The sequence below is a fragment of the Caloramator sp. ALD01 genome, assembly GCF_000472625.1.
In the GTDB taxonomy this organism is placed as follows: domain Bacteria; phylum Bacillota; class Clostridia; order Clostridiales; family Caloramatoraceae; genus Thermobrachium; species Thermobrachium proteoclasticum.
Map to the genome: position 1 here is coordinate 1 of NZ_AXAA01000010.1, position 57,671 is coordinate 57,671.

The window sequence follows — 57,671 nt, forward strand, 5'->3', positions numbered from 1 at the left end:
ATAATTGCTTATTAGAAAAAATCATTACTCATATTCAAAAACAAATACATGTATTTAGTAGAAAAATGATAGCAGTATACACATAATAGTAAAATAAAAAAATAAATTACCTTAAAAATCCAAATAATATTTGGGTTTATTAAGTATACTCAAAAAAAGACCTAACGGTCTAAAATGCTATAATAAATGTAAATTTATTCATAAATAAAACAAAAATGGCAAGTAGAAACTTTTTTAAAGTTCACTTGCCGAATTTAAGTTAAATAAATCGTATATAGTAAATTCTTCAAGTTCATTCTTATCAATTTTAGTTATTTTAAAGAAAGTAGGGTTTGCAACAAATATATAACCAGAGTATATGTCTGCCTCTAAAAGCATATCAGGACTGTAGTCAAAAAAGGACTTATATCTTTTTTGCTGCTCTAAATTTTTAATTTCTATGAGTTTTTTTTCTGTGATGTTTCTTACAACTGCAATAACCTGATTTTCGTTTAGTGCTACAATCCTTGCTTCAAAGTATTGTTTGGAAGAATCAAAGGAAAGACTATATTCAATTGATTTTATTTTTTTTGTACTTAATGTATAATCAATTGCTGATTTATATAGAAGTGCCACATCCATTGGCAGCATATCTATTATTTTATTTCCAATTATTTTATCTGGAGATACATACAAATCATCCCTATTATAGGTTCTAAAGTCAAGTATTGTTGTATCCTTATCTATTTTAAAATAAAGGTCTGGAAAGGCTTTAACTATAGATAATAGTTCAGTTGTAATGTTTTTTAGATTTTCCTCAGCCTTTTTACTTTTAGTGATATCAACTCCAACAGCCCAAAGGGATAATCCTTCAATTGGGTATAAGGATGAAACGTTTGACCAAGATATAACCTTTTGACTCCCATCTTTGCAGGTTATAGTGGTTTCAAGGTTTCTAAAGTTATTTTCAAGCTCTGGAACAAGGCTCAAAACATAGCTTCTATATGTATCATCAGGATATAAAAGCTTAAAGGCATCGGGATTGTTTATTATTTCTTCCTTAGAATATCCTGTTACCCTTTCAGCCTCCTTGTTCCATAGAATTATATTTCCATTTTCATCAAGAGCATCTATTAAAACAGGCATATTTTCAAGTATATAAAGTGATTTTTCGCATATCAAACTTTGCATGCCCCTTCCCCTTCCTATTTGTTTCTATATAAATAATTCAACATTTGTGAAAAAAATCCTGCAAATATTTTAAAACATAAAAAACAGAAAACCATTTCTAAAATTTTATTCGAAATATTTACACAATGAAATAAAAGTAATATAATAGATAATGCACCAAAAAAATGAAGGGGGAATAAAATATGAGAATCAAAAGAATTGGTGCTAAGGTTACCAGTTTTATACTTAGTTTGTTGCTGATTTTGTCGATGTTACAACCAGGACTTATAACCTTAGCACAGGCAGAGACAACTGAAAAGGTTTATGACATCATTGAAATTACAGATTTTCACGGAACTTTACAGGATTCTTCTAATAACAAGGTTGCAGCTGTCTTAGGAGACAGAATTAAAAAGGTTAAACAATCAAATCCAGATAGGTTTATTTTCCTAAGCGGCGGAGACCTATATCAGGGTTCACCTGTTTCAAATGTACTTTTAGGAAAACCAGTTAAAGAATTTTTAAATAATGTAGGACTTGATGTAACTGCACTTGGAAATCACGAATTTGATTGGGGATTAGACAAAATCGTAAATATGCATAAGGAAGAACCAGTTGCTAAATATGATTTTGTATGTTCAAATCTATATGACAAAACAACAGGAAAAAGAGTATTTGAACCATATAAGATTTTAGAAAAGGATGGTTTAAAAATAGCAGTTGTTGGTGCTATATCTACAGAAACCCCAACAATAGTTCTTCCTAAAAATGTAGAAAACTTTGAGTTTAAGGATGAAGTAGCTGAAATAAATGCAGTTGTTAAGGATATAAGAGATAACAATAAGGCAGATGTTGTATTAGCACTAATTCACGAAGGAAGCGACAAGACAGGCAAAACAGGTAAGATATTTGATATAACAAATAAGTTAGAGGGTGTTGACGCAGTATTTGGAGGACATTCACATACAATAGTTTATACACAGGCAGAAAATGGTATTCCGGTGTATATAGCAAATTCAAGTGGAAAGGGCTATATTCACGTAAAAATGACAGTTAAGGATGGCAAACCAAGCTTCACAGGAAGTTATATTGCACTTGATAATGCTTCAGGGTATAAAACAGCAGAACCAGTTTATGATGCAGAGGTACAAGCTATAGTAGATAAGGCATATCAAGACTTAAAGCCAATATTTGATGTCAAGATTGGTTATACAGATAAAAACTTAACAAGAACACAAAAACAAAGCCCATACGGTGAATCATATCTTGGAAACTGGGTTACAGATGTAATGAGAAAGAAATTAAATGCAGATGTTGCTTTTCAAAATAATGGCGGTATAAGAATAGATATTCCAGCAGGGGATATAACTGTTGGTACAATTTTCTACTTAATGCCCTTTGACAATACTTTAGTTAAACTTGAAATGACAAAGGCACAATTAAAGGCAGTATTAGAACAAGCTTTTATGGATGCTGGAAAGGGAATACAAGTTTCAGGATTAAAGGTAAAATACGATCCGACAAGACCATCAGGAGACAGAGTTGTTGATATTATAAGAGAAAATGGTAAAACAATTTCAGATACAGAAAAATTAGTGGTTGTTACTAATGATTTTATGGCAACAGGTGGAGATGGATTCACAGCATTTGTAGGAGCAGGCGGTGCAGATCCAAAGAATAACACATTTATTTTAGTAAGAGATGCTTTAATTGATGCAGTTAAAGAAACAGGAAAAGTAGAAACAACTATGAATAATAGAATAACAAATCTTAAAAAATCAATATCAATAGTTGCAACATCAGATGTTCACGGAAATGTGCTAAACTTTGATTATGCTACAGGAAAGCCACCAGTTGATTCAAAGGGAGTAGAAATTGGACAAGGTCTTGCTAAGGTATCAACTTTTGTTAAAAACCTAAGAGCTCAAAATCCAAATGTAATGTTAATAGACAATGGAGATACAATTCAAGGAACACCACTTGTTTATTATTACAATATGATAGATAAAACAGCAGAATATCCAATGATGAAGGTAATGGGTGCAATGGGATATGATGCTTGGGTATTAGGAAACCACGAATATAACTATGGTCTTGATACTTTAAATAGAGTAATTAAGGATGCAGAGAAAAATAATATTAATGTATTATCTGCAAATACGTATAAAGAAAATGGAGAAAACTTTGTAAAACCATATATTATTAAGTCCTTTAATGTAGATGGGAAGGAAGTTAAGGTAGCTGTTATAGGGCTTACAACTAAAACTATACCAAGCTGGGAATCACCACAAAACTACAAGGGATTAGAATTTAAAGACTTAGTTGAAGAGGCAAAGAAGTGGGTTAAGGAAGTTAAGGATAAGGGTGCTGATGTTGTAATAGTATCAGCACACAGCGGAGAAGAAAAACAAACAGATATAATACCAGAAAACCAAATTAAGGCTATTGCTCAAAATGTAAGCGGAATAGATGCAATTGTTGCAGGACACGCACACAGCTTAATTACAGAAAATGCATATAAAAATCCTGAAGGAAAGAATGTGATAGTTACTGAACCAGGAAAATGGGCACAATATATATCACAAATTGATATCTATGTAAATCAAGATGGAACATATTCAGTATCAGCAAAGAACGTAAAGATGGATAGCACAATTGAAGAAGATATAGAGATTGTTAATTTAATTAAGCCATATCAAGATAAGACTATAGAATATATTAAAACAGTTGTAGGAAAGGCTACAGGAGAATTTACAGGTTTAAATCAAACAATAGAACCTACTGCTATAATGGAACTTATAAATAAAGTTCAGATGGAAGCAGCAGGAACACAACTTTCAATAGCGGCACCATTAAGTTCAAAGGCTTATATACCACAAGGTGATGTAACTATACAAGATATTATGTCAGTATATGTTTATGAAAACTTCCTATATGGTATAAAGATGACAGGAAAGCAGTTGAAGGACTGGTTAGAATGGTCAGCAAGATACTATAAGCAAGTTCAAAGCCCAACAGATAAGATAGAAAAGGATCCAGTACTAAACATTCCTGATTACAATCTTGACCAATTATATGGTGCAACATACGATATTGATTTAACACAACCTGTTGGAAATAGAATTAAGAATTTAAGATATAAGGGTAAATTAATAAAGGATACTGATGTATTTACAGTAGCAATTAACAACTACAGATACAATGGTGGCGGTGGATTTATGGCTGCTGCTGGAATAAGTAATACAGATCCAAGTATAGTTGTATATGATTCACAAAAGGCACTTGGAGATGATGGACAAGTAAGAAGCTTAATGATAGAATACTTCAAGAAATATGGAACAATTGCAAATACTGTAGAAAAGAATTGGAAGTTAAGCACAACAAAGGTTGAAGAAATAAAGGATACTGAAGATACAACTAATGATGAAATACAAAACGATGATAAAACAACAGATGATAAGGAAGCAACCAATAATGAAGGAGCTGAACAAAATAAAGATGGTAAATTACCAAAGACAGGTTCAGTAGTAGACATAACAACCCTATTTGGAGCAGGTGCAGCTTCAATTATGATAGGTGCTGCATTTGTAATCCACGATTCAAGAAGGAAGAAAAAAGTAGCATAAAAATAAAGCAGGCGAAAGCCTGCTTTATTTTTTCATTGCGTTTTTTACTGTATATGTCGCTATGAAGGAAACAAGAAGCATTGCAATTGATGCACCAATAAATACATAGCTGTAGTTATTATATAGATTTATTATTTTCCCATTTACGCTTGTTCCAATTGCACCACCTACAAACATATTAAAGGAAGCAAGGGACATAGCAGTACCTCTAAGTGTAGGCATAGTTTCTTGTGCTGTTGAAACAAGTGTTGATTGTAGTGAAACAAAGGCAAGACCAAATCCAAATAGAGCAACTACTATTAAAGCTGTTGAATTAGCTGCAGAAAGTAGATAAAGTGATACTGAACCTGTTAATCCTAAAACTAAAAGGAATTTATTTTGTAGTTTTGCTCTAAGCTTTGGTGCTATTCTTCCACCTATAACCGTTGCAATACCAAAGGAAGTTAATACAATACCTACAATTAAAATGTTGTATCCTGTCTTAGATTGAACAAGTTTTCCAGTATATGTGAAGCTACCAAATACGCTAAATCCAACAAGCATAATAGTTGACACAACAGCTATAAGCTTACCATTAGAAAGTGCCTGCTTATAAATACCAGTTAAATTTAGTTTATCAATTCTTCCAGGAAGTTTTGGTAGTTTCTTTAGCATTACTATTGCAAGTATAAGTTCTCCAAGTCCATATATAAAGTAAACAGCTCTCCAAGAACCAAAGTATGCAAGTACTCCCCCGATAAGTGTTGCAGATGCACCACCTAAGAACATCATACCCATAACCTTACCTATGGATTTTTGTCTCTCCTGTGGTTCAAAAACTTCTCCAACAAGTGCCATAGTAACAGGGAATATACCAGCACCAAAGGCACCGTTTACTGCTCTAAAGAATACAAGCGAAGGTAAGTTAAATGCAAAGGCACCAAGCATACTAAATATTGCTGTACCAAAGGCAGCAATGTTTATAATCTTTGTTTTTCCGAATCTGTCTCCAAGTGGTCCAAATAGGATTGTAAATAGACCAAAGGAAAGCATATATGCGGTAACAGATACTGCGGCAGTTGTTAAACTTAAATTTAAATCCTTTGCAATATTTATTATAAGTGGAGCAGCAGCATAGTTGTCTCCATTGGCCAAAAACGCCATTAAACCAAGTACTATAATTATGGTTTGTTTATCTTTGTTTGTCATTATAACACCTCCGAAATATAAGAAAATAATTAAATAATAATATAACAATATCATATTATTACAATATATCATTTTTGTCAACAATCTATTTGACATATTTGTTAAATAGGTATATTCTAATAATAGCAAATGCTAAAAAGGGGTGATGTTATGTCAAATTGCAGTACTTGTCCTTCAAATTCATCCTGTTCAAAGGACAAAGAAACTTGTATGGTACAAATAAATCCAAACAATAGAATAAAAAAGGTAATAGCAGTAATGAGTGGAAAGGGTGGGGTTGGTAAATCAACTGTATCAGTTCTGCTTGCTAAAAAACTAAATGAGTTAGGATATAGTGTTGGTATTATGGATGCAGATGTTACAGGCCCAAGTATACCAAGACTTCTTAATATAAGAGAGAAGGCAAGGGGAACAGAGGAGTATATACTACCTGTTGAAACTGAAGATGGTATTAAAGTGATGTCAGTTAACCTTTTAATGGAGGATGAAAATCAGCCTGTTTTATGGAGGGGGCCTGTAATTTCTGGTGTAATAACTCAATTTTGGACTGATGTTTTGTGGGAGGATTTAGATTATTTAATAATAGATATGCCTCCAGGAACATCTGATGTTGCACTAACTGTAATGCAGTCAATTCCTATAAATGGAGTTGTAATGGTTTCAATTCCTCAGGATTTAGTTACAATGATAGTTATGAAGGCAATAAATATGGCAAGAAAGCTTAATATTGATATTTTAGGTGTTATACAAAATATGAGTTATATTAACTGCCCAGATTGTGGAAAAAAGATAAGGCTATTTAATTCAGAAAAGGCAGAGGAAGAATATAGAGAAATGGGAGTTGATATTTTAGGCGAACTTCCAATGACTCAAAGTCTAAATAATTACAATGATTTAACACAAGATAGAATAGAATTTGATAAAATATTTACACCAATTGTTTTAGATATAATGAAAAAATTAAATTAATGGAGGGGTATATGCCAAGACCTACTAAATACAGAATGGTAGAAAATTTACCAAAGGAGGAGTATTTTGTCCCAGCAAATGTTCCAAAATGCTCCTTAGATGAGGTGGTTTTGAAGGTCGAAGAACTTGAGGCTATGAGGTTGAAGGATGTTGAAGAGCTTCATCAGGAGGACTGTGCAGAGAGAATGAATGTCTCAAGACAGACCTTTCAAAACATCATAGATAGTGCAAGGAAAAAGGTAGCGATAGCACTAACAGAAGGAAAGGCAATAAGAATTGGAGGAGGGCATTTTGTAACAAAGCGCTGTAAATTTAAGTGTTTTGATTGCGGCAATGAATATGATATAAATGTTGAATATGACAAAACAAAGTGTCCTGTTTGTGGTTCTAATAAAGTTATGTGTAGTAAAAAGGCTGAGAAGTGTAAAAAGTGGTGTAGATGTGAGGAATAGGTTTCATTTGGTGTTAACCACCAAATGAAACCTATTTTTTATACTTTTTTTACTATATTTTAATTGTAAAAATTTATATTTTTAGTTATACTTATATAGAAATAAATGTAAATGGAGTGAATTTTATGAAAAACAAAATTAAAATAGTATCTGCTTTTATTTTAGTAATAATTTGTATTTTATTTTTTAGGAAACACTCTATAGGTTTAAAAGTTCAAGAAAAAATACAAGAAAACAAACAAGAAAACATAGTAGATAATAGTATTTTAAATAATATGCCTATTTTAAAAACTGTTGAGGTAGAAAAGATAGTTATTCCTATAGATAAAGATAATGACGGTATATATGACTTAGATGATATAGTAGAAGGTGCAAGGCTTGAAGCCCAGAGAAGACCTATATATAAAAGTGCCTATTATCAAGGAGGATATCCACCAGAAACAGAGGGAGTATGCACAGATGTAATTTGGAGAGCCTTTAAAAATGCAGGATATGACCTAAAAAAGATGGTGGATAATGACATAAAAAATAATTTAAGGCTATATCCAAGAGTTAATGGAAAACCAGATCCTAATATTGATTTTAGAAGAGTTCCTAATTTAGACGTTTTTTTCAAAAGGCACGCGACTAAATTGACATTAGAGCTAAAACCCTATGACAAAGAAAATTTGAAACAGTGGCAGGGTGGAGATATTGTTGTTTTCAAAAACCCTGGGCATATTGGTATTTTATCTGATAAACGAAGAGATGATGGAATACCTTATCTAATTCATAACGCAGGTCCCTATGCAATGGAGGCGGATGATCTTTTATGGTGGTATCCAAAAATAGTAGGGCACTACAGATTTCCTAAAGTAGATTAATCTACTGATAAATTTGTGGTACAATTATAAAAAAGGCAAATAGGGGTGATTTTATGGTATTGCCTGAAAGACTTGAAATATATACTTATAGCGACTATAAGAACAAAGAAGATGACAATAGATATGAACTTATTAATGGAAGGTTTTATGCTATGACTCCGGCACCTTCAAGAATTCATCAAAAGATAATAACTGAATTATCAAGAAGTATAGGAAATTATATAGAAGGTAATTCACTATCCTGTGAAGTATATGTAGCCCCCTTTGATGTTAGATTAATAGATGATGGTCAGACAGAAGATAGCTGTACAAATGTAGTTCAACCGGATATTTCAGTTATATGCGATAAAACAAAGTTAGATGATAAGGGCTGTATAGGAGCACCTGAATTTATAATAGAGGTTGTTTCACCATCGAATGCATCAGTTGATTATGTGAAAAAGCTTTATTTATATGAGAAGTTTAATGTTAAGGAATATTGGATTATAAATCCTAATACGGAGCATATAATGATATACACTTTAGGTGAAAACAATCAATACTCAGAACCTTTTATCTTTAAATTTACAGAAATCATAAGTTCTAAGTTTTTGCAGGGATATGAGGTTAAATTAAGTGATATTGTTAAAAAATAATTTATATTGACTAAAATATTATATTTTGTTAACATAGATGAGGAACACGAAGTTCCACATAAGGTAAGATTTTTAAAACAGAGCTAAACCCACGAAGGGTTAAATCCTTCGTGGGTTATTTTTTGTATTTTTTTACTAATAAAAATTATTTAGGAGGTTGAGGTATGAATAAAGAATTGTGGAAAAAATGTGTGGAGTTTCACGGACACGAGTGCCCAGGGCTTGCAATAGGATTTAGAGCCTGTGAAATTGCAGTAGAAAAACTTAATTTAACCTTTTCTAAAGATGAGGAGGTTGTATGCATAACTGAAAATGATGCCTGTGGTGTTGATGCTGTACAGGTTATAACAGGATGTACGATGGGAAAGGGTAATTTATTATTTAAAGACAGAGGTAAAATGGCCTTTTCTTTTATTAAAAGAAAGACAGGTGAAGGAATAAGAGTAGTGTTAAGACCTTCAAATAGAGAAATGTCAAGGGAAGAAAGACAAAAGTATATTTTAGAGGCACCACAAGAGGATGTATTTGACATAAAGCCTTTAAATACTAAGCTTCCTGAAAGGGCAAGACTTTTTAACAGTATAGTTTGTGAAGAATGTGGAGAGGCTACTGCGGAACATAGAATAAGAATTCAAAACAATAAGAAGGTTTGTTTAGACTGCTTTAAGGAATATACAAGGGGATGGTAAAAATGCAGGCAGAAATGATGAAAATAGACCTACTGTATAAATTGGTGCTCTTGGAATGAAGGGAATGCACGGTATAGAAAGTACACAGGGTAAATATTCACTTTTTACAGCATTAAATATTAAAAACGTTGCAGATGAAACAGGAAAAACAGGAAGTGTTATGATTGATAAGGAAAAGTTGGTTGAGTGGAACCCAAATATAATATTTATTGATTTAGGTGGACTTGAAATAGTTAAACAGGATTATAGTAAAAATACAAAATTCTATGATTCACTTACTGCATTTAAAGAGGGCAATGTTTATTCACAGTTACCATATAATTTTTATAGCACTAATATTGATACAGCTTTAGTTAATGCTTACTTTATAGGAAAGACAGTTTATCCAGAAAGGTTTAATGATATTAATATAAAGGAGAAGGCAGAGGACATATATAAGTTTTTTGTAGGGAAAGAATTGTTTGATAAGATGCAGGGGGATTTTGGTGAGCTTGGGAAATTAGATATGAAATAAAGTATATAAGTAATAAAAAGACGAAGTAGAAAAATGCTTCGTCTTTTTTGTTTTAAGAAAATATTTACAGTAAAGTATTTACAAAAACAAAGAAGTAGAATATAATATAACTGTACTAAACAAAATAATACAGATAATACACGTAATACAGGGGGAGGGGTTATTGAATTCTACTAAATAGATTAATAAATGTAATAGAATGTGTTTAAAAAAAGGTTATTAAGGAGGGTTTAGAATGAAAAGGGGGCATATACATCCGATACTTCAAAACGATTTTAAAAGATTTGGACTGTTTGGATTGATATATGGGTTGTTTTTAAGTTTATTTATACCGATTAAGCTGTTTAATCTAATTGGCTATTCTAAACATATAGAGGACATAAACCCATATGCTATTTTTAGATTTAATTCAGAAAATGGTATATATATTTTAGGTATTGTTATTTTTTCAATCATACTTGGTGTTGTTATATTTAGTGAAGCACAAAATTATAGCTCCAATAATCATTTATATGGCCTGCCCTTTACCAAAAAGGAAATTTTTATAAATAAAGTTTTAGTAGGTATTTTTCTTATATTAATTGCCTGTCTATTTAATGTTATACTTTGTTATCTCTTATTATTGAAAACTAATTACTACAACATTTTAAAATTAAGTATATTAAAGTATTATATTTTAGTTTTCATTTTAAGTACAATCTTTTTTATGTATAGCGTTTTATTTTCAACAATGACAACAAATAATCTTCTTAATGCTCTTTTTAGTTTTACTTTTTGCGTACTGCCCTATGGTATTGTAAAACTTTTGAATATGTTATTAGAAAACATTTTAATTGGTAGGTATGAACAGTTTAAAGAGACAATTTTACCACATCTTTTTCCATTTAGCATAATGGCAGGTTTAACTTTAGAGTTATTTAAGAGCAAGGACTTGATTTTATTTTTAATGAGCATAATTTTTATATTCATTTTATCCTTTGCACTGTTTTTATACAGAAAAAATGAGAACATTAATAGATTAATTGTATTTAAATTTTTAGAACCTGTATTTGTGTATGTTGTGACTTTTATTACAATGTTGATATTTGGAATAATTATAATTAATATGTTGCCTAAAAGTTTTATAGGAGTAACTATAGGTTGTTTTATAGGTGCGTTTTTAGGACATTATGTTTCACAAATGGTGCTTCATAGGGAAATAGTTGTTTTTATATATATGAAGGGATTTTATGTATATGTATTATTAATGATTATTGTTATATTTGTTCTGGGTAAAACAGACATAGTTTATCGCCATACGCCACCTAAAGTTGAGGAGGTTGAAGGAGCGTACGTTACAATAGAACAGCATAAATTTAAATCTATTGAAAGAAATAATTTCAATTACCTTATAAGAAATCCTAATACAATAGCACAAATAATTGAGTTACAGAATTATTTAATTGGTTTAAAGCAGATTCCTTATGAAGTTAATTCTACTTTCATTGTTTATAAATTAAAGGATGGCTCAATAGTAAAAAGAAAATATTTAACAGACTATACAATAAAGGAAGAAGAGTATTTAAAGCAAATATCAAAGGATAAAGACTTTAAAACTATTGAATATGATATTTTGCGTATAAAACCAGAGCATATAAAGGATGTTGTAGTTATATATAAAAATAAAACATATGAGATAAAGGATAACGAAAAAATAAATTATGTATGCAAAAACTTAAGGGAGGATATTTTGAATGATAGATATGATTTAAGTACTTTTGAAGGCACAATAAGAATTACCCTATATCCACAATATTATAAAAAATATGGAATAGACAGAGATAATCAAATTTTAGATTATCAAATAAGTTCAGGTAACAAATGGATTGAAGAGGTGATAAAGTAGGGAAATGGAGGTGAATTTATGTTTGAACTTGATGTGAGAAGTAGAGTTCCTATTTATGAACAGCTATTTGAAAAGATAAAGGAACTCATTATAAAGGGGTTGTTGAAGGAGCACGAGCAACTCCCATCTGTTAGGGCACTATCTAATGATTTAACAATAAACCCAAATACAATTCAAAAGGCTTATAGGGAGCTTGAAAATCAAGGATATATATATTCAATACCTGGTAAAGGAAGCTTTGTAGCACCTTTAAAGGATAGAGATATTAACAAAGAAAAGATAGAAAAGATTTTAGAAGAGGTAAAGAAGCTTATGCTTGAGGGGCTTTATTTAGGAATGGACAGGGAGGATTTTATAAAGGTTTTAGAAGATGCTATAAAAATTAAGGAGGTAAGATAATGTTAAGGGTAAATGGACTTTATAAAAAATACGATGATTTTGAGGCAATAAAGAATGTAAGCCTATATATACCAAGGGGAGTAGTATATGGACTTATTGGTTCAAATGGTGCAGGAAAAACAACTTTATTAAAGACGGTGACAGGAATTTTTGAAAAGGATAGAGGAACTGTGACTTTGAATGAAAAAGAAATTTATGAAAATGTTGAGGCAAAAAAGAAGATATTTTTTATAGCAGATAATCCATATTTTTATCCAGGATATACAGTAAAGGATATGGCAAATTTTTATAAAACAGTATATGAAACTTGGGATGAGGTTAAGTATGAAAGGCTAAGGGGTATATTTAAAATAGATGAAAACAAAAAAGTTAGGAATATGTCAAAGGGGATGCAAAAGCAAGTTGCAATATGGCTTGGATTATCAACAAATACAGATGTTTTAATTTTGGATGAACCGCTTGATGGCCTTGATGCAGTTATAAGGCAAAGAGTGAAAAAATTGATTTTCCAGGAGGTTATAGATAGACAACTTACAGTATTAATATCATCACATAATTTAAGGGAACTTGAGGATTTTTGTGATTATGTTGCAATACTCCATAGTGGAGAAGTAATTTTAGAAAAAGAAGTAGAAAAACTAAAAAGCAGTATTTTTAAAGTAGAAGTTGCCTTTAATGATGGAATGCCTGAAGAGCTAATGAAAAGGATAAAGCTAATAAAAGCTGTACAAAAGGGGAGAATGTGGGTGCTTGTAGTTGAAGGAGAAAGGATTGAGATTGAAAAAACTATCCAATCCTATAATCCAATTTTATTTGATATTGTATCACTTACGCTTGAGGAAATTTTTATGTATGAAATGGAGGGGATAGGGTATGAGTATGAGAACATCAACTATTAATTCAATATTTAAAAATGATTTAAAAAGGTTTTGGGTTGTAGGCCTTATGTATTTAATTCTAATCTTTTTAAATATACCTTTAAATATGCTAATTTCACTATCAAAGGTAACAGATAAGGAAGAATTAATATTTACCTTTACACAAATGTTTAATTATCAATCAGACTACTTTATATTTTGTATATTGATTTTAAGTATTTTAGTAGGTATGCTTTTAATCCGTGAAGTACAAGGGTATAGAAGTAACATTCATATCTTTAGTTTGCCATTTTCAAAGAAGAATATTTTTATAAATAAGTTTTTTGCGGGTTTTGTTTTGTTTTTTACTCCAATCTTTGTTAATTTTTTAATAACGGAAGCAATTTATTTTGCATTTGGTGTAAATGAATTAATGAAAAAGAGTATAATATTAAATTATTATATAATGCTTCTATTAATTTGCATAATTTTCTTTTTACAAAGTTTAGTAATAGGTATTATTACATCAAACTCATTGTTTCATATATCAAGTGGATTATTAATTAATTTTATCCCTTTTATTTTCATAAGTGTTCTAAATTCATTTTTGAATGTTGTTTTCTATGGTTTGCACTTGGAGGATAGTGTAACACTTTTAACATCAAATAAGTCATTTATAGCTTATTTATTTCCACTGTTGAGCTGGTTAAATAGCGAAATTGTATTTAGTAAAGCAGGTTTTGCTGGATATATATATTTGATTTTAACAATACTAATTTATTTTTTACTATCCTATGTACTTTTTACAAAAAGGAAAAACGAAAAGGCAACAAATTTAATCGTTTTTGATTCTATAGCCGAAGCACTAAAATATTTTAATACAGCATTGTTAATGTTTGGAGTTTCAAGTTTAGCTACAATGATAGCAAAAGGAGACATATTTACAGTATTTATGTGGGGATTAATAGGTGCTTTTTTCGGATATTATTTATCTGAGGCACTATTAAAAAGGAATTTCAAAGTTTATAGAAATTTAGAGGGATATTTAATTGTTGTGTCTATATGGTGTATATTTCTGCTAATTAGTCAAACGGAAATAATATTTAGACACAGCCCTCCAAAGTTAGAAGATGTTGAGAGTGTGTGTATATCTAATAATAAAAAGATTATTTACGATATGGAGTATGAGTTTAAAGCACCAAGGTTTCATATAACAAACAAAGAAACAATTAAAAAAATACTTTCTCTACAGCAACATATCACATCCCTTAAAAGGGATTATAGTAAATCAGATAATATTTATATAGTATATAAACTTAAAAATGGCAGAGAAATAAAAAGACTTTATGAAGGAAGTTTTGACAGTAAATATAATGAGTATATGAAATTAATATCTTTGGATGAGGGTTATAAGAAAATAAATTATAATATATTCAATATAGATGATAAGGAATTCGATAAGGTTATGATATTTATCAAGGATAAAAATGAAGTTGAAATTAATGACAAAGACAAGATTAAATTTGTAGTGAATAACCTAAAAAGAGATATATTAAGTAATAGCTACCAGTATAAAGACGAAATAATTTTTGATGGAATTGAAAAGTCAAAGGGAAGTATTGAAATATATTATGGATATGACGGTCAAAAATACAAATATATAGCATATGTAATAGATACAAATAATAAATGGATAGATGAGCTGATTAAATAGGTTAACAAAAGGGGCGAATCCCTTTTGTTAACTAAAACACAAGTGAATAATATTTATCAACAGTTGCCTGAAAATCATCAATGCTTATTATTCTTGATTTTCGGGCTATTTCTTTTTCGTCTATAAATATAAGTATTGTAGGAAATGTAAATATAGAATATTCTCCAGCAGATTCAGGAACGTCTGTAATCTCAACCTTTGCAAGCTTTATATTTGGGTAGTTTGTTAAAGCCTCCTCTATTTTAGGATAGAGTGCGTGGCATACGCTGCAAGCCTCACTTGAAAAATATACAATGCACATTGTATTTTCTTTTATAAAATTTTTAATAGAGTCTAATGTTGAAAGAACCATAAAAACACCTCTTTACCATAATATCATTATAATACGATATATTATATATGATTTTAAAAATAATATCTACCATTATACTTTAATATTTTGTTCAGAAACAATATCTTATCATTTATTTTTACAAGGTTTTGAAATAATATGTATTTATGATATGATAGATTATAAGTTAGTTTTTTAGGAGGGAGCATATGTTTAATGCAGTTTTATTTGATTTAGATGGAACTCTTTTAGACACAAATCAGCTTATAATATCATCCTATAAACATACCATAAAAAAGCATTTAAACAGAGATTTAGATGATAAAGAAATAGTGAGATATTTTGGTGAACCATTAAGGCTAACTCTTGAAAGGTATGATAAGGAAAAGGTTGAGGAGATGTATGAAACCTATGTAAAATACAATGAAGAAAAACACGACAGTATGATAAAGCTAATGGATAATGCCAAGGAGACATTGGAGGAGCTTAAAAATAGAGGAATTAAAATAGGTGTAGTAACATCTAAAAGAAAGCATATGGCAGAGAGGGGACTTAAGTATTTTAATTTGCTTGAATTAATGGACGTAATAATTGCAATGGAGGACACAAGTGAACACAAACCAAACCCAGAACCTCTACTTGAGGCCTGTAGAAGACTTGACATATCACCAAGCGAAGTTTTATATGTAGGGGATAGCCACTATGACATTCAATGTGGTAAAAATGCAGGTTCAAAGACTTGTCTTGTAAAATATACGGTACTTGATTTAAATGAAGTTTTAAGCTATCATCCTGATTTTGTTATTGATGGACTTAGGCAACTTTTGGAGATAATATAGATAGATTAAATTTTAGTTGAAGGTTGAATTATAATATGGTAAATTAAATATGAAAAGCTTTTCAAGGAGAGTTGCTATGTTAAACATTAGGGATATTGCAAAATTGGCGGGAGTTTCGCCTGCAACTGTATCAAGGGTTATAAATAATAGTGCCAATGTAAATGAGGAAAAAAGACAGAGAGTCTTAGAGGTATTAGAACAAACAGGATATAAACCAAATGCCTTGGCAAGAGGATTACTATATAATAAGACCTTTACATTAGGTGTGGTTGTACCTGATATATCAAATATAAATTTTTCAGAGTTTGTAAAGGGAATAGAAAAAGAGGCAAGACAAAATAGCTATAATATAATTTTAATGACTTCAGGAAATGAACCAGAGAGGGAAGTTGAATGTTTTGAAATACTTAAAGAAAAAAGGGTAGACGGAATAATATTTGCAGGTACTATTTTAACAGATAGACATAAACAACATTTAGACAATTCAAATATTCCATTTGTGGTTTTTGGGCAAGATTTTGAATATAAATCATTAATTTCTATTAATTTAGATAATCTTAAAGCCTCCTACGATGCAGTAAGATATTTATATTCAAAAGGAATAAAAAAGGTTGCTATGATTACAGGACCACTTTGGGATAAATCTGCTGGATATGATAGATATATTGGATTCTTAAAGGCTTCTATTGAAAATGGTATAAACCAAAGGGATTTGATATATAAAGATGGAGATTTTACAATTACGTCTGGATATGAAAATATGAAAAAGATATTGGAGCAAGATAGAGTAGAGGCAGTTTTTGCGGCAAATGATTTTATGGCACTTGGTGCAATTAAATATCTATTAGACAATAATATTAAAGTACCACAGGATATAAAGGTTGTTGGATTTGACGATAATCCAATAGCAAAGATCTATACCCCATCCTTATCAACTATAAAAATTGATTTTTATAATGCAGGAGTATTAGCTGTAAAGGCTGCTATAAAATGCTTAGATGGAATTGGAGATGAAAAAAGGATACCTATAGAATATGAAATAATAGAAAGGCAGAGTAGTATATAATTTTTTTAATTATTTTTGAAAAGCTTTTCAAAGAGGGAGTGATAAAAATGAATATAGAAGAAAAAATAATCTTTAGCAATAGGGAATATGACCTTTTGACAGTTGGAGAAATATTAATAGATATGATATCTAAAGACTTTGCTGAAGATTTTTCAAGTGAAGAATATATAAAAAATTTTGGTGGTTCACCCGCTAATATAGTGATAAATACTAAAAGATTAGGATTAAATTCAAGGGCAGTTTCAAGTGTAGGATTTGATGGATTTGGAGATTTTCTTGTTTCCCATCTACAAAATGAAGGAATAGATACATCCCTTATAGGAAGAACAACTTGTCCAACAAGTATGGTGGTTGTTACAAGGTCAAGGGGGACACCTGTACCTATATTTTATAGAGGTGCAGATTATGAAATAGAATATACAGAGGAATTAGATAAAGCAATAAAAAATACAAGGATTATGCATTTTTCAACGTGGCCACTATCAAGAGAAAGATCAAGAAAAGTAGTAGAGAAGGCAATAAAAACTGCAAAGGAAAGTGGAACATTAATAGGTTTTGATCCAAATTATCATAGGGATTTATGGGACAAAGATTTTGATGCAATAGGATATATAAAATCAATAATAAAGTATGTAGATTTTATAAAGCCGTCGGAGGATGATGCAGAAAGATTGTTTGGGAAGGATATTCCTAAAAATCAAATTAAAAAATTCCTTGAACTTGGTGCAGATGTTGTTGTTATGACACTTGGTAAGGATGGTGTTATAGTTGCAGATAAAAATAAAATGGTACAGTTTAATACATTGGCGACAGAAGTTCAGGATACGACAGGTGCAGGAGATGCCTTTTGGTCAGGTTTTTATACAGGAATAATAAAGGGCAGAAATGTTGAAGATGCAGTAAAGGTTGGACTTGCTGCAAGTGCTTTTAAATTAAAATATATTGGTGCTATTTCGCCAATGCCAAGATATGAGGAATTAATAAAACAATTTAATATATAGGAGGTTAGTATGAGAATAGCGTTTATCAATCCACAAGGAAATTTTGATAATAACGATAGCTACTGGACACAGCATCCTGATTTTGGAGGACAGCTTGTATATGTAAAGGAAGTTGCACTTGCTCTTGGAGAAATGGGGGTTAAAGTAGATATAATTACAAGAAAAATAGTTGATGATGAATGGGTAGGGTTTTCAAAGGATGTTGAAATTTATCACGGCAATGAAAATGTTAGAGTAGTTAGAATACCCTTTGGAGGTGATAAATTTTTACCAAAGGAACAACTTTGGCCATATCTTGCAAATGAATTTATAAATGGGATAGTTGAGTTCTACAAAAAAGAAAATACAAAGCCTGATGCAATAACAACTCATTATGCAGATGGTGGACTTGTTGGTGCAATACTTTCAAACATATTTGATGTCCCATTTACCTTTACAGCCCATTCCCTTGGTGCACAAAAGATGGACAAGTTATGTGTCAATAAAGAAAATTTTGATGAATTTGAAAGAAGATTCAACTTTTCAAAGAGAATAATTGCAGAGAGAATTGCGATGAACAGGTCCTATGTGAACATTGTTTCAACAGCACAGGAAAGATATAATCAGTATAGTCATAAATACTACAAAGGTGCAGTTGATGTAAATGATGATAAGAAGTTTAAAGTAATTCCACCGGGTGTAAACACAAAGGTATTTACCTATGAATATAGAGAAGAGGATGATAAAACAAAAGAATATATATACAAATATTTAAGGAGAGACATTGCTGAAGATAGATTAAATCTTCAATACGTTGTTTTATCCTCAAGATTTGATAAGAAAAAAAACCATAAGGGAGCAGTTCTTGCCTTTGCTAAAAACAAAAAGTTGCAGGAGAAGGCAAATCTTGTAATTGTTTTAAGAAATGTAGAAAATGCCTTTGAGGATTATTCAAATTTAAATGTTGAAGAGAAGGAAATAATGGATGAAATTATGTCAATTATAAAACAATATAATCTTTATGGAAAGGTATCGATGTTCCCTATAAATGGCCAAAAGCAGCTTGCTTCTGCATACAGGGTTTTTAGCAAGCTAAGATCAGTTTTTTGTTTAACAGCACTGTATGAACCCTTTGGACTTGCTCCAATTGAAGCTATGTATGCTGGTCTTCCTGCGGTTGTAACAAAAAATGGAGGAACTCTTGAGACTGTGGATAGGGGACGATATGGAGTTGTAGTTGATCCAGAAAATCCAGAGGACATAGCAGAGGGACTCATTAAAGCCCTTGATAACTTTGATATGTATAAAAGGCTTGGAATAGAAAGAGTAGAATCAAAATATACCTGGAGAGCAACTGCAGTTGGATATCTTAAGGTAATTGAGGAGGCTTTAGGAAAAAGAGAAGAGATTGAAGATTATTACTATACAGGAGCTCAAGAAGAAAATTTAATTAGAAAAATGAAAGGAATGTTAGGTGATTAATTATGGCAGAGTTTAGATTGAATGAAATAACAAATGAACAAATATTGATAGTAGAGTCAAGACTAAAAAGACCAAAGGATTATAAGGATAAAGAGGTTGTTGAAAAGATTTCATTCAAAGAAAACTGTCCATTTTGTGTAGGAAATGAAGAACAAACACCACCTGAAGTTTATAGGGATGGTGATCCTTGGGATGTTAGAGTGGTAGAAAATAAATTTCCTATACTTGGTAGAGAAGGTGCTATAACAGGTTATCATTATGTTGTTATTGAAACAGCTGACCATAGTAAAAATCTACACGAAATGAGTGAGGATGAAATATATAAAGTTGTTAAAAGCTTTATTAAAGTAAGTGAGGAGTTATATAAAAAGCAAGATGTAAAATATGTTCAAATTTTTAAAAACTACAAGAAAGAGGCTGGTGCGTCTTTAGAACATCCTCATTCTCAAATTATCGCAATAAAAAAGATGCCTGAAAAGATAATAAAACAGAAGAAAAAAACAAGGGAGTATTTCTATCAAAATGGAAGATGTTTTATTTGTGACATTATTAAAAATGAAATACAAAATAAAGAAAGAATAGTATATATTGACGAACAATATATAATTTACTGCCCCTTTGCATCCATATTCCCTTATGAAATGGCTATTGCTCCACTTATACATAAAAGTAGTATATTGAATATGAATGATGAAGAAATAAGAAAATTAGGAAGTATTATTTTAAATGCATTGAATAGATTACAAAGAAATGTTGGAGATGTAGCATACAATTTGTTTTTTGATTTTATTAGAGATGAAAATGAGTACTATCATTTTCAAATTAGAATATGTCCAAGAATTTCTATACATGCGGGTTTTGAAATAGCGACTGGCTTACATACAAATGTAATATCTCCAGAAACGGCTTCATTAATACTTAAAGTGGATAAATAAAATGTGTACAAAAGGTGGGTAGGGTTGTAATGGAAAATATAATTGCCACAATTAAAAAAAATAGTATTTTTTCAAAGCAGAAGTTATCGATAAGATTAATAAGAATTATTAGTGTGTTAACAATGTTAGCTTTTTTGTTTTTACTTGGAATGATATATAATGTATTGATGGCATCTGCAAAAAGGCAGTATATCAATTCTGCAAATCAAGTATTAGAGCAAAACAAAAATTATATTGAGTATATTACAAAAAGTATAAACAACTATGCAATACAAATTTTATCAGATAAAGATTTGATTGAGACTTTGCAAAAAGATTATAAAGATGATTATGATAAATTATTGGCTACTAAAGCTTTAGAGAGCAAAATATCTTCTATAGCATTATCAAATGATATAATAAGTGATGTTTTTATAATAGTTGATAACAAAATAAACTATGGTTATCCAAATATTAAAAGTGACATTACAACTGATAAAGTTCCATATTATAAAGAATTTATAGAATCTAATAGCTCTAATTATTGGACACCGCCAATAAAATTAAATTTAGGTTTTATTGATGATATAACGGTAAGCAATTATTCAATAGTTAAAGATTTAGATTCTGGTAAAAAATTGGGACTTCTTGTTATCAGTTTAAGTCCATTAAAATTTTCAAAAGCACTGATTAAAAACAATGATGGGTCAATTATGTATATTGTAAATGAGCAGGGGAAAATAATATCGCATCCAGATCTTAATTTAATAGGTAAAGATTTAGTTCAAATTAAAAAAGATAATTTAAATAAGGGGCAAGGGCATTTTTATGTTAACGATAATTCTAAGGAAAAATTAATAATATATTCAACAGCTCAAAATGGTTGGAAGTTGGTATATGAAATTCCAAAAGGTTTATTATTAAAGGATACTATTAAAATTATAAATTATATTTTGATTATAGGAACTTTATTTGTATTAATAGTTACGTTAACACTAATAGTATATATGAATAAATTGTTAAAGCCATTAGATAAAATAGTACAAGCAACCAAGAGTATTGAAAGTGGAGATTTAACAATAAGTGTTGATGTAAATACAAAAGATGAGATAGGTAAATTATCGAATACATTTAACAATATGATAAACAATTTAAGAGCTATGATTGAAAGAACAACGAAAACAATCAATGAATCTAAAAAAGTTGCAAGTAATGTAAGTTCAAGTGTATATGAACTACATAGTGCAATTTATGAAATTTCTGCAAGCATACAATCAATTTTAGAGGGAGCTAACAAACAAAATGATATGGCAGGTTTATGTAGCAGCAGGGTAGATAGTTTTGGAAAACAGTTAAGAGAATCTCTTGAGATATTTGAAAAGTTAGAAAAAAAATCTAAAGTAGCAATGGAAAAAAGCTTAAGTGGTATTGAATATATTAAAAGTATTATAAATGAATTTGATGAAAATGTAAAAAATATCAACAATGTTAAAAAGATGTCCAATGATTTAACATTGAGTACAAAAAATGTTGAATCTATATTAAATAATATTAATGAAATTGCTGAGCAAACGAATCTGCTGGCATTAAATGCTGCAATTGAAGCTGCAAGAGCTGGAGAAGCAGGACGTGGATTTATGGTAGTTGCCGATGAGGTTAGGAAACTTGCAGACAACTCGAAGAAGTCTGCTTATACGATAGCAAACATAATAAAAGATATAGATAAAAATGTAAATAGTACATCCTTTGCTATGGAAAATATAGCGGTAGTACTTAATAATCAGACGCAAGGAATTAATAGAATAATTGAAATATTTAATGAAATAAATGAATCTTTTAAAGAGGTTGCATTTGGAATAAGTAAATTTGGTGATGTGGTTAATGAAATTGATAAAAGTAAAGAAGAAGTTATAAATTCTATTTACGAAATTTCAAATATATCTCAAAATACAACAGCTTCAATTAATGAAATTAGTGCAGCATCGGAAGAACAAGTTAATGCTGTTGAAAATGTTAAAAATTTAATGGTAGAACTTGAAAATGTGTCTTCTAAAGTAGAAGAAATTATATTAAAATTTAAGGTTTAGATTGATTTGTTCCTCATTATAAATTTATATTGTTACTTAAAAAATCCGCTTTGGTAAAACCAAAGCGGATTTTTTATCTTATAACTACTGTTCCAGTTAAGCCCTTTAATGCCTCTCTTGCCTTTTCAAGGGAAGTTATTATAGCCCTTCTTCCTTCCTTTGAATTTGCAAACATCATTGCAGCCTTAACCTTTGGAAGCATTGAGCCTGGAGCAAAGTGACCTTCCTCAATATACCTTTCAGCCTCTTCAACAGTTAATGTATCTAAGTCTCTTTGATTTGGTTTATTGAAGTTTATAGCAACCTTTTCAACAGCAGTTAGTATAACAAGTTCATCTGCATCAAGAAGTTCCGCAATCTTCTCGGAGGCAAGGTCTTTGTCTATAACTGCTGCAACACCCTCAAGTGTTCCATCTTCCTTCATAATAACAGGAACACCACCGCCTCCAACAGTGATAACAACGTGTCCAGCCTCAACAAGTGTCTTTACGATTGGTTCTTCTACAACAGCAACTGGCATTGGAGATGGGACAACTCGTCTCCAGCCACGTCCTGCATCCTCCTTCATTACATATCCCTTTTCAGCCATTAAAACTTTTGCCTGTTCTTCTGTAAAGAAGGAACCAACTGGCTTTGTTGGATTTTTAAATCCTGGATCGTTTTTATCAACTACAACTTGAGTAACAATTGCTGCAACAGACTTTTTAATGTCTCTTCTTAGCATTTCTTCTCTTATTGCCTGTTGTAGGTGGTATCCTATATATCCTTGGCTCATAGCTCCGCATTCAGGAAATGGCATAACAGGATTTGAGCTATCCTGTGCATTTGCGGCCTCATAGGTTGCAACAATTTGTCCAACTTGAGGACCATTACCGTGTGCTATTATAACTTCGTGGCCATCCTCTATTAAATCAACTATTGCCTTTGCAGTGTGGTGACAAGTTTCAAGTTGTGCTTCTGCCGATATATCCTTTGGATTAGCTTGAAGTGCGTTTCCACCTAAAGCTACTACTATTCTTGCCATATTTATCCCCCTATTCTTTTTGTTTACTTATTAAAGAGTAGCAACCATAACCGCCTTTATTGTATGCATTCTGTTTTCAGCCTCATCAAATACAACTGAATGTTTGCTTCTGAATACTTCATCAGTAACTTCTCTAATATCAAGGCCCATCTTTTCCATAGCATCCTTTGCCATCTTAGTTTCAAAGTCGTGGAAGGATGGTAGGCAGTGCATAAATATTACATCAGGATTTTCTGTGGCTCTAAGCATATCCATAGTTACTCTAAATGGAGTTAAAAGTCTTACTCTTTCAGCAAGTTGAGCTTCTTCTCCCATTGATGCCCAAACATCTGTGTAGATTACATCTGCACCCTTTAGAGCTTCTATATTGTCGGTTATTTCAACTACTGCACCTGTTTGATTCGCAACTTCACGAACCTTTTCAACTGTATTTTCCTGTGGCCAAAGTTCCTTTGGGCCATATGCAACAAAGTGCATACCCATCTTTGCACAACCATACATCCACGCATAGGCCATATTGTTTCTTGTATCTCCAACAAATACAACCTTAACCTTATTAAGTGGTTTTGCAACGTGTTCTTCAATTGTCATAAGGTCAGCAAGAATTTGTGTTGGATGGTCAACGTCAGTTAAACCGTTCCATACAGGTACACCTGAGAATTTTGCTAAATCTTCAACAACCTTTTGGTCAAATCCTCTATACTCAATTCCGTCGTAGTATCTTCCAAGAACCTTTGCAGTATCCTCTAAGGATTCTTTTTTGCCCATTTGTGAACTATTTGAATCAAGGAATGTAACGTGGGCACCTTCATCTAATGCAGCAACTTCAAAGGCACATCTTGTTCTTGTTGAAGTTTTTTCAAATAGAAGAACTATGTTCTTCCCAGCAAGAAGGTTATTTCTTATTCCAGCTCTTTTTTTAGATTTTAAATCGTGGGATAAATCAAGTAAGTATCTAATTTCCTCTGGAGTAAAGTCCATAAGTGTTAAAAAGCTTCTTCCTTTTAAATTAACTGGCATACTTATTTCCCCTTTCTTAATTTAAAATTTATTTTAAAGATTAATATTTTCTCTATATAGAGGCATACTCATACATCTTGGGCCACCACGTCCGCGGGATAGCTCAGAACTTGGAATGGATAATACCTTTATTCCTTTTTTATCTAAAATTTCGTTTGTTACATAGTTTCTTTCATAGGTTATAACTACACCTGGTGCTATTGATAGAGTGTTTGAACCATCATTCCATTGTTCACGTCCTGCAACTATAAAGTCGCCACCACCGCATTTTATAAGCTCAACGCTGTCAAGTTTTAGTGCATCCTTCAATATTTCTTCAAGGGGACTTGTATTGTGCTTGAATTTTAATGTATTGTTGGCACCTTTAGTTACTTCATATACACTTAATGGCCCTTGAATAGCTGGATGGATTGTAAACTTATCATAATCTACCATAGTAAATACAGTATCAAGATGCATAAAGGCTCTGCATTTTGGTATTTCAAAAACAAGAACCTTTTCAAATCCTGTGTTTTCTTTAAATAGATTTTTAGCAACTATTTCAATAGCCTCTGGTGAAGTTCTTTCGCTACAGCCTATTGCTACTACTTTACTTGATAAAATTAGTTCATCTCCACCCTCAATTGAGAAGGGTAATGTTCTGTCATACCATAGGGGTATATTAGATTCTTTAAAGTCTTTGTGATATTTATGGATATATTTTAAGAAAAGAGTCTCGCGTCGTCTTGCCTCAGTATGCATTTTATTAAGTGTAATTCCATTACCAATTGCTGCACCGGGGTCACGAGTAAAATAAAGATTTGGCATTGGATCTAAATAGAAGGGATAGTCGTCCATCATTAGGTCAGCAAGGGATGTTACTTCTTTAATTTTAATTTCCTCTTTTCTTATACCAGACATTATTTTATCTACCATAGAACTTGTAGGCATAGAAAGTAGATATTCGATTAGAGCCTGCCTTAGGGAAGGAGAGTTAATTCTACTCTCATCCATCATTTCTTCTAAAAACTCAATTTTTATTTTGTCATCACTTAAAGCTGAAGTTGCAAGTTCTTCAAGGTAAACAACCTCAACATCGTTTTCCCGAAGTACTTGTGCGAACTTGTCGTGTTCCTCTTGTGCTATTTTTAGATAGGGTATATCGTCAAAAAGCAGTCTTCCGAGATACTCGGGTACGAGGTTTTCAACTTCATTTCCTGGTCTATGTAATAGAACTTTTTTGAGTTTGCCAATCTCGGAGGTGATGTTTATAAGGCTATTCATTTTATCCCCCCTTTGTTGCAACTGTAATTGCAATTATTTTACATTATTCATTATACATTTTATGTATAAAGCAGGTAAAACCTTATACATTGGCAAAAACACCTATATGAACGGAATTTTTGTCAACATTATTATTTTATCTCCTTTTTACTTGAGTATACTAACAATTTTGAAAATTTAAAATAATTTATTCAGGATATTGTTTTTTTAAACAGAGGGCTTGTATAAAACATAATATTTATACATAAAATAGATTGCATTTATTCAATAGAGTAATTGAATATACAATGAAAGTGTATACCTCTTACATAGATTAAAAGTTTGTAACAAAAAGTGCCACCCAAGTGAAATGTGACATTTACAAAAAAATACACATAGATTATAATAATTTTAATATTAAAAGAGAAATATCTTTAATATACATTTATTATATAGTTGTTTAATATATTTTGGGGGGATAATTATGTACTTTAAAAGGTTTATAGGGGAGAGAATATATTTGTCGCCATTAAATGTAGAGGATTATTTAAAGTATGCAGAATGGATAAACGATTTGGAAGTTAGTATTGCTCTATTTGAAATGAAAACTCCAATTACTGCACAAGGTGAAAGGCAAATTATAGAAGATTTATCTAAAGAAAATGTTTTTGCAATTGTAGTAAATGAAATAGATAAATTAGTAGGGAACATTGGACTTCATAATATTAATTGGATATCAAGAAATGCAGAGCTTGGTATATTAATTGGAGATAAATTTTATTGGGGACAAGGCTATGGTAAAGAAGCAATAGAGTTAATATTAGATTATGCATTTAATATGTTAAATCTACATTCAGTATATCTTAAGGTTTATGGATATAACACAAATGCAATTAAGTGTTATGAAAAGGTAGGTTTTAAATATGCGGGTAGGTTGAGGGAGGCAATAGAAGTTGCGGGAGAAAGATATGATGTTATTTATATGGATATATTAAGGGATGAGTTTGAGTCTGTTTATGTAAAGAGTATTGTAGAGAAGAAAAAGAAGGGCCTGAAACCTTAATGGTTTTAGGCCCTTCTGTGTCGTAATATAAAGAGCATACCTGATATAAACCTTAAAACACCAACTACAATTAGAGCAGTTCTAATTGTAGTGACTTGATAGAGCCTCATTCCAACCCAAGGTGCAATTACAAGGGTTATATTTGTTACAAGGTTATAAAAGGCAATATATGATGTTCTGTTTTCTCTTGGCGCAACCTCATAAAGGGAGTTTAAAAGTAGTAGCATAGTACCTGAAACACTAAGTCCAGTTATAACTACAAAATAGGCAACGTGATAAATTTTAGTAGACATTGCGTACATAAATGGTGCAAAGGACATTCCAACAGCAGCTAATGTAAGGGCAAGGGAGTTTCCGCGACTTTTAGAAAATCTTCCCCAAAATCTATATCCAAAGGCCATTGCAAGTCCGTTTATTGTTGATATAATAGATGCCCAAAATTCATTTGTGTGTAGATAATCTACTTCATAGGTTAAAAATAGAGGCCATCCCATCTGCCAAGTGAAGTGAAATATTACAACAGTTGTTATAAATATAAGGTATTCCCTTTGATTAGGTAGATTTTTTATAAATTCAATTGATAGCCTATTATTATCAGTTGAAATTTCGGCATAGGAAGACTTTGCATTGTATTTATGCCTCCAGAGTACAAACACCTCAAGTATCCCAAATATAAATGCAATTAGGAATATGTATTGATAGGTTTTAATAAGTTCCGCCTTTGAGCTTGAAAGTGTTGTAAGAAGAAAGCCAGCAAAAAGTGTTGTAGCTGTTCCTGCAAAGGTTGCTATGCTATTTCTAACTGAAAGATACTGTTCCCTTTGTCCTGGAGGAAAAATATCAGCAAAGAAGGATTGCCATAAAAATACAGCAATAGAGTTTGGAAAGTTCATAGAACTATATAGAAGGACAAAAATAAGTGCCCTATACTTTTCATTTAAAAAAGGAATAAGTGCCATTAGGATATAAAAAACTCTTGTTATTAAAAACATTAAAGAAGTAGTTCTTTTTTTGTTTTGAGTAGAACTTAAAATTATACCACCAATAAATATAGCTAATATACTAAACAAAGCTGGTAGAGAATTAAAAAGAGAAACAAGTGAATCTCCAGCATTTAGCCTCTTTAGAAAAAGACCTGCAAAGGATGTGGCAAGATTTAATGCGATTGCTTGAAAAACTCCATTTAGTATATTAAGGTAATAATTACTCTTTAGTTTAGACAAAATAACACCCCCTAATCCCCTAATAACGATTATATATGAGGTAGGGGGGAATTACAATAAATGAATAAATTTTTGTAAAAATTGTGTAGGTGTTAATCAAACTTTTTGGTATAATTAAAAAAGTATAATACAGAGGTGAAATGTTAAATTGCCATTATATGACAATTTCACATTTCACTTGGGTGGGAGACCTCCGAAAAAATCAAATCATTTTCAAAAGTATACTATATATAGCAGCACAAATTATCTCTTATACACTATATATAGTGGTGACATTTTTTAAGGTATCATTTTTTCGGAGCTCTTGGTGGCACTTTTGAAAAATGGGGGTGTAATGTGTTGGGTTCATTCTACATATCTTTCTACGATTCACCAATAGGGCTTATTAAGATTGTTGCAAATGAAGAGGCAATAGTCGCCCTTGATTTTGTATATAAAAGGTCAAAGGAAAGTGAGAATGATGTGATTAGACAATGTAAAATTCAGCTTGATGAGTATTTTAAGGGAATAAGAAAAGAGTTTGACGTTAATATTGAGATAAATGGAACAGATTTTCAGAAGAAGGTTTGGCAAGAATTAAAAAGGATACCCTATGGACAGGTTAGAAGCTATAAGGATATTGCGGTTGCTATTGGAAATGAAAAGGCTGTTAGGGCAGTTGGTGGTGCAAACAATAAAAATAAAATTGCAATAATAATACCCTGTCATAGGGTAGTGGGAAAAGATGGTTCTTTAACAGGATATGCTGGAGGCCTCTGGAGGAAAAAGTGGCTACTTGAGCACGAAGAAAGAAATAGCAAGTGAAGGCTTATTCACTTGCTGTTTCTCCTTTAGGCTCTATTTTTAACCCAAATTTTGTTTCAACAGCTAATATGGATATAAAAATAAGCATACAGCCAATAAACATATTAAGGGTAAATTTATCGTGTAGTAGTATAACTGAAAATATAGTTCCAAATACAGATTCTGTGCTTAATATGATAGCAGTTTTGGTGGAGGATGTATATTTCTGCCCTATTGTTTGAAACAAAAATGCAATGCAGGAGCTAAACACTCCAAGGTATAAAACAGAGAATACGGTGGTTTTGTTATATACTGTAGGTACTGGTTCAAAAATTAGAGCAAATATCAATGAAAGTACAGCTGTTAATCCAAATTGAATTATAGATAATATAACTGGATCGATATTTTTGGCAAAGTGGCCAGTTGCAACTATATGGGCAGCATATAAGAGAGCACACAACAGGGTTAACATATCTCCTAAATTTAAGTTTATACCTACTCCACCTTCGTAGGTAAGCACTGTTATTCCTATAAAACTTAAAAAAACACCTATATATGAAAATATATCAGGTTTCTTCTTAAACACAAACCAATATAAAAAAGGTACCATAACTACATTTGTTCCAGTTAAGAAGGCTTGCTTGGATGGGGTTGTATACTGAAGCCCTATTGTTTGGCTTGAGAAGGCAGTAAAAAGAAAAATGCCTACAATAAGACCTCCCTTTAAATCTTCTTTTGTTATCTGTTTTAGTTTTTTAAAAAATATAGATGAAAGCAGAAGGAAGGCTATTGAAAACCTTAAAAACTGTAGATAAAATGGTTTTATATGGTCAAGTCCATTTCTGGTTGCAACAAATCCACCACCCCATATAACTGAGGTTATAAGTAATATTGACATTGCAAATAAATCCTGTTTCTTTTCTTTGTCCATTATCAATCCCCCCTTATAGTGCTATTTTAACAGAGTTAGCTTTTAAAGGTAAAGTGTTAAATAAAAAATAGTATAATAATATAAATGTATGCTAAAATAGAATTAGTATAACAAAAAAGGGTGGCATTTTGCCGCCCCTTCATTTTGATGAATACTTTTTAACTATCTCCTCAAGTGCAAACTTTAGCCTATCTATTTCCTCAAAGGTGTTGTAGAGTGCAAAGCTTAATCTCACAAGCCCAGGTCTTTTAGTTATATCACTATCTCTAATTATATTCTTAATATCGCTTCTATTTAAATTTAAAAGCTTATGAACATACGGCTGTGCACAGAAGCAGCCATTTCTAACGCCTATTCCGTATTCCTCAGAAAGTATTCTTGCGACATCGTTGTGTTTTACTCCCTCAATATTAAAAGGAATAATGGCAACTTTATCTTCTATTCCATCACAGTATAATTTTATATCTTTTACATCCTTTAAAGCTTCAGAAGCATATTTTAAAAGTCTTTTTTCATATTTCTCTACTTTATCAAGTCCAATATAATTTAGAGTATTAATAGCGGAAATTAATGCAGCAACACCCATAACATTAGGAGTACCCCCCTCCTCCTTGTGGGGTAGGTCATCCCAAACAACAAAATCGTCGGTTACAACCTTTACAGTTCCTCCTCCCTTTATATCTGGGATTCCTGAACTTAAACTGTTTTTATCCCCAACTAAAACTCCAATACCAAAGGGAGCATACATTTTATGGGCAGAGAAGGCAATAAAGTCTAAATTCTTACGTTCATCCTCATTTTTCATAGATATTTTCTTATGGGCTATAATCTGTGCACAGTCTACAAATATTTTAGCACCATATTTATGACATAGTGCAGCAATTTCGTGGACAGGATTAATGTAGCCAGTTACATTAGAAGCATAGGTTATTGCAACAATCTTAACCATACCATAATAACTTTTTAATTTTTTTTCAAGGTTTTCAAGGTCAATTCTTCCACAAGAATCTGTCCTTACAGTATCAATATGGAACCTAAACCTCCAGGGGAGTAAATTAGAGTGGTGTTCCATTTCAGTTGTTAAAACAACACAATTTGGATATTGGCTACATATCTTAAAGGAGAGTTTGTTTATTGCTTCGGTGGTGTTTTTTACAAAGATAACAATATCCTCTTTATTGGCACCAACAAAGCTTAAAATATCTTCTCTTGCTGATTCATATATTTCCGTTGATACTCTTGATTTGAAACCTTCACCTCGATGAATAGAAGAGTAGTATTCTGAAAAGTAATTTATGAACCACATTACATTTTTAAAGGGAGGTGTTGTTGCTGCATTATCAAAATTTATATATTTAATAAAACTGCCATCCTTTAATGGAACTAAACTCTCAACCCCAACAACAAGATCTCTAAAGGAATCCATAAAAATCACCCCTTTGTTTTCTATACTATATTATTCAAGGAGTGCCACCAAGAGCTCCGAAAAAATGATACCTTAAAAAATGTCACCACTATATATAGTGTATAAGAGATAATTTGTGCTGCTATATATAGTATACTTTTGAAAATGATTTGATTTTTTCGGAGGTTTCCCACCCATGTGAAATGTGAAATTACCATTTTGTGGGTAGAAATCAATTATATAATTTACTTATGGAGAATATAAAGTGAAATGTAAAGTTTCCCAAATTTCATACGATATAATAATTAGACTATTCAGTTTAAGAAAGGGGAAAGGTAGATGGGTATTATCGAAAGAGAAATTAAAATGATTAACAAAAGAGTTTTACAAATCCACGTACTAATTTTTGTTATCTTTGCATTGGGCTTTACTGGAGAGTATATTAAGGGAAACAGGACTCTTCCGTTTATAGCTGCGATTTTATCAATTACTTTTATTGGACTTGTAGCCTCATATGTTTTATATTTTAAGAAAAAGGATTCTACAAAAATCAAATGGATTTTAATGATAAGCTATGGTATTGCATATGTTGTAACACTATTAACTGCAGATAAGGCAATGACCTTTATATTCTTTTTCCCATATGCTGTTACATATACACTTTATGCAGACTGGGTGCTAACAACTATTCAAAACACGGTTGCCTTTATTACAATTGGATTATTTATATTTTTAAGAATTAATGCAGGTGCAATAACAAGCCTTGATACTTCAAACTATACACTTATGGCAGGAACTGTATTGATGTATATTCCAGCAACATTTACTATAGTTAGAGTAACAAGAAACCTAAGAAAGCAAACTATGAATAATTTAATTGAACTTGAAAATAAAGAAAAAGATGCAAGAAGAGCGATGGAAAATTTAATTGAAATCGCAAATTTAGTAAAGAGCAATTCAAATGAATTAAATAGCATAATTGATGAAATAGCATCTTCCACTATGGCATTTTCAAATGCAGTAGAGGAAATAGCCCACGGTGCATCAAATACTGCAGAGGAAATACAAGATTCAAATAATGCAATAGAATCTATAAGAGAAGAAGTAGAAAAAACATCAAGGGCTTCGGCAGAGATAAAGGAGGCAACGGAGGCAACAACTAAAATAGTACAAAATGGACAAGCTATTATTAATGATCTATCAAATATGGCAGAGGAAGTTAAAGATAAAAATGATAGTGTAAGCCATACAATGGATTCTCTTAAGACAAAGTCCGATGATATTGTAAATATAACAGGTGTTATTGCACAGATAGCAGAGCAGACAAATCTTCTTGCATTAAATGCAGCAATAGAGGCGGCAAGAGTTGGAGAAGCAGGACGTGGATTTGCAGTAGTTGCAGATGAAATTAAAAAGCTTGCACTTGAGAGCAAGAATAATTCAGATAATATAGCAAACATAATAAGTGAACTACAAAATGAGACAATAACATCAGTAAAGGCAGTTGCAGAGCTTATAAGAATAAATGAAAAGCAACAAAAGCTTGTTGAAGAAGTAAGCAGTATGTTTGGAAGGATTAATCTAAATGTAGCTGACATTAAAGAAAAGACAGATATGCTAAATAGGATGATGGAAAATGTAATAGCAGGAATGAATAGAATAGCAAATGCAGGAGAGAACATAGCAGCAGTTTCACAGGAGACTATGGCAAATTCTGAAGAGGCGGCTGCAATGTCAAGAGAACATATAAACCAAGCAGAAAATGCAAAGAGACTTTCAAATGAGCTTTTAGAAATGGCAAATAAACTTGTGTAAAAAAATCGTTTTGGCGTATTGCCAAAACGATTTTTTTCTATTGAATTTTTAAATAGGCTTTGTTAAAATATAATTAGATATTTAGATAAATGTCTAATTACAAAAATTTCAAAGAGGTGTTGGTATGATTACAATTCAAAATGTATCTAAAACCTATGGAAAAAACAAAGTTAAGGCACTTGATAATATTAACCTTGAGGTTAGGGATGGAGAAATATTTGGATTTTTAGGTCCAAATGGAGCAGGAAAAACTACAACTATAAAACTTATTACAGGAATACTTAATATGGATGAAGGCAGTATATTGGTAAACGGAATAGATGTAAATAAAAATCCTATTGAGGCAAAAAAGCAAATAGGCTACGTTCCAGACAATCCAGAAATATTTAATAGGCTAACAGGATTGGAGTATTTAAATTTTATTGGGGATGTTTTTGAGATGGACAGCAGAAAGAGAGCAGAAAAAATAATGGAGCTTGCTGAAGAATTTGAAATAAAATCTGCACTTAAAGAGAGCATAAGTAGCTATTCCCACGGTATGAAGCAAAAATTAGTTTTAATAGGGGCCCTAATGCACAATCCACCAGTTTGGATACTTGATGAACCTATGGTAGGGCTTGACCCAAAATCCGCCTTTACCCTAAAAAAGATGATGAGGCAACACGCAGATAGTGGTAAAACAGTTTTCTTTTCAACCCACGTTATGGAGGTTGCAGAAAAGGTGTGTGACAGAATTGGGATTATAAAGGGCGGACGAATAATATTTGTAGGAACAGTTGAAGAATTAAAGGAAAGAAAGAATGATGAGTCTTTAGAAAATATATTTTTGGAGTTGATTGAAAATGAGTAATGGATTAAATTTAGCAAAAATATATATAAATTCTTCATATGGTTTAAGTAGATTCATAAGGGACTTAAAATACAATAAAAAGAATGCTGCAAAGACAATAGGTCTTATATTATTAATTCTTTTTTCCTTAAGTGGTATGTTTGGAATGTATTTATATTTTAACATTAAGATGTATGAACTATTGAAAACAATTAATCAACAAGGAGCAGTAATAACTTTAGCTGTAGTATCCGCCTCAATATTAACACTTATGTTTGGTATTTTAACGGTTATAGCAAATTATTTTTATAATCAAGAGGGAGATATTATATTAGCACTTCCAATAAAGAAAAAGGATTTACTATTTGCTAAATTTATAAATGCATATATTATAGAATTAATTGTAACACTCGTATTTATGGGAGTTGGAGTTGGTGTTTATGGAATTAAATCAGGTGAAGGGATTTTGTTTTATATAGTATCAATAATTGCAACAATATTTATTCCGTTAATTCCACTTTCAATTTGCTACTTTTTAATAATACCTTTAATGAGATATGGGAACCTAACAAAGAAAAAGGACCTCTTTATGATTTTAGGTGGTCTTTTAGGAGTTTTAATAGCTGTGGTATATCAGTTATTAGTAAATAAGCTTGCCAACACTAATGCAGGACCTGAGGAGTTAATAAAAAGCTTGATGCGAGAAAATGGATTGATTGATATAGTTGGAAGAATTTATTACCCATCAATATGGATAAGCAATGGAATACTAAAATACAAAAGTTTGTCAGGTATTTTGTATTTATTTGCATTTATTTTATTATCTATTTTAGTTGTATATTTACTTCTACTTTCTACTTCAAATTTATACTATTCAAGCATTATTGGAAGTAGTGAGATTACAAAGAAAAATAGAGAGATTAAAACTGAAGAATTAGATAGAGTTTTCAAGAAAAGAAGACTATTAAGTTCCTTATTCTCAAGGGAAATGAAACTTATGAATAGAGAGCCTGTATACTTTTTAAATGGCCCCTTTGTAGTTTTATTACTTCCACTTATACTTGTAATTATGTTTACAGTAAATAAGCAAAGTTTTGGTCAAATAGACAGCCTAATAAATGGATCTAAAAATATAAAATATATGTTGCTTATTTCAACAGGTTTAATGATGTTTGTTGGTTCGACAACTTCGATAACATCAACTTGTATATCAAGGGAAGGTAGTGGTATATATGTCTTAAAATCACTTCCAATTAGGCCTGTTGATCTTATAAAGGCAAAATTTATTCACGGTGCCTTCTTTGGATTTGTTGCATCAATAATTGTAGGTGTACTACTTTTATATTTAAATGTTCCATTTTATATAATCTTTCTTTCGTTTGTGATAGGAAATTTATATCTATTTGTTATATACCTTGTGGGAATAATACTTGAGCTTAATTGGCCAAAGTTAGTATGGGATAATCCGCAAAAACCAATGAAGCAGAATGTTAATGCTGTTTTTATAATATTTATTAATTTTGCTTTAATTGGGATTAACTATTTAATAACGAAGAACATTTCACAAACTATTTTAATATTGGCATTTTTCATTATACCAATTATATTGCTTTTATGTGCATATATCTATTTAAATAAAAATATAGAGAGGCTTTATAGCAGACTGTAGTATAGATTAAATTTTAATACTCAGCATTATAAAAAGGTTTCAGTTTGGTTAAGATTAGCCAAATTGAAACCTATTATTTTTTAGGGGGTTAAATTTAAAATCTTTATGGAATAAAATGGATAATGTCACATTTCACCTGGGTGGCACTTTTGTTTACACTTTGTTAATAAAATTTGCATTGTAATGTCACGATGTTACAATAGAATTAACTCATAAGGAGGTGTGAACAATTAAAGGTATATATGTTTTAGGCAGTGATATCTATGTTAATGTGCAAAATTTTAGTGGTAGGATAGCATCAGAATTTATTTTTAGAAGAGTTTTAAGTATAGACAAAAGAATGTCAGCTTTTAGAGAAGATAGTGAAGTAGGCTTAATTAATAAAAATGCAGGTATTAAAGAGGTTTTAGTAAGTAGTGATACTAAATATGTAATAAATAGAGCTCTTGAGTTTAATAAAATATCCAATAAATTTGATATAACAATAGGGCCTTTAAGCTTACTTTGGAAAAAAAAGCTAAAAAATAATGAAGTTCCAAGTAAAGAAGAAATAGAAAATGTAAAATCTTTAGTAGATTCAAGGGATGTTGTAGTAAAACACGATTTTGTATTTTTAAAAAAGAAAGGCCAGAAAATTGATTTAGGTTCAATAGCAAAGGGATATGCAACGGATATATCGAAGGATATTTTAAAGGCCTTTTCAGTTAAAAATGCCCTTCTTGATTTTGGAGGGAATATATATACAATTGGTAAAAATAAAGGAAAGCATTGGAGCATAGGAATACAAAATCCATTTTCAGATAGGGGAGAGATATTAGGGATATTGAGTTCTACAGATGAGAGCATTGTAACATCGGGAATCAATGAAAGGTATACTAAAATTGGTGATAAAATATATCACCATATAATAGATAAATACACAGGTTATCCTGTTGAAAATGAAGTTTCAAGTGCTACGATTGTTTCAAAATCATCAATCGATGCAGATGCCTTTGCTACAATTGTTTTGCTTGAGGGATTGAAGCAAGGAGTTAAGCTAATTCATCAATTTAATTTAGAAGGAATAATAGTGACAAAGGAAAAGGATATATTTATAACAAAATCTTTATATGATAGATTTAATTGTATTTGTGATTATAAAATATTTGTAATATGAGGAGGTTTTTATGTTAAGTACAAAAAAATCAACTAAATACTTAAGGCTTGCTATACAACTTCTGTTTTTAATTTTAATGCCAGGATTATTTACGATGATTTTCGGACAGATGAGGCAAATTTATACTTCCATAATTTCAGGTAAAATAAATTTTAATATTTTAGTTAATACAACATTGCCATTACTTATTTTAGTTTTTTTAACAATAATATTTGGTAGATTCTTTTGTGGCTATATGTGTGCCTTTGGAACAATAAATGATCTACTTTATAAACTCTCATCAAGGGTTTTTAAAATAAAGTTTAAAGTAAATAGATCAGTAGATAGTTTTTTAAAATTAATAAAATACGCTGTTTTACTATTTATTATAGTTGGAGTTTGGACCCTTGGAATAAGTGGTTTAAACAGTATAAATCCTTGGGAGGCTTTTGCACAGCTCATTCAGTTTCCACCACAGCTTGCAAGCGTAACAGCATTAATTGTTCTAATGCTTATATTTGTAGGTGCATTATTTATAGAGAGATTTTTCTGTAGATATCTTTGCCCTCTTGGTGCATTTTTATCAATCCTACAGGTATTTAGAATAGTAAAGATAAGAAAGGATAAAACAGGATGTATTAATGGTTGCAATGCTTGTACAAGAAGTTGTCCAATGGGAATTAATTTGGATAAAGTAAACAGAGTTGATAGTTTAGAATGCATTGAGTGTATGAATTGTGTAGGGATTTGTCCTAAAGGAAACGCTAAATTAACTATATTTGGTAGGGTAATTAATCAAATAATTATAATAGTTGTATTTGTTTTAGCATTTTTAGGACTTAAAGGCCTTGCAGAAAAAGTTATAGATTTTAAAATGATGATGGAAGATAAGGATAGAGGTATTAATTTAGGTGAACATATGCCAAAACCAGATGGAAAGAGAAGACACAGACGCGATGGAGAAGAACAGCAGAGAGTACAGAATGTTGAGGTTACACAGGGAAAGTACAAGGATGGAAAGTATATAGGTTCAGCGATAGGTTTTAAACCAGGTCTTACTGTTGAGGTTACAATAAGTGGAGGAAAAATATCTAAAATTGAGATTGTAGACCATAATGAAACGCCAAGCTATGCAGAAATACCATTTAAAATTGTACCAGATGAAATAATTAAAAAACAATCAACAAATGTAGATGCAGTATCTGGTGCAACAAGAACAAGTGTGGGTATAATGAATGCAGTAGCAGAGGCACTAAAGCAGGCAGAGCAAAAATAGAATTAAATTAAAATATAAAAGCCCCATAAATGAGACTAATTAGTCCTTTTAGGGGCTTTTTTAAAAAATTACAACCAGAAGTGGCTTTAATTATACTATTAATTGAGGAAAAACTTTTCTAAACATCTACGAGATTATTTGAATGGAATAAATTGGATAATGTCGCAATTCACTTGGGTGGCACTTTCTAATATGTATATTGTATTTCTTGCCTCTTCTGCTGTAACAGGCACTCTTTTGCCTTCTACAATTGCACTATATAACTCTCTGTAATACTCCCTATAATCACCACATTCACTTTGTATAGTTGTCTTTATATCAATCCCATTTAGATTTATATTTAAGATTCCATTTGTAGTTTCGGGCTCCTTCCCCCAAGGAGAGTATGTATTTGGTGTAAGTCCCCTTCTTAAATGTTCCTCTTGCACATCCATTCCATACTTCACAAAGTTTCCATTTTCTCCTGTTACTATGTATTTAGGTAGAGGTTCTTTTACAAGCATTGAAGCTTTAAGTGTAACCTTTAAATTGTCGTAGAATAAAATGAGTTCAAAGTTATCATCTGCCTTTGCAAAGCTTCTCTGTTTTCTTACATCGGCAAAAAACTTATTGGGTGTTCCAAAAAGATATAAGGCTTGGTCAACAAGGTGTGAACCTAAATCATATAGTATTCCAGAGCCAGGAATATTCTCTTCTCTCCAATAATTTTTGGGATAATTTCTAAATCTATCAAAATGTGCTTCAAATTCAACAATCTTTCCTAAAACACCACTTTCAATAATTTTCTTTACTGTTTTAAAGTCACTGTCGTATCGTCTATTTTGGTAAACTGATAAAACCTTAGATTGTTCCTTTGAAATTTTAATCAAATCTTCAGCCTGTTTTGTTGTGACAGTAAAGGGTTTTTCAACTACAACGTGCTTTCCCTTTAAAAGAGCCCTCTTTGCATATTCATAATGGCTTTCATTTGGAGTTGCAACCACAACAAGATCTATGTCCTCACTATTTAAGATATCATCAACATTACTACAAACCTCTGCAGAGTATTTTTCCTGTGCAATTTCGATATTCTTTTCATTAGTTGTATAAATCTTTTTTAATACATATCCTTCTGTGCAGTCTATAATGGGTGCGTGAAACACTTGCCCAGATAGGCCAAATCCAATAAGTCCAACATTTATATTTTTCATTTTATCACCTCTAAATAATTTATATATTTAAGCAAATAAAGGATAAGTTTATTTAGATGAGGTTAGAGAAAAATTATTTACTATAATTTGTAATAAATCTCTTATATTAAACATTTAACCAACTAATTTGTTAAAATTATTTTATATTATTTTAAAGTCAATAACAATAAAAAAATGCAGTGCAAAAATTAAATGTTGTATCATATAGTAAAAGTTTGGGAAAAATAAAATTTTTTATTCCAAAAGAGGGATTTATAAATTATAATATTGCATAAGATGTAAATTTGTATGTGGAACAAAATGGATAATATCACATTTCACTTGGGTGGCACGGAGGTTGGATATGCAGCAGATATTACAACATTTAATAAACATATTTCAATCCTATGGGGTACTTGGTTTAATTGTTTTATCCTTTGCAGAGTCTTCGTTTTTCCCAATACCGCCAGATGTTATATTGATTCCTATGTGTTTAATGGACAAAAGTATGTCCCTTTTATATGCACTATTTACAACCTTATCTTCCGTTGTAGGAGGTATATTTGGGTATTACATAGGAAAAAGGCTTGGGAAACCTATATTGAGGAAGTTTTTTAAAGAGGACAAAATTGAAAAAGTCGGATATTACTTTGATAAATATGGAGGCTGGTCTATAGTAATTGCAGGCTTTACACCAATACCATATAAAATATTTACAATTGCAGCTGGTGTGTTTAACATAAACTTTTTTACATTTGTTACTGCCTCTTTAATAGGCAGAGGAATGAGGTTTTTCCTTGAAGGAATTTTAATTTTCTATATGGGAGATGGTGCAAAATATTTTATATCAAATTACTTTGAGTATATAACAATAGGAGTTGCTCTTGTATTAATTTTATTCTATACATTATTTAAATATTTAAATAAGAAAAACTTGTTAAAACTGAATTTTGCTGTATATAAGAAAAAGATATATGCAAGATTAAATAGTTTCCACAAAAAATATAGAATTGTTGACCAAACAGCCTTTTATGTTTATACATCAATTGTATTATCCTTCTTCTCTCTATTTGTATTTTGGGAGCTTACAGAGGAGAATTTTATTCATAAGGATTATACCTTTGATATGTATATATTACATTTAGTATTATCAATTAGAAATAATGTTTTAACTAAGATATTCAAGGCAGTAACTGTACTTGGAGATTATCAATTTATAATTGCATTTACAGCTTTATCCGTATTACTTATGATAAAGAATAAACAAAAAAGATTTGCATCATTTTTTGCATTAAACATAACATTAGTATGGCTTTTTAATGAGCTTTTAAAGGTACTTTTTAAAAGACCAAGACCAGATTTAATATACAGGCTAATTGAAGCAAAGGGATACAGCTATCCAAGTGGCCACGCTATGGTTTCTTTAACCTTTGCCCTTGTTTTTGTGTATTATCTAAACGAAATGGAATTTAAAAATAACTTTATAAAGTGGATAGTTGTAATGTTGGCTCTTATCATAGGTATAAGCCGCATATATCTTGGGGTACACTACTTTACAGATGTTTTAGCAGGCTGGGCAGTTGCAGTAATCTACTCAACAACAAGCATATTAATTTATAAAAATGTTTTAATAAAGGTGAGGTAAATATGTTTCCATTTAATAATAACAAGGTTATGCTTTTAGATGGTGCAATGGGTACAATGGTTCAAAAATATAAAAGAAAAAGGGATATAGTACCAGACATCCTTAATATTATAGAAGGTGATCTTATAAAAAAAATACACAGTGAGTATGTTGATGCAGGATGTGATGCAGTATTAACAAATACCTTCCGTTCAAACAGATTAAGTATGGAAGAGTGTGGATTTGATTTTAAAGAGGTAATAAAAAGAGGAATAGACATAGCAAGAAGTGCAAGCAAAGATTTACTTGTTGCACAAGATATTGGGCCAATAGGAAAACTTATTGAGCCTAAAGGGCCTATAAGTAAAGAACAGGCCTTTGAAATTTATAGAGAACAAATAAAGATAGGCAAAGAAGAAGGTGTGGATTTCATACTTATTGAAACAATGTATGATATTGAAGAATTAGATATTGCCTTAAATGCAGCAGATTATTTTAATATACCTGTTTTTGCATCTATGACATTTAATAAAGAGGGAAGTACCTTTTTAGGCTATACAGCTTATGATATGATAAAAACAGTTGAAAAACATAGAGTTGTGGCAGTTGGTGCAAACTGCTCAACAGGACCCTTTGATATGATAAATATAGCCCAGGAAATATTAAAAAGTACAAACATACCTGTTCTTGTAAAACCAAATGCAGGAATTCCGAAGGAAATAGATGGAGATTTGGTATATGATGTTGATGAAGATGAGTTTGCAAAATACATTCTATCAATGATTGATATAGGAGTTAAGGTTGTTGGAGGCTGCTGCGGAACAACACCAAGCTATATAAAGAGGATAAGGAATATTATAAGTTAACATAGAGGTATAAACCTATGTTAACTTATTTTTTTATTTTATATTTTTAACATTTTTTTAACTCATAGGCTGACTAAAATATTTATAATATTTATGTCATCAATGTAGATTATTATAAATAATATGTTAAATTATTAATAAGAATTAACTTTTAATTATTGAAAAATAGTAAAAATATTATAGAATTTTAGAATAAAGTAAGGTATAATGTCGAAGGATACATAAATAAAATATAGGATGGGGGAGTTTATGAAGAAAAATAGGTTTGGTAAAAAACTATTTAAAATTATTTCACGCATTTTCATTGCAATATTTTTAGTCATCCTTGTATCTTATGGTTTTATTTATTACTCAATGCTGTCAAGCATAAAAAAGAGTGTTGAGGATGCAGCAAGTTTTGCAGCAAGCCATATTAATGGAAATGAAATTGTTAGTGTATGGAAGTCAAAGAATATGGAATCAGACCAATTTAAAAAAATCAGAGATGAACTCATAAAGCTAAAATCAGAAAGAAGCGTTAAGTATTTATATACATTATATGTGGATGGTGATAAGGTAAATTTTATAGTTGATGGTTCGATTGAAGATCCTGCAAACTTAGGGGATGAATACATATTTAAGCCGCAGATGAAATATGCTATGGAAGGAAATATTACTTCTCTTAGTTTCCCTATAAAGGATGAATGGGGTATATTTATAACTGGATATGCTCCAGTAAAGGATTCAAGTGGAAATGTTGTTGCAATAGTTGCAGCTGATATGGATGTTAAGATATTTTATGAATTAGCTGTAAAACTTCTTTTTACATTAATAGGAACGTTTGTTTTAGGTGTTACACTTACAATAATTATAACTAAGATATATTCAAAGGTAATTGTAGATCAGTTAGATTTAGCAGTAGAAGGAATAAATAAGCTATCAAGTGGAGATCTAACAGCTGAATTAAAAATATATACAAAGGATGAAATAGAGGATATTATCAAACAAGTTGATGATTTTAGAAAAACAATGAATCATATATTTAGAAACTTTAAAGAGGGTTTTGAAAGACTGCATCAGCAGGCAAATACGTTAAACTATATATCAAATGAATTGAAGAAGACATCTCAAGAAGTTGCAAATTCAATGCAGGAATCAACTTTCGAAGTAGAAAATCAAAGTGAAGGTGTTGAAAAGGTATTAAATTTAACAAAGCAATTTAACAATACCCTTGAAAATATAATTGTAAATATGAAAAACATAGAAAAGGATGCAGAGTCAATAAATACTCTATTAGATGAGGGAAGCAAGAATATAAATTCCTTCCAAGACTCTATGATTAATATAAAAGACTCCTTTAATTTAGTTTCAAATAGTATTGAGGCACTAAGTACAAATATATCTAAGATTAGTGAAATATCAAATGTAATAAATATTATTGCAGAACAGACAAATCTTTTAGCCTTAAATGCGGCAATTGAGGCAGCTCGTGCAGGAGAGGCAGGTAGAGGATTTGCAGTTGTAGCAGACGAAGTTAGAAAACTTGCAGAGCAGACACTTGTTTCATCAAAGAACATACATCAGATTATTGATGCAGTGTCAAATGAAAATAGTATTGTTGTAGAAAGTTCTAACAGAATGGCTCTTATGATTGATGAACAAATTGAAAAAAATAAAAATACAACTAATATATTTAAAAATATAATAATTACAATAGAAGGACTTGCAAAAAATATTAATGCACTTTACGGCTATGTATCTGATATAGAAAAGGGTAAGCAGGATATACTTGATAATATGGAGGGTTTATCAGCATCTATTAGGAATATTTCAGATTCTGTTACAACAACAGCCGCTTCAACGGAGGAGCTTTATTCTGCATCTGATGAGGTTTCAAACTCTGCTGAAGTATTAGAAAAGATGGCAAATGAAATGGTTGAAGAGATAAATAAGTTTAAGTTATAAAAATAAAAAAGGAATGATAGATAAATGTCTATCATTCCTTTTTTGCATCTATTATGTTAGAATATACAAGATGAATAGGAGGTGCGTTATGAAGAAGTATTTGCCATACTTGGCTGGAGTTACGATGTCTTTAATTTTTGGTTTTTCCTTTATATTTAGTAAAGCTGCATTAGAGACGCTGTCAACCTTTGAACTTTTATTTTTAAGGTTCACAACAGCAACAATAACAATGTCACTTTTAATATTGTTTGGAATAGTTAAAGTGAATTTAAAGGGAAAAAATTTAAAACCACTAATATTAGTTGCCCTTTGGCAGCCAATAATTTATTTTATTATGGAAACAAAGGGGCTTCAGTATACTACATCATCAGAGGCTGGAGTTATGATGGCATTTATTCCTGTACTTGTTGCAATACTTGCTGCGTTTTTACTTGATGAAAAACCTTCAAAGCTTCAGTGGATTTTTATTGTTATATCAGTTATTGGGGTTCTAACGATTGTATTAGGTGGAGGAAATTTAGAGGCAAAGGCCCAATTAAAAGGAATTATATTTTTACTCTCTGCAGTTTTTAGTGCTGCAATGTTTAATATCTATTCAAGAAGAGCCTCACAGAATTTTACACCATACGAGACGACTTATTTTATGATGATACTTGGGATGATTGTTTTTGGAACACTATATTTTATTCAAGGTATAATTTCTAATGATATTAGTATTTTATCTAAGATAAATACACAGGTTTTAATTTCAATTTTCTACCTTGGTGTATTGTCATCTGTTTTTGCCTTTTTACTTGTTAATTACAGTTTATCTAAGCTTCCTGCATCCCAATCTTCAGTTTTTGCGAACCTTACTACAGTAGTATCGGTTATAGCTGGAATTACAATAAGAGGAGAGAGTTTTGAAACCTACAAACTAATTGGAGCTGTGATGATAATAATTGGTGTTTGGGGGACAAACTACTTTGGAATACTTAACAAAAATAGGGCATAAAGCCCTGAGATTGTTGATAAACATAGTTGTTAGCTAAATTTTGAAAAAGCCCCATGAATGGATTTCAATAGGCTCTTTCATAAGCTTTAGCAATTCTTAGCTTTTTGACTTTGAAAAAGTCCGTAATTCGGCACAGGACGTGCCGAGCCGAGCGGCCATCAGGACGATGGCATCGCGAGGGTAGGACTTTTTCAAACAAAGAAAAGCTTAGAATTGATTAGCGAAATGAACGAATGCCCAAGAAATCCTTCATGGGGCTAATCAATATATAATTTTTTAGCAGCAATAGGGTATAAAGCCCTATTTTTATTTATTAAATTTAGCCTTTATCATATTCATATAATCTGCATTTTCAAGTCCAAGTCTCCAAATAGCAACTCCAGAAAGATTATAGTTATTTACTAAATCAAGTTTATATGCAATGCTCTTGTCATTTTCAAACCAAACAGAATGTGCAACTCCATTTACATCAGTATAATTAAAATAAGGTGACTTTGACACATCATCCCAAAGGATAGTTGCATTATTGCTATTTGCAATGTTATAAATTCCATTTATACTATATGCCTTTGTGGTGCCATTTGAGGACCAGTCGTATCCGTAGGCTGCAAGTCCTAAGAAAATCTTTTCCTTTGGAACAACAGTAATAGTATAATCTATTACCTTCTGCACCCATCCAATGGATGCAATAGCACCAGGTGTACCCCCTGGGTAGTGTTCATCGTAGGTCATTAGTATAAATTGATCTACATACTTTGAAAGTTCGGCATAATCATAAGCACCTGTCCAGCTATTAGTTAAGCTGTCGTATGTTTTGGCAGGGACAGAGATACCTATTATATATCCTTGTGGTTTTAATGCAGTATAAAGCTCCTTCATAAAGGTTGAAAGATAGCTTCTGTCGTAGTAGTAAACTCCTTCAAGGTCTATGTTTACACCTTTATAACCATTTAGTTTTAGTGCATTGGATATATTATTTATAAGAGCTTGTCTATTTTGTGCATTTTCAAGTAGCTGCTTTGCTATGTCACCACTGAAGTTATTACTTACCATTGCAATAGGAACTATTCCATTGTTGTTTGCATAATTAATTTGTTCAGTTGGAACTAAACCTGATATATTTCCAAGTCCATCTGTTATATATGTGTGTGTAATTACTGTGTTTAAAAGTGAAGTATTGTTTACCATAGAATTATAGGAGGACTTGTCCCCACTGTAATAGTAGGTTGTAAATCCAATAACCTGCTTTTGATTATTAATAACAATATTCTGAGTAGTTACTTTTATATGAGCAGAATCACCTGATGTGCCATAGGTATTGTAGGCACGAACAAAAAACCAATATACTGTAGCAGGTTTTAAATTTGTAACTTTATAGCTTGTTGCTGAAGTAGTTGCGATTTGTGTGTAGTTTGAATCATTTAGAGTTGCCATAAATACTTTATAGCCTGTTGCACCTTGACAACTTGTCCAAGTCAAAGTAACTTCGCTTGTTGTTATACTTGATGCACTTATGCTTGAAGGTGCAGCAGGAGCTGTTCCTTTTCTTACTTTTGCAAAGGCTGTTACAAAACTTGTAAGTGTAAAAATAAAAAGTATGATTGATAGAATCAATTTTTTCTTATTTGTCATATACTACCCCCCTAAAACTTTATATATTATTTATCGTAACGAATAATTACAAAGTTTAAATGTAATTTATGGGTATATTACCAATGAAAAAGTAGTTTAAAACTTGAAAATAATTATATTTTGTGTCAAAATTAACCTATATAGACGTATAAGGAGGATTATGATGGATAATATAATTTCAGTTGAAAATTTATATATGGATTATGGAAGTGGGGATGTATTAAAGGGAATTAGCTTTGAGGTGCCAAAGGGGCAGATTGTTGGATATATTGGTCCAAATGGTGCTGGTAAAAGTACAACTATTAGAATATTTTTAGGAATGACAAGTGGATATAGAGGTACTGTTAAAATTTTTGGTGAAGATATAAGGGATAAATATGAGTATAAGAGAAGAATAGGTTATGTTCCAGAAATTGTTGAATTCTATGACAGCCTAACTCCAGTTGAATATCTAAATTTTATAGGAAGTATATATGGACTTGAGGAAAATAAACTCAATAAAAAGATAGACGAGTTACTAAATATTTTTGACCTCTATGAAGTAAAAAATACAAGGATTTCATCCTTTTCAAAGGGGATGAAGCAGAAGCTTGCAATAATCTCATCAATAATACATAACCCAGATTTAATATTCTTTGATGAACCAATTACAGGCCTTGATGCAAATAGTGCAATGGTCTTTAAAGAAATGATGCAGGCATTAAAAAATGAAGGCAAAACCATATTTTACTCATCCCATATTATGGAGGTTGTAGAAAAGGTAAGTGATAGAATACTTCTTTTAAATGATGGTCAAATTGTAGCAGATGGTAATTTTGAAGAACTTAAGGAGAAGGTATTAGGAAGCAGCCTTGAGGATATATTTAACACATTAACTGGATTTACAAACCATTCAGAGGTTGCAAATAGACTTGTTGAGGTAATTAATTCGTAAATGAAGGTAGATGATATGTAAATTATTGTATTTAAAATTGAATTTTTGATTAATGAGGTATTATTTTAGGCGTGTTTATGCACGTCTTTTTATATAAAGATTTTTAGAAAACGTTAACTATAATTTACATATAAAGTTATTTACCAATATTTACTTTAACAAAATTTTCTGATACAATAAAATTGTAATAATTATTACAAATATTTTTAAAATTATAGCGACCAAGTCGTATAAAGGGGGAATTATATGTTTTTATTTGAACCGTTATCATTTGCACAAATAGTTATGGGGGTTGTTGTATTAATTGCACTTATATTAATTAATGAAGTTGCTCGTAGAAGTAAGTATGTTTCAATCTTCTTATTCATTATTCTTCCAATTATATTAACCTTTACAGTATGGCCTAAAACAGCAGGAGAAGGTTCAAGTGTTGGAACTTGGTTCCATTGGGCAAAGGTATATTCTGCACTTGCAGGATGTATAGGATTTATGGCAATTAGGTATAACAAGAAATTGCAAACAAATAAATATGCTTTGATGTTCCCACCATTTATACTTTCACTAAATATTATGGAGGCAGTAATAAGAGATTTTCAATGTTACAGCTATAATGGGCTTGTTGATGGAGTTACAATAATTGGTGGTCCTTGGAACATAATGAATGGCATAGCAGGAATACTAAATATTATAACCTTATCAGGTTGGGTAGGTATAGTAATTAGTAAGGATAAAAGCCAAGATATGATTTGGCCAGACCAGCTTTGGTTTTGGATAATTGCATACGACCTATGGAACTTTGCATATGTATATAACTGTGTTTCAGACCATTCATATTATGCAGGACTTGCATTACTTCTATCCTGTACAATCCCAGCCTTCTTTATAAAAAAGGGAGCTTGGCTGCAACACAGAGCACAGACCTTAGCTACTTGGATGATGTTTGTAATGTGCTTCCCAAGCTTTGTTGATACTTCAAAGTATGCAGTAAAATCCTCCCATAGCACAACAGCATTATTTGTTGTAAGCCTACTTGCATTACTATCCAACATAGCGGTATTTATTTATCATTATTATAAAATATTCAAATTTAAGAAGAATCCATTTAAAGAAGAGGTACACAGTGACCTTAATTCCTATAAGGTTGTATTAAAGAGTAATAATTTAACAATGTAAACAAAAAGCATCTGAATTTCAGATGCTTTTTTAAATAAGAGCAATATCATTTATAAATAATACTATGTATGATATTGTTATTATGATGGAGGATGAAACAAAATTTTCTTTATGATATAATTAAGATACAAGATAAATATAGAGTTGGCAATATGTCAAATATACATATATCGCACAATAATAACGATATAATTTTAAAATATATGGCAGAGGCATTTAAAGATACGACTTTAGAATTTTTAGGTATTAAACTTCCCAAAATAAAGTCAGTAATACCAACAGATTTACCAATAATTGATGTAAAAGAAGAGGTTATGGATTTTGTGTTTTTGTTAGAAGATGATTCGTTGTTGCACTTAGAATTTCAAACAACTTATAAAAAGGATGATTTAATTAGGTTTAACTTATATGACTTAAGGTTATATAAAAAGGAAAGAAAACCAGTTAGAACTATTGTTATTTATTCAGCAGACATTAATGATGATAATATAATTACAGAATTAAGGATAGGTCCTAACAATCTTTATAAAGTAGAAAAAATTCTAATGAAAAGATTTGATGGAGATAGAACTTTAGAACATTTAAAAAGTGTAATTTTGAGTGAAAAAGAATTTACTGAATTAGACAAGTTAAATTTAATATTTTTACCTTTGATGAAATCAAAAAAAGATAAAAATGAATTAGCGATTACGGCTGTTGAACTTGCTAAAGAAATAAATGATAAAGATTTAAAAATGTTTTGTATATCAGCAATAATAGCTATTTCGGATAAGTTTATAGATAAGGAATATATAAATAAATTGAAGGAGGTGTTTGAAATGACTAAAGTTGGTTATTTATTAAAGCAGGAAGGTATTCAACAAGGTATCCAACAAGGAATAAATGAAGGTATAATAAAAGCAAAAAAACAGGATATAGAAAAATTCTTGAATAAAAAATTTAAAGAAGATTTGCACGAGATAATATTTTTGATAAGTAAAATAAATAATATAGAGGCGTTAGATAAAATATTTGATTTAGCTATAGATTGTATAAACTATGAAGATTTTAAAAATGAGATTATAAAAATACAACGTGAAAATATGTAAAAAAACCCACCCATTATAAAAATGAATTTTTAATGGGTGGGTTTTTTTAGCATTTATATTACTTATACCTTATTTTAGGTTGATTCATTTTTTCATAGGGTATAAAATATAATTAACTTGAAAAATTTTCAAATTATTGGGGTGATATTTTGTTTGATAAAATTGTAAATGAAATAAAAAATAACAAAAGGGTTATATATCTTGCACCAACAAGAGAGCTTATAGAATTTGTTAGAGGTGAAATTTTAAAAAGGGCAGGTAGCTTATACAATGTAGATGTTATAACCTTTGATGACTTATCAAGAAGGATTTCTAAAAATCATTTAGGCAGTTCTGAATTAATCACCTATGAGGCTTCCCTTGTGCTTGTTGAAGAAATATTAAAGGAGCTTGGAGAAGAAAAGATTAAATACTTCTCTAAAGTCTATGATAAAAAGGGATTTGCAGTAAATGCACTTAATGCAATAAGAAGCATAAAAAGGGAATATGTTGATATAGATGAGTTTAAGGAAATTATAAATTCCATAGGGGATGAAGTATTAAAAAGAAAAACAGAGGATTTAATAACAATATATACAGCATATCAAGAAAAATTAGCCGCATTAAATCTTATAGATATGGATGATATAATAAAGATTGCAGTAGAAAATGTAGATAAAACTACATACTTTGAAAATGTATCCTTATTTATAATCGATGGATATATAGATATATTTAAAAGTGAAAAGAAACTACTTGAAACTATAAAAAACAACTTTGCAGAAATTGAGTTTATATATCATCTTCCTTTAAATGTCCCTTATGTATATGATTTTGCAGGAAGAGAAGCTTTAGGATTTGCAAAGGAATTAAATTTTGAAATTAATGATGATGATTTTTTAAATACAAAATATAGATACCTTGCCGAAACACTATTTACCGACAGAGCTTTAGATGAGACTTTTGATGTTAAAATACTTGATGCTCCCTGCATTGAGGATGAGGTAAGGCAGGTAGCTTCAAACATAAAAGAAATATACAAAGAAAAAGGTATTGAGCTTGATAAAATAGCATTAATAGTTCCAGATAGGGAAGAATACGAGGATACACTTCTTGAAATATTCAATGAATATGGAATACATATATCCCTAAGCGATACTGAACTTCTCTCTAAAATACCATTTATAAAAACTATTATGGCACTACTTAGACTCAAAAATGAAAGATATAACAAGAACCTTTTACAGGATATAGCATCAAGTCCATATTTATTAATATCTGAAAGATATGATGTTTTAAAGGTTTTAGAGAGATATTTTAAGAGAAAAGATACAGTTACTTTCCTTGAAAAACTTCCAGATGAATTTAAGATTAAAAATGAAGATGAAGAGGTACAGAGAGAATACACAGAAAAAATATCAAAATTAAGAGATAACTATGTTAAGTTTGACGATATTATAAATAAAAAATTATCAAAATTAAAGAATAAGGCAAGTTTTGAAGAATACAAAAGGGCAGTAGTAGATATTTTAGATGAATTTGATATAAAAAAGAGCATAGTATATCTGTATAAAAAAGAAAAAATATCCCAGGAAATAATGCTACGCGACCTAAAGTCTCTGTTTGGTTTTATTGAAATGTTAAATAATCTTGGTGAAGTATATAAATATCAAACTTCAAAAATAGATTATACAGAGTTTTTAGATATATTAGATGAAAATATAACTACTACCACAGTTACTTTAAGCCCTAAAAAGAGTTATGGTGTCAAGGTTTTAACTCCAGATTTAATAAGAGGAACAAGCTATGGCTATGTATTTATAATGGGGCTAAATGAAGGAAAATTCCCTAAAATATCAAAGGCAGCAGGCATATATACAACAAGAGAAAAGGAGATAATTTATAAGAAGGGTGTAAACTTTGGAAGCAGCATATTTGAGATGGAGAAGGAAAAGATAAGGTTTATATTATCAATAGCATCTGCAGAGGAAGGACTATTTTTATCCTATAGAACATCTGGTGAAGACGGTTCTTATATTTCAAAATCACAATTTTTAGATGAGGTTATATATAAACTGGGACTTCACAAAAATTTTGAGGAAAGAAAAGTTAGAACTATGAGGGACAGGTTTAGCCTAAATAGAATCTACAGCAGAGAAGAGCTTGTTAAAAGATACTGCATAACAAAGGACAGTAGAATTAAAGAGGGTGGATTAGACTATTTAGACATAGCAATTCAGGTAGAGGAAAAGAGAAATGACGATAAGTTTACAGAGTATGATGGACTTGTTGATATAGATAAAATGAAGGACAGCAATAGGAGGGATGTATTTAGTGCCTCTAAGATTATGTCCTATAACAAATGTCCATTTAGGTATTTTATAGAGGATGTACTTAACATAAGAAAATGGGAAGATGATGTTTATTCAAATTTAAACTTTGGAAACATATATCACTATGTGCTTGAAAACTACTATAAGGATTATATAGAAAAAGAACTTGAATATAAGGAGGATAAAATAGAAGAACTTACAAAGGAAGCCTTTAAAAACTTTGGTTTGGTATTAGAGGATAACTATACAGATATAACAAGGGAACAGCTTCTTGAAAACATAAAGGGCTTTATTGATATTGATGTGAAATATAAAAATGAAATCAAATTTAGACCATATCTTATAGAAAAGGAGTTCGAATTAGATAACTTAATTGAAGGAATAAAGATAAAGGGAAGAATAGATAGAGTTGATATGGAGTATAATGGAGACAAACCAACAGGAAGATACATAATACAGGACTATAAGATATCTAATGCAAAGTCCTTAGGAGATATGTTAAAGGGAGAGGCTATACAGGTGGTGCTGTACTATTATGTAGTAAACAGTATTTTAGAAGAGGAATTAGAAATAAAGCCAGAATGTGTTGGATTGTTATATTATGATATAAATAAAACTTTAGATGAAAACAAGAAAAAGCTAAGCGGTATTATCATAGAAGAGCATAATAATGACTTTGAAATAGTTAGCAAAAAAGCTTGGAATAGAACAACTGTTGCAAAGGAAAACTTTGATGTCGTTATAACCCACATAACCCAAAACTATATTAAAGAAAGTATAGAAAAAATCAAAAGGGCAGTATTTACGCTTCCTAAGATATGTGAAGTACAAAGTGCCTTTAATTTAAGCTGTGATTATGAAGATGTCTGCAGATACAATAAATTAAGGCTCTTAAATAAATGTGAGGTGGAAATATGAACATAGAATATATAAAGAATGTGTATGGGGTTAATGATGAACAGGCAAGAGCCCTTGATATAAGTAAAAACATTGCACTACACGCTGGGGCAGGTTCTGGTAAAACAAGGGTTTTAACAAGAAGGTTTTTAAGGCTTCTTCTTGAGGGGGGTGCCAATGTTGACGATATTGTTGCAATAACTTTTACTAAAAAGGCAGCCCTTGAGATGAAGGAGAGGGTTATAGATTTAGTAAATAAGTTTATAGAGCAGGAAAAGGACAGCAAAAAAAGAGACGCTTTAAGAAAAATAAAAGAAGAACTGCCTCTTGCCAACATATCAACCTTTCACAGCTTCTGCGATACGCTTGTAAAGGAAAATTATTATATTGTTGGCATTGAGCCTATGTATAAAATTGTTGAAGAGGTTGACACATTAACTTTACTTAACAGAATAGCCGATGAAGTACTTGATGAGTTTGTAAATAACTCTGAATATAGAGATAAATTTGAAACGGTTGCAGAAATTTTAGGGGTTGATTATTTAAGTAAAAAGAAAATAATAGAGGATGTAAAGCATTTATATAAAGAAATAAAGACAAAGGGAGACAGCATAGAGGAGGCAAAGAAATTTACAGAGAATAATATAAATAGGTTTAACGAACTTAATCCTAAGGAGGAGAAAAAAAGGGGAAGGAAATCTAATAATACAGATGAGGAAGATTTAGAAAAACTACAAATTATAATCCATCTTGTTATGGACTTGGTGGATTCTGTAGATAAAAAGTATTCAGAAGAAAAGAAAAGTCTTGGAGTATTAGATTTTAATGACCTTGAAAAATACACCCTTCAGATACTTGAAGTGGAGGAAGTTAGAAATAGGATAAAGGAAAGATATAAATACTATCTTGTGGATGAGTTTCAGGATACAAACGATGTTCAACTAAAGATATTAAGCTACCTAACAGAAGAAGGAAATAAAATAAAAGATGGTAAACTATTTGTTGTTGGAGATATAAAGCAGTCAATTTATCTTTTTAGAGGTGCAAATTATAAAGTATTTGAGGATGTTACAGATAAAATTAAAAATTCAGGTGGAGAAAAGCTAAACCTTTCAACAAACTACAGAAGCCACGACAAAATTGTTGATATTATAAATAATATGTTTGAAAATTTAATGGATGCCTATGAACCTTCAAATGTTTCAAATGGTGTAAAGGGTGAGGCAGGTTTTGATTTTTGTATATTAGAAACGGAAGAGAAAACAAATTTTGATACAAAACAGCTAAAGGAAAGAAGGGTAGAAGTAGAAGAGCTTAAGTTTTTTTTAGAAAAAGAGGACAAAGATGAAAAGAGGAGAAATGAAGCAGAATACGTTGCAGAAAAAATATTAGAATTAAAAGAAAAGGGAATAGAATATAAGGACATCGCAATTTTATTTAGAGGAAGAAGTGGAGTATTGGAATTTGAAAACTCCCTAAAGAAGAGGCAGATACCCTATACAATTCTTGGAGGAATAGGATATTTTGAAAGACAGGAGATTAGGGATTTAATAAACATAGTAAGGTTTATATATAGATATGAGGATAAGCTCTCTCTTCTTGGTGTATTAAGAAGCCCCTTTGTGGGACTTTCAGATAATGAGGTATTAGATGTATATAATATAATAAATGAAAATAAATATATAAGCTCAGCACAAAATTATAATGACAAGGTAAAAAGGCTCTTTGAACTTAAGGAAGAGGCTCCTTTATACAGTGTATCAAGTTTCTTAAAGAAGTTAGATATGGAACTAAAAATAAAGGAGATACTTCTTCTTCAGGAGGATGGAGTACAAAAGTATAGAAACTTTGAAAAGTTTTTAGAGATTGCAGAGGAGTTTGATAGAAAGGGAATCTATTCATCAATTGAGTTTGTTGATTATTTAGAAAACCTAATAGAAGTATCCCAAAAAGAGGGGCAGGCCTTTTTAGATACAGAAAACAGCAATGCAGTAAAGATAATGACAATACACGCATCAAAGGGACTTGAATTTGAGGCGGTATTTATTCCTTCCATTGATTATCAAATTGAAAAAAGCAATAGGAATAGGTTTGTTTATGATAAATTTAATGATGAAAAGGGAAGATATGGTATAGTAATAAACCACGATGCAATAAAAAAGGATGGTTTATACAAATACGTAGAAGAAAAACGAAAAGAGGAAGAAAAGAAGGAAGAAATAAGAATATTTTATGTTGGTGTAACAAGGGCAATAAGATATTTGTCCTTAAGTGCAGTTAGGAAAAAAAGCGAAAAAACATTGATAAATTATTTGGTAGATTGTGGAATAAATTTTGAGAGGTATGTTGAAGAAACAAGTACATTTAAGGACTATAAAAAGGAAAAAGAAGAAAATAATTATGAAGAAGACATCTTTGATATTAATAATGCTTTAGAAAATATCAACACAAAAATTGATTACATACCAAAATCAATATTCAGCATATCAAGGTATATGCTATATAAGGATTGCCCAAGAAGATACTTCTTTAGATATGTTGCAAAAATAGACGAAGGCTTATTGGATATTGATTTTTTAAATAAAAAAGAAGATGAAGATGAACAAAATGAAGCAGAAATAGTAAAAAACATAAACGCAGCAGAGGTTGGAAAATTTGTTCACAGCATCCTTGAGGATGTATCAAAGGGTTATAAAGTAGATATTGAAGATAGGATAAATAGAGAGTTATACGAAATTTCAAATGAACAAAAAGAAAAAATAAAAACAATGGTACAAAACTATGAAAAAATAGAAAAAAGTATAAAAATAAATGGAGAAAAGTTATTCTCCCATCAAGAGTTTAACTTTAGAGTACCTCTTCCAAATAAAGATATTATTTTAATGGGAATAATTGACAGATTAGACGTATATCAAATTGGTGATACTAAAAAGGCAGTTGTTATCGACTACAAAACAAACAAGGTTAATAGCGAAGAGGATAAAGAGAAAATAAAAAATCATTACCTTCCTCAATTTATTGCCTATAGATTTGCAGTAGACAAAATATACAATATAGATATTGAGAAGATGTATCTATATCTTCTTGATACAGGTGAATATATAGAAATGGATATAAAGGATGAAGATATACAAAATGGTATAAATGATATTGTAGAAGTATTTAACTTTATGGAAACAAACAGGGAATTAAGTAATTACGATAGATGTGGAAACTGCTACCTTTGTAATTATAGATTTATCTGCGAATAAAATTAACCATATTTTTACCATATTAAAAGATAATTTTAGTAGAATAAAATTAATAAATATTAATGAGGTGGAAATTATGAGATATAGGGTTATAGGTGAAGGCTTGCCAGTTGTAATTTTAAACTTAGATAGGGGAGAAACAATAATGACAGAATCTGGCGGAATGTCCTGGATGAGTGATGGCATTGATATGTCAACTAATATGGAGGGTGGACTTTTCAAGGGCCTTGCTCGTGCCTTTGGTGGTGAATCAGTATTTTTGACAAGATATACAAGCAAAAGAGACAACACAGAAATAGCTTTTTCGTCATCATTTCCCGGGAAAATTGTTCCTTTAAACCTATCACCAGGGCAGTCAATTATTTGTCAAAAGCACGCATTTTTGTGTGGAGAAAGCTCTATAAATCTTGATGTTATATTCAACAAAAGGCTTGGAGCAGGTTTCTTTGGAGGAGAAGGCTTTATTCTACAAAAAATAACAGGACCGGGTATTTGCTTCCTTGAAATAGATGGAGAGGCAGTAGAATACAATCTTGCCCCAGGTGAAATCCTAAAGGTTGATACAGGCCACGTTGCAGCCTTTGAACCATCCGTTAGCTATGATATTGTAACAGTAAAGGGCTTTAAAAATGTATTCTTTGGAGGAGAAGGACTATTCCTAACAGAATTAAGAGGCCCAGGCAAGGTTATATTACAATCACTACCAATTCAAAACCTTGCAAGAGAGATAATACCTTATATACCTGTTAAGCATAATGATTAATTTCTAAAAAATTTACACAATTTCAAAGGGGATTATATTATAATAGTAGAATAAGGCAAATATTACCGCCTTATTTTACTATTTATTTTTTAGAGGGGGAACAATAATGCTTTCTAAGGAAGATTACCAAAAAATAGTAAATAGATTAATGTATATATTGGGTAAAAATATAAATATAATAGATATAAATGGAATAATAATTGCGTCGGGTGATGAGGAAAGAATTGGAACCCTTCACGAAGGTGCCAGGGAGGCTGCAACTTTTAAAAAGGAAGTAATAATATGCGATGATAATAAACATTTATATAAAGGAAGCAAAAAAGGAATAAATATCCCCATATTTAATAATGAAGAGGTTATCGGTGTTGTTGGAATTACAGGAGAGCCTAATGAGGTATTAGGCTTTGGTAAGATTATAAAAGAGCTTGTGGAGCTTATGGTTCAAGAATATGAAAACAACAAATTTCAAACCTTTCAATTAAGAGCCATCGAAAACTTTACAAAGGAGCTCTTTAAAAAGCAGACCTTTGAGAAGGAGGAGCTTTCTGTTTTAAAACATAGAGCAGAGATTGTAGGTTTTAATTTAAAAACAAAAAGATACATTATTGTACTTGATATAATAACCTTTAATAGTTATATTAACGCAAATTCTCTTAATGAATTTGACGTACAACAAATTAAGCAGAGCATTATAGACGATATTAAGTTAAAACTTTCTAAAAAAGATATAATATACAACATTTCAGAGGATAGGTTTGTTATAATAACTCAAAATGAAAACCCCTTAGATTTAAGTAGGGGTATTCAAAAGGAAATATATAATAAATACAAACTTAAGTTTAACATCGGAATAGGGAATGAATGTCAAGATGTAGAGGATTATTATATCTCCTTTACTATAGCCAATAAGCTTATTAAAATAGGAAGAATATTAAATGAGGAAATATTATACTATAAGGACTCTTTACTT

General features: G+C 30.7%; 46 protein-coding genes (1 of these 46 running past the window's edge). 35 read left to right on the forward strand and 11 right to left on the reverse strand.

Going from position 1 to position 57,671, the window contains the following annotated elements; all coding sequences use genetic code 11:
- Window positions 1-234: 234 nt before the first annotated feature.
- Window positions 235-1,170 carry a PAS domain-containing protein gene (locus A3M9_RS13320; protein ID WP_051350627.1) on the reverse strand — a complete coding sequence of 312 codons (936 nt, stop codon included), beginning with the start codon at window positions 1,168-1,170 and terminating at the stop codon, window positions 235-237.
- 182 nt (window positions 1,171-1,352) lie between these two features.
- Between A3M9_RS13320 and A3M9_RS0106310 the strand changes: the two genes are divergently transcribed.
- On the forward strand, window positions 1,353-4,775 hold the full coding sequence (locus tag A3M9_RS0106310; protein WP_051350628.1) for a 5'-nucleotidase C-terminal domain-containing protein: 3,423 nt from the start codon (window positions 1,353-1,355) through the stop codon (window positions 4,773-4,775).
- 24 nt (window positions 4,776-4,799) lie between these two features.
- Here the strand turns inward: A3M9_RS0106310 and A3M9_RS0106315 are convergent, their stop codons facing one another.
- Window positions 4,800-5,963: an MFS transporter gene (locus A3M9_RS0106315; protein ID WP_035166012.1), complete on the reverse strand. Its 1,164-nt coding sequence runs from the start codon at window positions 5,961-5,963 to the stop codon at window positions 4,800-4,802.
- 150 nt (window positions 5,964-6,113) lie between these two features.
- Here A3M9_RS0106315 and A3M9_RS0106320 point away from each other — a divergent pair, with 150 nt between their 5' ends.
- The 10 genes from A3M9_RS0106320 (at window position 6,114) to A3M9_RS0106365 (ending at window position 14,940) form a co-directional block, all read left to right on the forward strand.
- Window positions 6,114-6,932 carry an Mrp/NBP35 family ATP-binding protein gene (locus tag A3M9_RS0106320; protein ID WP_027308474.1) on the forward strand — a complete coding sequence of 273 codons (819 nt, stop codon included), beginning with the start codon at window positions 6,114-6,116 and terminating at the stop codon, window positions 6,930-6,932.
- A gap of 11 nt (window positions 6,933-6,943) precedes the next feature.
- Entirely contained in the window at window positions 6,944-7,384 is a 441-nt protein-coding gene (locus A3M9_RS0106325; protein ID WP_027308475.1) for a DUF134 domain-containing protein, read from the forward strand.
- A 125-nt stretch (window positions 7,385-7,509) separates the two neighbouring features.
- Window positions 7,510-8,247 carry a DUF1287 domain-containing protein gene (locus tag A3M9_RS0106330; RefSeq protein WP_027308476.1) on the forward strand — a complete coding sequence of 246 codons (738 nt, stop codon included), beginning with the start codon at window positions 7,510-7,512 and terminating at the stop codon, window positions 8,245-8,247.
- Between the two features lie 53 nt (window positions 8,248-8,300).
- Window positions 8,301-8,882, forward strand: a complete 582-nt coding sequence (locus tag A3M9_RS0106335) for a Uma2 family endonuclease (protein ID WP_027308477.1) — start codon at window positions 8,301-8,303, stop codon at window positions 8,880-8,882.
- 164 nt (window positions 8,883-9,046) lie between these two features.
- Complete coding sequence (locus A3M9_RS0106340) at window positions 9,047-9,571, forward strand: FmdE family protein (protein ID WP_027308478.1); 525 nt, start codon at window positions 9,047-9,049, stop codon at window positions 9,569-9,571.
- Between the two features lie 55 nt (window positions 9,572-9,626).
- Complete coding sequence (locus A3M9_RS13325; protein WP_051350629.1) at window positions 9,627-10,085, forward strand: hypothetical protein; 459 nt, start codon at window positions 9,627-9,629, stop codon at window positions 10,083-10,085.
- A gap of 235 nt (window positions 10,086-10,320) precedes the next feature.
- Window positions 10,321-11,970 (forward strand): ABC transporter permease, encoded by a 1,650-nt coding sequence (locus tag A3M9_RS0106350; protein WP_027308479.1) that lies wholly within the window; start codon window positions 10,321-10,323, stop codon window positions 11,968-11,970.
- A gap of 18 nt (window positions 11,971-11,988) precedes the next feature.
- Complete coding sequence (locus A3M9_RS0106355; RefSeq protein WP_027308480.1) at window positions 11,989-12,369, forward strand: GntR family transcriptional regulator; 381 nt, start codon at window positions 11,989-11,991, stop codon at window positions 12,367-12,369.
- Complete coding sequence (locus tag A3M9_RS0106360) at window positions 12,369-13,268, forward strand: ABC transporter ATP-binding protein (protein ID WP_027308481.1); 900 nt, start codon at window positions 12,369-12,371, stop codon at window positions 13,266-13,268. The genes A3M9_RS0106355 and A3M9_RS0106360 overlap by 1 nt, the downstream gene beginning before the upstream one ends.
- On the forward strand, window positions 13,243-14,940 hold the full coding sequence (locus A3M9_RS0106365) for an ABC transporter permease (RefSeq protein ID WP_027308482.1): 1,698 nt from the start codon (window positions 13,243-13,245) through the stop codon (window positions 14,938-14,940). Before A3M9_RS0106360 ends, A3M9_RS0106365 begins: the two co-directional genes overlap by 26 nt.
- A 31-nt stretch (window positions 14,941-14,971) precedes the next feature.
- Here A3M9_RS0106365 and A3M9_RS0106370 read toward each other — a convergent pair whose 3' ends face one another.
- On the reverse strand, window positions 14,972-15,292 hold the full coding sequence (locus A3M9_RS0106370) for a thioredoxin family protein (RefSeq protein ID WP_027308483.1): 321 nt from the start codon (window positions 15,290-15,292) through the stop codon (window positions 14,972-14,974).
- Between the two features lie 188 nt (window positions 15,293-15,480).
- Between A3M9_RS0106370 and ppaX the strand changes: the two genes are divergently transcribed.
- The 6 genes from ppaX (at window position 15,481) to A3M9_RS13330 (ending at window position 22,639) form a co-directional block, all read left to right on the forward strand.
- Window positions 15,481-16,110, forward strand: coding sequence for a pyrophosphatase PpaX (gene ppaX / locus A3M9_RS0106375; protein WP_027308484.1), 630 nt, complete (start codon window positions 15,481-15,483; stop codon window positions 16,108-16,110).
- Between the two features lie 76 nt (window positions 16,111-16,186).
- A complete protein-coding gene (locus A3M9_RS0106380) occupies window positions 16,187-17,176 on the forward strand; it encodes a LacI family DNA-binding transcriptional regulator (protein WP_027308485.1) in 990 nt (329 codons plus the stop codon).
- A 47-nt stretch (window positions 17,177-17,223) separates the two neighbouring features.
- The gene (locus A3M9_RS0106385) at window positions 17,224-18,177 is read left to right on the forward strand and encodes a carbohydrate kinase family protein (protein WP_027308486.1); all 954 of its coding nucleotides are present in this window, start codon (window positions 17,224-17,226) and stop codon (window positions 18,175-18,177) included.
- A gap of 9 nt (window positions 18,178-18,186) precedes the next feature.
- Window positions 18,187-19,638: a glycosyltransferase gene (locus tag A3M9_RS0106390; RefSeq protein WP_027308487.1), complete on the forward strand. Its 1,452-nt coding sequence runs from the start codon at window positions 18,187-18,189 to the stop codon at window positions 19,636-19,638.
- Between the two features lie 2 nt (window positions 19,639-19,640).
- Window positions 19,641-20,573 carry a DUF4931 domain-containing protein gene (locus tag A3M9_RS0106395; RefSeq protein WP_027308488.1) on the forward strand — a complete coding sequence of 311 codons (933 nt, stop codon included), beginning with the start codon at window positions 19,641-19,643 and terminating at the stop codon, window positions 20,571-20,573.
- Window positions 20,574-20,602: 29 nt separating this feature from the next.
- A complete protein-coding gene (locus A3M9_RS13330; protein ID WP_035166015.1) occupies window positions 20,603-22,639 on the forward strand; it encodes a methyl-accepting chemotaxis protein in 2,037 nt (678 codons plus the stop codon).
- 73 nt (window positions 22,640-22,712) lie between these two features.
- Here the strand turns inward: A3M9_RS13330 and arcC are convergent, their stop codons facing one another.
- From arcC to arcA, 3 genes are read right to left on the reverse strand one after another with little or no spacing between them, the layout of a single operon-like run.
- Window positions 22,713-23,663, reverse strand: a complete 951-nt coding sequence (gene arcC / locus A3M9_RS0106405) for a carbamate kinase (RefSeq protein ID WP_027308489.1) — start codon at window positions 23,661-23,663, stop codon at window positions 22,713-22,715.
- A 30-nt stretch (window positions 23,664-23,693) separates the two neighbouring features.
- Window positions 23,694-24,683, reverse strand: coding sequence for an ornithine carbamoyltransferase (argF, locus tag A3M9_RS0106410; protein WP_027308490.1), 990 nt, complete (start codon window positions 24,681-24,683; stop codon window positions 23,694-23,696).
- A 33-nt stretch (window positions 24,684-24,716) separates the two neighbouring features.
- A complete protein-coding gene (gene arcA / locus A3M9_RS0106415) occupies window positions 24,717-25,946 on the reverse strand; it encodes an arginine deiminase (protein ID WP_027308491.1) in 1,230 nt (409 codons plus the stop codon).
- Between the two features lie 463 nt (window positions 25,947-26,409).
- Between arcA and A3M9_RS0106420 the strand changes: the two genes are divergently transcribed.
- Window positions 26,410-26,988 (forward strand): GNAT family N-acetyltransferase, encoded by a 579-nt coding sequence (locus tag A3M9_RS0106420; protein WP_027308492.1) that lies wholly within the window; start codon window positions 26,410-26,412, stop codon window positions 26,986-26,988.
- A 5-nt stretch (window positions 26,989-26,993) separates the two neighbouring features.
- On the opposite strand, the gene A3M9_RS0106425 is transcribed toward A3M9_RS0106420, so the two are convergent.
- Window positions 26,994-28,211 (reverse strand): MFS transporter, encoded by a 1,218-nt coding sequence (locus A3M9_RS0106425; RefSeq protein WP_027308493.1) that lies wholly within the window; start codon window positions 28,209-28,211, stop codon window positions 26,994-26,996.
- Window positions 28,212-28,547: 336 nt separating this feature from the next.
- On the opposite strand from A3M9_RS0106425, the gene A3M9_RS0106430 reads away from it, so the two are divergent.
- Complete coding sequence (locus tag A3M9_RS0106430) at window positions 28,548-29,015, forward strand: methylated-DNA--[protein]-cysteine S-methyltransferase (RefSeq protein WP_370882845.1); 468 nt, start codon at window positions 28,548-28,550, stop codon at window positions 29,013-29,015.
- Window positions 29,016-29,019: 4 nt separating this feature from the next.
- Here the strand turns inward: A3M9_RS0106430 and A3M9_RS0106435 are convergent, their stop codons facing one another.
- Both A3M9_RS0106435 and A3M9_RS0106440 read right to left on the reverse strand, forming a co-directional pair.
- A complete protein-coding gene (locus tag A3M9_RS0106435) occupies window positions 29,020-29,925 on the reverse strand; it encodes a DMT family transporter (RefSeq protein WP_027308495.1) in 906 nt (301 codons plus the stop codon).
- A 139-nt stretch (window positions 29,926-30,064) separates the two neighbouring features.
- Window positions 30,065-31,351, reverse strand: a complete 1,287-nt coding sequence (locus tag A3M9_RS0106440) for an aminotransferase class V-fold PLP-dependent enzyme (RefSeq protein WP_035166018.1) — start codon at window positions 31,349-31,351, stop codon at window positions 30,065-30,067.
- Between the two features lie 318 nt (window positions 31,352-31,669).
- Between A3M9_RS0106440 and A3M9_RS14165 the strand changes: the two genes are divergently transcribed.
- The 5 genes from A3M9_RS14165 (at window position 31,670) to A3M9_RS0106465 (ending at window position 38,054) form a co-directional block, all read left to right on the forward strand.
- The gene (locus A3M9_RS14165) at window positions 31,670-33,145 is read left to right on the forward strand and encodes a methyl-accepting chemotaxis protein (RefSeq protein WP_027308497.1); all 1,476 of its coding nucleotides are present in this window, start codon (window positions 31,670-31,672) and stop codon (window positions 33,143-33,145) included.
- Window positions 33,146-33,269: 124 nt separating this feature from the next.
- On the forward strand, window positions 33,270-33,995 hold the full coding sequence (locus A3M9_RS0106450) for an ABC transporter ATP-binding protein (protein WP_027308498.1): 726 nt from the start codon (window positions 33,270-33,272) through the stop codon (window positions 33,993-33,995).
- Window positions 33,988-35,643 carry a hypothetical protein gene (locus A3M9_RS0106455; RefSeq protein WP_027308499.1) on the forward strand — a complete coding sequence of 552 codons (1,656 nt, stop codon included), beginning with the start codon at window positions 33,988-33,990 and terminating at the stop codon, window positions 35,641-35,643. Before A3M9_RS0106450 ends, A3M9_RS0106455 begins: the two co-directional genes overlap by 8 nt.
- 271 nt (window positions 35,644-35,914) lie before the next feature.
- Window positions 35,915-36,799, forward strand: coding sequence for an FAD:protein FMN transferase (locus tag A3M9_RS13340; RefSeq protein ID WP_051350630.1), 885 nt, complete (start codon window positions 35,915-35,917; stop codon window positions 36,797-36,799).
- A 10-nt stretch (window positions 36,800-36,809) separates the two neighbouring features.
- The gene (locus A3M9_RS0106465; protein WP_027308500.1) at window positions 36,810-38,054 is read left to right on the forward strand and encodes an FMN-binding protein; all 1,245 of its coding nucleotides are present in this window, start codon (window positions 36,810-36,812) and stop codon (window positions 38,052-38,054) included.
- 134 nt (window positions 38,055-38,188) lie between these two features.
- Here A3M9_RS0106465 and A3M9_RS0106470 read toward each other — a convergent pair whose 3' ends face one another.
- On the reverse strand, window positions 38,189-39,244 hold the full coding sequence (locus A3M9_RS0106470; RefSeq protein ID WP_027308501.1) for a Gfo/Idh/MocA family oxidoreductase: 1,056 nt from the start codon (window positions 39,242-39,244) through the stop codon (window positions 38,189-38,191).
- Between the two features lie 343 nt (window positions 39,245-39,587).
- On the opposite strand from A3M9_RS0106470, the gene A3M9_RS14770 reads away from it, so the two are divergent.
- The 4 genes from A3M9_RS14770 (at window position 39,588) to A3M9_RS0106490 (ending at window position 44,651) form a co-directional block, all read left to right on the forward strand.
- Window positions 39,588-40,868, forward strand: a complete 1,281-nt coding sequence (locus A3M9_RS14770; RefSeq protein ID WP_198011944.1) for a phosphatase PAP2 family protein — start codon at window positions 39,588-39,590, stop codon at window positions 40,866-40,868.
- Between the two features lie 2 nt (window positions 40,869-40,870).
- Window positions 40,871-41,713, forward strand: coding sequence for a homocysteine S-methyltransferase family protein (locus tag A3M9_RS0106480; RefSeq protein WP_027308502.1), 843 nt, complete (start codon window positions 40,871-40,873; stop codon window positions 41,711-41,713).
- Between the two features lie 249 nt (window positions 41,714-41,962).
- Window positions 41,963-43,657 carry a methyl-accepting chemotaxis protein gene (locus A3M9_RS0106485; protein WP_027308503.1) on the forward strand — a complete coding sequence of 565 codons (1,695 nt, stop codon included), beginning with the start codon at window positions 41,963-41,965 and terminating at the stop codon, window positions 43,655-43,657.
- Window positions 43,658-43,745: 88 nt separating this feature from the next.
- Complete coding sequence (locus A3M9_RS0106490) at window positions 43,746-44,651, forward strand: DMT family transporter (protein ID WP_242826186.1); 906 nt, start codon at window positions 43,746-43,748, stop codon at window positions 44,649-44,651.
- A 306-nt stretch (window positions 44,652-44,957) separates the two neighbouring features.
- On the opposite strand, the gene A3M9_RS0106495 is transcribed toward A3M9_RS0106490, so the two are convergent.
- Complete coding sequence (locus A3M9_RS0106495; RefSeq protein WP_027308505.1) at window positions 44,958-46,283, reverse strand: glycosyl hydrolase family 18 protein; 1,326 nt, start codon at window positions 46,281-46,283, stop codon at window positions 44,958-44,960.
- Window positions 46,284-46,443: 160 nt separating this feature from the next.
- Here A3M9_RS0106495 and A3M9_RS0106500 point away from each other — a divergent pair, with 160 nt between their 5' ends.
- The 7 genes from A3M9_RS0106500 to A3M9_RS0106530 form a co-directional block, all read left to right on the forward strand.
- Window positions 46,444-47,217: an ABC transporter ATP-binding protein gene (locus A3M9_RS0106500; RefSeq protein ID WP_370882846.1), complete on the forward strand. Its 774-nt coding sequence runs from the start codon at window positions 46,444-46,446 to the stop codon at window positions 47,215-47,217.
- Between the two features lie 246 nt (window positions 47,218-47,463).
- Window positions 47,464-48,390, forward strand: a complete 927-nt coding sequence (locus A3M9_RS0106505) for a DUF5692 family protein (RefSeq protein ID WP_027308507.1) — start codon at window positions 47,464-47,466, stop codon at window positions 48,388-48,390.
- Between the two features lie 152 nt (window positions 48,391-48,542).
- Window positions 48,543-49,478 (forward strand): hypothetical protein, encoded by a 936-nt coding sequence (locus A3M9_RS0106510; protein WP_027308508.1) that lies wholly within the window; start codon window positions 48,543-48,545, stop codon window positions 49,476-49,478.
- Window positions 49,479-49,627: 149 nt separating this feature from the next.
- Window positions 49,628-52,708, forward strand: a complete 3,081-nt coding sequence (locus A3M9_RS0106515) for a PD-(D/E)XK nuclease family protein (RefSeq protein ID WP_027308509.1) — start codon at window positions 49,628-49,630, stop codon at window positions 52,706-52,708.
- Entirely contained in the window at window positions 52,705-55,938 is a 3,234-nt protein-coding gene (locus tag A3M9_RS0106520; RefSeq protein ID WP_027308510.1) for an exodeoxyribonuclease V subunit beta, read from the forward strand. The genes A3M9_RS0106515 and A3M9_RS0106520 overlap by 4 nt, the downstream gene beginning before the upstream one ends.
- A gap of 76 nt (window positions 55,939-56,014) precedes the next feature.
- On the forward strand, window positions 56,015-56,701 hold the full coding sequence (locus A3M9_RS0106525) for a TIGR00266 family protein (protein ID WP_027308511.1): 687 nt from the start codon (window positions 56,015-56,017) through the stop codon (window positions 56,699-56,701).
- A 106-nt stretch (window positions 56,702-56,807) separates the two neighbouring features.
- On the forward strand, window positions 56,808-57,671 hold the 5' portion of the coding sequence (locus A3M9_RS0106530) for a sugar diacid recognition domain-containing protein (protein ID WP_027308512.1). Its footprint extends 291 nt past the window's final position; only the first 864 of its 1,155 coding nucleotides appear in the window; the start codon lies at window positions 56,808-56,810; the stop codon falls past the right edge of the window.

Coding starts and splice junctions, on each gene's coding strand:
- A3M9_RS0106485 (WP_027308503.1), top strand. CDS start 41,963: ATGAAGAAAAATAGGTTTGGTAAAAAACTATTTAAAATTATTTCACGC.
- A3M9_RS0106470 (WP_027308501.1), bottom strand. CDS start 39,244: ATGAAAAATATAAATGTTGGACTTATTGGATTTGGCCTATCTGGGCAA.
- A3M9_RS0106385 (WP_027308486.1), top strand. CDS start 17,224: ATGAATATAGAAGAAAAAATAATCTTTAGCAATAGGGAATATGACCTT.
- arcA (WP_027308491.1), bottom strand. CDS start 25,946: ATGAATAGCCTTATAAACATCACCTCCGAGATTGGCAAACTCAAAAAA.
- arcC (WP_027308489.1), bottom strand. CDS start 23,663: ATGGCAAGAATAGTAGTAGCTTTAGGTGGAAACGCACTTCAAGCTAAT.
- A3M9_RS0106505 (WP_027308507.1), top strand. CDS start 47,464: ATGTTTTTATTTGAACCGTTATCATTTGCACAAATAGTTATGGGGGTT.
- A3M9_RS0106380 (WP_027308485.1), top strand. CDS start 16,187: ATGTTAAACATTAGGGATATTGCAAAATTGGCGGGAGTTTCGCCTGCA.
- A3M9_RS0106360 (WP_027308481.1), top strand. CDS start 12,369: ATGTTAAGGGTAAATGGACTTTATAAAAAATACGATGATTTTGAGGCA.
- A3M9_RS0106365 (WP_027308482.1), top strand. CDS start 13,243: ATGAGTATGAGAACATCAACTATTAATTCAATATTTAAAAATGATTTA.
- A3M9_RS0106320 (WP_027308474.1), top strand. CDS start 6,114: ATGTCAAATTGCAGTACTTGTCCTTCAAATTCATCCTGTTCAAAGGAC.
- A3M9_RS0106340 (WP_027308478.1), top strand. CDS start 9,047: ATGAATAAAGAATTGTGGAAAAAATGTGTGGAGTTTCACGGACACGAG.
- A3M9_RS0106465 (WP_027308500.1), top strand. CDS start 36,810: ATGTTAAGTACAAAAAAATCAACTAAATACTTAAGGCTTGCTATACAA.
- A3M9_RS0106420 (WP_027308492.1), top strand. CDS start 26,410: ATGTACTTTAAAAGGTTTATAGGGGAGAGAATATATTTGTCGCCATTA.
- A3M9_RS0106395 (WP_027308488.1), top strand. CDS start 19,641: ATGGCAGAGTTTAGATTGAATGAAATAACAAATGAACAAATATTGATA.
- A3M9_RS0106525 (WP_027308511.1), top strand. CDS start 56,015: ATGAGATATAGGGTTATAGGTGAAGGCTTGCCAGTTGTAATTTTAAAC.
- A3M9_RS13330 (WP_035166015.1), top strand. CDS start 20,603: ATGGAAAATATAATTGCCACAATTAAAAAAAATAGTATTTTTTCAAAG.
- A3M9_RS0106350 (WP_027308479.1), top strand. CDS start 10,321: ATGAAAAGGGGGCATATACATCCGATACTTCAAAACGATTTTAAAAGA.
- ppaX (WP_027308484.1), top strand. CDS start 15,481: ATGTTTAATGCAGTTTTATTTGATTTAGATGGAACTCTTTTAGACACA.
- A3M9_RS0106520 (WP_027308510.1), top strand. CDS start 52,705: ATGAACATAGAATATATAAAGAATGTGTATGGGGTTAATGATGAACAG.
- A3M9_RS0106335 (WP_027308477.1), top strand. CDS start 8,301: ATGGTATTGCCTGAAAGACTTGAAATATATACTTATAGCGACTATAAG.
- A3M9_RS13320 (WP_051350627.1), bottom strand. CDS start 1,170: ATGCAAAGTTTGATATGCGAAAAATCACTTTATATACTTGAAAATATG.
- argF (WP_027308490.1), bottom strand. CDS start 24,683: ATGCCAGTTAATTTAAAAGGAAGAAGCTTTTTAACACTTATGGACTTT.
- A3M9_RS0106325 (WP_027308475.1), top strand. CDS start 6,944: ATGCCAAGACCTACTAAATACAGAATGGTAGAAAATTTACCAAAGGAG.
- A3M9_RS0106315 (WP_035166012.1), bottom strand. CDS start 5,963: ATGACAAACAAAGATAAACAAACCATAATTATAGTACTTGGTTTAATG.
- A3M9_RS0106480 (WP_027308502.1), top strand. CDS start 40,871: ATGTTTCCATTTAATAATAACAAGGTTATGCTTTTAGATGGTGCAATG.
- A3M9_RS0106495 (WP_027308505.1), bottom strand. CDS start 46,283: ATGACAAATAAGAAAAAATTGATTCTATCAATCATACTTTTTATTTTT.
- A3M9_RS0106455 (WP_027308499.1), top strand. CDS start 33,988: ATGAGTAATGGATTAAATTTAGCAAAAATATATATAAATTCTTCATAT.
- A3M9_RS0106435 (WP_027308495.1), bottom strand. CDS start 29,925: ATGGACAAAGAAAAGAAACAGGATTTATTTGCAATGTCAATATTACTT.
- A3M9_RS0106355 (WP_027308480.1), top strand. CDS start 11,989: ATGTTTGAACTTGATGTGAGAAGTAGAGTTCCTATTTATGAACAGCTA.
- A3M9_RS0106510 (WP_027308508.1), top strand. CDS start 48,543: ATGTCAAATATACATATATCGCACAATAATAACGATATAATTTTAAAA.
- A3M9_RS0106440 (WP_035166018.1), bottom strand. CDS start 31,351: ATGGATTCCTTTAGAGATCTTGTTGTTGGGGTTGAGAGTTTAGTTCCA.
- A3M9_RS0106330 (WP_027308476.1), top strand. CDS start 7,510: ATGAAAAACAAAATTAAAATAGTATCTGCTTTTATTTTAGTAATAATT.
- A3M9_RS13325 (WP_051350629.1), top strand. CDS start 9,627: ATGAAGGGAATGCACGGTATAGAAAGTACACAGGGTAAATATTCACTT.
- A3M9_RS0106490 (WP_242826186.1), top strand. CDS start 43,746: ATGAAGAAGTATTTGCCATACTTGGCTGGAGTTACGATGTCTTTAATT.
- A3M9_RS0106450 (WP_027308498.1), top strand. CDS start 33,270: ATGATTACAATTCAAAATGTATCTAAAACCTATGGAAAAAACAAAGTT.
- A3M9_RS0106390 (WP_027308487.1), top strand. CDS start 18,187: ATGAGAATAGCGTTTATCAATCCACAAGGAAATTTTGATAATAACGAT.
- A3M9_RS14770 (WP_198011944.1), top strand. CDS start 39,588: ATGCAGCAGATATTACAACATTTAATAAACATATTTCAATCCTATGGG.
- A3M9_RS0106370 (WP_027308483.1), bottom strand. CDS start 15,292: ATGGTTCTTTCAACATTAGACTCTATTAAAAATTTTATAAAAGAAAAT.
- A3M9_RS0106310 (WP_051350628.1), top strand. CDS start 1,353: ATGAGAATCAAAAGAATTGGTGCTAAGGTTACCAGTTTTATACTTAGT.
- A3M9_RS14165 (WP_027308497.1), top strand. CDS start 31,670: ATGGGTATTATCGAAAGAGAAATTAAAATGATTAACAAAAGAGTTTTA.
- A3M9_RS0106500 (WP_370882846.1), top strand. CDS start 46,444: ATGATGGATAATATAATTTCAGTTGAAAATTTATATATGGATTATGGA.